39 protein-coding genes, 1 pseudogene and 1 riboswitch (1 of these 41 only partly in view) are annotated in these 41196 nt (G+C 43.8%); of the genes and pseudogenes, 29 read left to right on the top strand and 11 right to left on the bottom strand.

Features of this window, described 5'->3' with window-relative positions:
• Nucleotides 1–271 precede the first annotated feature (271 nt).
• Both cydD and cydC read left to right on the top strand, forming a co-directional pair.
• Complete coding sequence (gene cydD, locus AM506_RS03035; RefSeq protein WP_060670649.1) at nucleotides 272–2002, top strand: thiol reductant ABC exporter subunit CydD; 1731 nt, start codon at nucleotides 272–274, stop codon at nucleotides 2000–2002.
• Nucleotides 2003–3721, top strand: a complete 1719-nt coding sequence (cydC, locus tag AM506_RS03030) for a thiol reductant ABC exporter subunit CydC (protein WP_060670647.1) — start codon at nucleotides 2003–2005, stop codon at nucleotides 3719–3721. It abuts the gene before it with no gap.
• A 44-nt stretch (nucleotides 3722–3765) separates the two neighbouring features.
• Here cydC and AM506_RS03025 read toward each other — a convergent pair whose 3' ends face one another.
• Nucleotides 3766–4383, bottom strand: a complete 618-nt coding sequence (locus tag AM506_RS03025) for a nitroreductase family protein (protein ID WP_200908405.1) — start codon at nucleotides 4381–4383, stop codon at nucleotides 3766–3768.
• An 851-nt stretch (nucleotides 4384–5234) separates the two neighbouring features.
• Nucleotides 5235–5375: a hypothetical protein gene (locus AM506_RS22640; protein ID WP_160316840.1), complete on the bottom strand. Its 141-nt coding sequence runs from the start codon at nucleotides 5373–5375 to the stop codon at nucleotides 5235–5237.
• A gap of 147 nt (nucleotides 5376–5522) precedes the next feature.
• On the opposite strand from AM506_RS22640, the gene AM506_RS03020 reads away from it, so the two are divergent.
• From AM506_RS03020 to wrbA, 8 genes and pseudogenes are all read left to right on the top strand, one after another.
• Nucleotides 5523–6482, top strand: coding sequence for a LacI family DNA-binding transcriptional regulator (locus AM506_RS03020; RefSeq protein ID WP_060670643.1), 960 nt, complete (start codon nucleotides 5523–5525; stop codon nucleotides 6480–6482).
• A gap of 200 nt (nucleotides 6483–6682) precedes the next feature.
• Nucleotides 6683–6961 (top strand): annotated as a pseudogene (locus AM506_RS03015) (MscL family protein); the annotation flags it as partial.
• 96 nt (nucleotides 6962–7057) lie between these two features.
• Nucleotides 7058–7990, top strand: a complete 933-nt coding sequence (locus AM506_RS03010; protein ID WP_060670639.1) for an ATP-grasp domain-containing protein — start codon at nucleotides 7058–7060, stop codon at nucleotides 7988–7990.
• A 140-nt stretch (nucleotides 7991–8130) separates the two neighbouring features.
• On the top strand, nucleotides 8131–9399 hold the full coding sequence (locus tag AM506_RS03005; RefSeq protein WP_152968515.1) for a sensor histidine kinase: 1269 nt from the start codon (nucleotides 8131–8133) through the stop codon (nucleotides 9397–9399).
• A gap of 319 nt (nucleotides 9400–9718) precedes the next feature.
• Nucleotides 9719–11995: an RNA polymerase recycling motor HelD gene (helD, locus tag AM506_RS03000; RefSeq protein WP_060670635.1), complete on the top strand. Its 2277-nt coding sequence runs from the start codon at nucleotides 9719–9721 to the stop codon at nucleotides 11993–11995.
• A gap of 121 nt (nucleotides 11996–12116) precedes the next feature.
• Entirely contained in the window at nucleotides 12117–12947 is an 831-nt protein-coding gene (locus AM506_RS02995) for an aldo/keto reductase (RefSeq protein ID WP_060670633.1), read from the top strand.
• A gap of 281 nt (nucleotides 12948–13228) precedes the next feature.
• Entirely contained in the window at nucleotides 13229–13630 is a 402-nt protein-coding gene (locus AM506_RS02990) for a DoxX family protein (protein WP_060670716.1), read from the top strand.
• A 78-nt stretch (nucleotides 13631–13708) separates the two neighbouring features.
• Nucleotides 13709–14323 carry an NAD(P)H:quinone oxidoreductase gene (gene wrbA, locus AM506_RS02985; RefSeq protein ID WP_060670631.1) on the top strand — a complete coding sequence of 205 codons (615 nt, stop codon included), beginning with the start codon at nucleotides 13709–13711 and terminating at the stop codon, nucleotides 14321–14323.
• Between the two features lie 71 nt (nucleotides 14324–14394).
• Here wrbA and AM506_RS02980 read toward each other — a convergent pair whose 3' ends face one another.
• Nucleotides 14395–15279 carry an RluA family pseudouridine synthase gene (locus AM506_RS02980; protein ID WP_060670629.1) on the bottom strand — a complete coding sequence of 295 codons (885 nt, stop codon included), beginning with the start codon at nucleotides 15277–15279 and terminating at the stop codon, nucleotides 14395–14397.
• Between the two features lie 175 nt (nucleotides 15280–15454).
• On the opposite strand from AM506_RS02980, the gene AM506_RS02975 reads away from it, so the two are divergent.
• On the top strand, nucleotides 15455–15853 hold the full coding sequence (locus AM506_RS02975; protein WP_235576026.1) for a DUF5365 family protein: 399 nt from the start codon (nucleotides 15455–15457) through the stop codon (nucleotides 15851–15853).
• Between the two features lie 180 nt (nucleotides 15854–16033).
• Here the strand turns inward: AM506_RS02975 and AM506_RS02970 are convergent, their stop codons facing one another.
• Both AM506_RS02970 and AM506_RS02965 read right to left on the bottom strand, forming a co-directional pair.
• Nucleotides 16034–16507, bottom strand: coding sequence for a thioredoxin family protein (locus AM506_RS02970; protein ID WP_060670627.1), 474 nt, complete (start codon nucleotides 16505–16507; stop codon nucleotides 16034–16036).
• A 1-nt stretch (nucleotide 16508) separates the two neighbouring features.
• Nucleotides 16509–16934 (bottom strand): disulfide oxidoreductase, encoded by a 426-nt coding sequence (locus AM506_RS02965; RefSeq protein ID WP_060670625.1) that lies wholly within the window; start codon nucleotides 16932–16934, stop codon nucleotides 16509–16511.
• Between the two features lie 166 nt (nucleotides 16935–17100).
• On the opposite strand from AM506_RS02965, the gene AM506_RS02960 reads away from it, so the two are divergent.
• The 6 genes from AM506_RS02960 (at nucleotide 17101) to AM506_RS02935 (ending at nucleotide 24978) form a co-directional block, all read left to right on the top strand.
• A complete protein-coding gene (locus AM506_RS02960; protein WP_060670623.1) occupies nucleotides 17101–18774 on the top strand; it encodes a glycoside hydrolase family 13 protein in 1674 nt (557 codons plus the stop codon).
• Nucleotides 18775–18966: 192 nt separating this feature from the next.
• Complete coding sequence (locus AM506_RS02955) at nucleotides 18967–20508, top strand: bifunctional GNAT family N-acetyltransferase/carbon-nitrogen hydrolase family protein (RefSeq protein ID WP_034763158.1); 1542 nt, start codon at nucleotides 18967–18969, stop codon at nucleotides 20506–20508.
• Between the two features lie 213 nt (nucleotides 20509–20721).
• Nucleotides 20722–22473, top strand: a complete 1752-nt coding sequence (locus AM506_RS02950) for a phospho-sugar mutase (protein ID WP_060670621.1) — start codon at nucleotides 20722–20724, stop codon at nucleotides 22471–22473.
• 175 nt (nucleotides 22474–22648) lie between these two features.
• Complete coding sequence (locus tag AM506_RS02945; RefSeq protein WP_060670619.1) at nucleotides 22649–23764, top strand: GAF domain-containing sensor histidine kinase; 1116 nt, start codon at nucleotides 22649–22651, stop codon at nucleotides 23762–23764.
• A gap of 14 nt (nucleotides 23765–23778) precedes the next feature.
• On the top strand, nucleotides 23779–24414 hold the full coding sequence (locus tag AM506_RS02940; protein ID WP_060670617.1) for a response regulator: 636 nt from the start codon (nucleotides 23779–23781) through the stop codon (nucleotides 24412–24414).
• Between the two features lie 21 nt (nucleotides 24415–24435).
• On the top strand, nucleotides 24436–24978 hold the full coding sequence (locus AM506_RS02935) for an NADPH-dependent FMN reductase (RefSeq protein WP_060670615.1): 543 nt from the start codon (nucleotides 24436–24438) through the stop codon (nucleotides 24976–24978).
• 132 nt (nucleotides 24979–25110) lie between these two features.
• Here the strand turns inward: AM506_RS02935 and AM506_RS02930 are convergent, their stop codons facing one another.
• Nucleotides 25111–25365 (bottom strand): YhdB family protein, encoded by a 255-nt coding sequence (locus tag AM506_RS02930; protein WP_034763164.1) that lies wholly within the window; start codon nucleotides 25363–25365, stop codon nucleotides 25111–25113.
• Between the two features lie 167 nt (nucleotides 25366–25532).
• Here AM506_RS02930 and AM506_RS02925 point away from each other — a divergent pair, with 167 nt between their 5' ends.
• From AM506_RS02925 to AM506_RS02910, 4 genes are all read left to right on the top strand, one after another.
• A complete protein-coding gene (locus AM506_RS02925) occupies nucleotides 25533–25835 on the top strand; it encodes a DUF3889 domain-containing protein (RefSeq protein ID WP_060670612.1) in 303 nt (100 codons plus the stop codon).
• Between the two features lie 227 nt (nucleotides 25836–26062).
• A complete protein-coding gene (locus AM506_RS02920; protein ID WP_060670610.1) occupies nucleotides 26063–27253 on the top strand; it encodes an MFS transporter in 1191 nt (396 codons plus the stop codon).
• Between the two features lie 158 nt (nucleotides 27254–27411).
• Nucleotides 27412–28848: a SpoVR family protein gene (locus AM506_RS02915; protein ID WP_060670608.1), complete on the top strand. Its 1437-nt coding sequence runs from the start codon at nucleotides 27412–27414 to the stop codon at nucleotides 28846–28848.
• 60 nt (nucleotides 28849–28908) lie between these two features.
• Nucleotides 28909–29253, top strand: a complete 345-nt coding sequence (locus AM506_RS02910; RefSeq protein ID WP_060670606.1) for a hypothetical protein — start codon at nucleotides 28909–28911, stop codon at nucleotides 29251–29253.
• Between the two features lie 252 nt (nucleotides 29254–29505).
• Here the strand turns inward: AM506_RS02910 and AM506_RS02905 are convergent, their stop codons facing one another.
• Entirely contained in the window at nucleotides 29506–30162 is a 657-nt protein-coding gene (locus AM506_RS02905; protein ID WP_060670604.1) for a YczE/YyaS/YitT family protein, read from the bottom strand.
• A gap of 199 nt (nucleotides 30163–30361) precedes the next feature.
• Between AM506_RS02905 and AM506_RS02900 the strand changes: the two genes are divergently transcribed.
• Nucleotides 30362–31969 (top strand): SLC13 family permease, encoded by a 1608-nt coding sequence (locus AM506_RS02900; RefSeq protein WP_060670602.1) that lies wholly within the window; start codon nucleotides 30362–30364, stop codon nucleotides 31967–31969.
• Between the two features lie 40 nt (nucleotides 31970–32009).
• Here AM506_RS02900 and AM506_RS02895 read toward each other — a convergent pair whose 3' ends face one another.
• From AM506_RS02895 to AM506_RS02885, 3 genes are all read right to left on the bottom strand, one after another.
• Nucleotides 32010–32786: a 3-hydroxybutyrate dehydrogenase gene (locus AM506_RS02895; protein ID WP_060670600.1), complete on the bottom strand. Its 777-nt coding sequence runs from the start codon at nucleotides 32784–32786 to the stop codon at nucleotides 32010–32012.
• An 18-nt stretch (nucleotides 32787–32804) separates the two neighbouring features.
• Nucleotides 32805–34091 (bottom strand): GntP family permease, encoded by a 1287-nt coding sequence (locus tag AM506_RS02890; protein WP_060670598.1) that lies wholly within the window; start codon nucleotides 34089–34091, stop codon nucleotides 32805–32807.
• A gap of 99 nt (nucleotides 34092–34190) precedes the next feature.
• The gene (locus tag AM506_RS02885) at nucleotides 34191–35516 is read right to left on the bottom strand and encodes a hemolysin family protein (RefSeq protein ID WP_060670712.1); all 1326 of its coding nucleotides are present in this window, start codon (nucleotides 35514–35516) and stop codon (nucleotides 34191–34193) included.
• 316 nt (nucleotides 35517–35832) lie between these two features.
• Here AM506_RS02885 and AM506_RS02880 point away from each other — a divergent pair, with 316 nt between their 5' ends.
• The 3 genes from AM506_RS02880 to AM506_RS02870 all read left to right on the top strand — a co-directional run bounded on the left by AM506_RS02880 (nucleotide 35833) and on the right by AM506_RS02870 (nucleotide 37555).
• On the top strand, nucleotides 35833–36162 hold the full coding sequence (locus tag AM506_RS02880) for a hypothetical protein (protein ID WP_060670596.1): 330 nt from the start codon (nucleotides 35833–35835) through the stop codon (nucleotides 36160–36162).
• 176 nt (nucleotides 36163–36338) lie between these two features.
• Nucleotides 36339–37232: a cation diffusion facilitator family transporter gene (locus AM506_RS02875; protein WP_060670594.1), complete on the top strand. Its 894-nt coding sequence runs from the start codon at nucleotides 36339–36341 to the stop codon at nucleotides 37230–37232.
• A 137-nt stretch (nucleotides 37233–37369) separates the two neighbouring features.
• On the top strand, nucleotides 37370–37555 hold the full coding sequence (locus AM506_RS02870; protein ID WP_060670592.1) for a Fur-regulated basic protein FbpA: 186 nt from the start codon (nucleotides 37370–37372) through the stop codon (nucleotides 37553–37555).
• Nucleotides 37556–37606: 51 nt separating this feature from the next.
• Here AM506_RS02870 and AM506_RS02865 read toward each other — a convergent pair whose 3' ends face one another.
• Nucleotides 37607–38509, bottom strand: a complete 903-nt coding sequence (locus tag AM506_RS02865) for an aldo/keto reductase (protein WP_060670589.1) — start codon at nucleotides 38507–38509, stop codon at nucleotides 37607–37609.
• An 86-nt stretch (nucleotides 38510–38595) separates the two neighbouring features.
• On the opposite strand from AM506_RS02865, the gene AM506_RS02860 reads away from it, so the two are divergent.
• From AM506_RS02860 to AM506_RS02845, 4 genes are all read left to right on the top strand, one after another.
• Nucleotides 38596–39519, top strand: coding sequence for a phosphotransferase enzyme family protein (locus AM506_RS02860; protein ID WP_060670587.1), 924 nt, complete (start codon nucleotides 38596–38598; stop codon nucleotides 39517–39519).
• A gap of 49 nt (nucleotides 39520–39568) precedes the next feature.
• Nucleotides 39569–39677: riboswitch (TPP riboswitch) on the top strand.
• Between the two features lie 165 nt (nucleotides 39678–39842).
• Entirely contained in the window at nucleotides 39843–40829 is a 987-nt protein-coding gene (locus AM506_RS02855) for an ABC transporter substrate-binding protein (protein WP_060670585.1), read from the top strand.
• A 12-nt stretch (nucleotides 40830–40841) separates the two neighbouring features.
• Nucleotides 40842–41135: a thiamine-binding protein gene (locus tag AM506_RS02850; protein WP_060670584.1), complete on the top strand. Its 294-nt coding sequence runs from the start codon at nucleotides 40842–40844 to the stop codon at nucleotides 41133–41135.
• Nucleotides 41132–41196, top strand: partial view of an ABC transporter permease gene (locus AM506_RS02845; RefSeq protein WP_060670577.1) — the start only. The gene runs 697 nt beyond the window's last position; only the first 65 of its 762 coding nucleotides appear in the window; it begins with the start codon at nucleotides 41132–41134; the stop codon falls past the right edge of the window. The genes AM506_RS02850 and AM506_RS02845 overlap by 4 nt, the downstream gene beginning before the upstream one ends.

The raw sequence follows: 41196 nt of genomic DNA, 5'->3' as shown, positions 1-41196 counted from the left end.
CGTTAATGGCAGTGAATTTAAGAAAATTCATTGCCAACAACTAAATTATAGAAGTATTTACACAAAAAAATAAGAAAGGTGAATTTGAGCAAGCTCAAATTCACCTTTTTTTACTATTAGAAGCTAGTTATGTCCCAGCCTATTTTTTATTATTAAATTGTCACAAAACGGTCAATCCCAAAAGATGCAGAAAGGGAATAAATTTACTATAATGGAGGTATTATATTGTGAAATATTTCACTAACTTTTAACCTTGGAGTTGAGAGCAGCGATGAAAGAGCTTAATCAATTAGCTAAAGAGCAAAGAGCATCAACAATGACCCTATACGGGGCGTCCCTGTTGATGGGGGGAGTCGTTGTTGGACAGGCTTATTTGCTCGTAAGCATTGTCAATGCCATTTTTATAGAGAAGCTTGCGTTTCAGGAAATCCTCCCGATGCTTGGAGCTTTGCTTGTTATTCTTACGGGGAGGGCTTTCCTTACATATGTCAATGGACGGACAGGTATCGGGATGGCCGCAACGGTAAAGAGGGATTTGAGGAAACGGCTGTTAACGAAATGGGCAAAAAACCCTCTTCAGGCATCGATTCAGGGTCAGTCCGGACAAAAGGTCAGCACGATGATGGATGCGGTCGATGGGTTGGACGGGTATTACAGTCAGTATATACCTCAAAGGATTCAGACCACCATCGTTCCTTTGATCCTGTTGATCACCATCTTTACGGAGCATGTGTACACAGGTTTGATCATGGTGGTGACGGCTCCATTCATCCCATTATTCATGGCCATCATCGGGGTCATGACCAAGAAGAAATCCGAGAAGCAGATGGACAAGCTGACCGCTTTTTCTGGAAGATTCCTCGATACTCTTCAAGGATTGACCACTTTAAAGTTACTTGGTAGGGGGGCACGGCAGAAAGATGGAATCAAATCAAGTAGTCTGGACTTTCGGGAAGCGACCATGGAAGTATTGAAGACGGCCTTTTTGTCTTCGTTGATGCTTGAGTTCATTTCGATGCTGAGCATCGGCCTGATCGCCCTGGAGGTGGGGCTGAGATTGGTAGTCTTTGAGAGTATCCCATTCTTTACCGCTTTCTTCGTGCTTGTCCTGGCACCGGAATTCTATCAGTCTTTAAAAGAGCTTGGGCATGCGTTTCATACCGGGCGTGGGAGCATGGGTGCCGCAAAGAAAGTCATGGAGGAGCTTCAGGAAAAAGATCAGCCTGTTAAATGGGGGGAGAGGAAACCCATATCAAATGGGAATCCTTCTACGATCGAACTGTGTAACCTCGGATTCTCCTATGGAGAAAAAGGATATGCCCTGCAAGGGGTGAACGCAGTCTTCCCATCACGGGGCCAAGTAGCGATCGTCGGTCAGAGTGGAGCGGGGAAGACAACCATCCTTCATCTGATAGGGGGATTACTTAATCCTTCAGAGGGAGATCTTCTCATTAATGGAGTATCAAGAAGCGAATGCGTGGAAAGAGACTGGTTTGATCAAATGAGTTACATCTCACAAAATCCGTACTTATTCTCCGGCACGATAGCTGAGAATATTGCGGTCGGGGGAAGAGTGGGAGTCACCCGTGAAGAAATTGAATCCGCTGCTGAGAAAGCGGGGATTTCCGAAATGATTTCAGGACTTCAGAAGGGTTATGATACACCGGTCGGGGAAGCGGGAAGAGGCCTTTCCGGAGGAGAGAAGCAGCGCATTGCCATTGCAAGGGCGTTTCTCAAAGGTCCGTCCCTCATCCTGTTTGATGAACCGACAACCGGATTGGATCTTGTGACGGAGCAAATCCTGCAGTCTTCGATGGAGGAATTGACTAAGGAAGCTACCGTCATTACTGTAGCGCACCGTCTTCATACGATACGTAAAGCGGATAGCATTTTGTTGTTGGATAAGGGGAGAGTGGCTGGGATTGGAACTCATGAAGAGCTCATGAGATCGGCGCCCCACTATCGTGAAATGGTGAATGTACAGCAAGGGGTGAAACGTTAGATGAAAGAATTAGCATTTGTCGTGAAGCTGATGATGAAGGAAAAAAAGGATATTGTGTATTCGGTTCTTTTGGGCTTTCTGGCTGGAATAACTTCGGTGGGACTATTTGCTTCGAGTGGATATTTAATTTCCAAAGCGGCCCTTGAGGTACCGCTTTACGCCCTGACAGTCATGATTGCTCTTTTAAAATTGTTTGGTTTAACGAAGGCGGTCAGCCGCTATGGGGAACGTTATTATTCCCATCGGGCTACGTTCACGATCTTGGCGAACTTGAGGGTTTCCATCTACGAAAAAATCGAGCCGCTTGCACCGGGGATTTTCGGGCGTTATCGAAGCGGGGATCTTCTTTCAAGAATCGTAGGGGATGTTGAGAGCCTGCAGAATTTCTTTATCCGTGTCTTTTATCCCCCCGTCATCCTGGTGATGGTATTTTTAAGCACGATTTTGTTTACACTGTTTTACTCTGTTTCGATTGCCTTGGTCACCCTCGGAGGTCTATTGTTGACAGGCTATATCGTACCCGCCTACTTCGCTTTTAAACAGAGAAAAATAGAGGCGACCCTACGTGAAAGACGAGGGGAGTTATCGTCGGAGGTGACGGAATTTCTTTATGGATTCAGGGACCTGAAAATCTATCGCAGACTGGAGGATAAAGAGGCAAGTCTTGTTCAGGCAGCTGCAGGTTATGTGAGTGAGCAGGAAAGGGAGAGCCGGTATTCTCTCTTTAGTCATTCAACGAACATCCTGGTTTCCCTGCTCATTTCATGGATTGTTCTGGCTTTGGGGGCTTATTCAGTAGCAGCTGGTCAATTGGACGGAATATTCCTTGCCATGCTTGTCATGATTTCATTAACTGTATTCGAAAACGCAACACCAATGGCGATCCTGCCGACCCACTATGAAGATTCGCGCCGTGCTGCAAGCAGACTCTCTACCATCATACCCGAAGAACCCATCGAGAGGGACGGACCTCCATTGGGGTTGGTCCTTGTAGGGGATGTTCCTTCCTTTTGCATGAAGGATGTGAGTTTTTCCTTTGACGGTGAGGAAAGAAAGACATTGGACGGGGTGAGTCTCGAACTTCCCGCAGGTTCGAAAACAGCGATCGTGGGACCATCGGGATCAGGAAAGTCGACATTACTTCAATTGTTATTACACTTTTATCCAACGGATGAAGGGTCGATTTTCGTCAATGATGCTTCCATTAGGGATATCGATAAAGAGGCATTGTGGCGGAATGCCAATGTCGTCCTTCAAGAAAACCATTTCTTTTACGGCACAATAAAGGAAAAACTGATGCTGGTACGTGATGATTTGACAAAAGAAGAAATGGAGTCGGCATTGGATATAGTGAAACTGGATCATATTTCTTTAGAGGATGAAGTATTAGAGAAAGGAGAGAATCTTTCCGGGGGTGAAAAGCAGCGGCTGGCGATCGCAAGGGCCCTTTTGAAAGACTCACCGTTATGGATGCTCGACGAACCGACATCTTCCGTTGATGCATTGATGGAAAGAGAGATTTTCGACCATCTGTATACAGCAGCCGAAGGTGATACACTCATTCTGGTCAGTCACCGGTTAACGGGACTTGAAGAAATGGATCAGATCATCGTGATGGACAAAGGGAAGGTCGTGGAAGCAGGCAGCTATGGGGAGCTGATGAGTAAAAAGGGGCATTTCTATAAAATGAAACAAATTGAAAAGAGCGTACTTTTTTAACGAAAAAAAAAGCCACACACCTATGGTAGTGGCTTTTTCCCGTCTTATTCTGCCCAATCAATTAAGTTACGGATATCCAGTCGATCTGTCTTCCGTGCTTTTTGAAGCGGTTTTCCGATTGTAATCAGCATGATTGGAAGATAACGCTGCGATACATTGAATTCGCTTATGAGGGCAGCCGGATTGAATCCGCCGATGGGGCAAGTATCCCAGCCTTTCGCCTTCGCGGCAAGCATGAATTGCATGGCAGCGAGTGAAGCATTGCTGAATGCAGCGTCCCGCGGGTATTCTTCACGGCTGTACGCGCCTTCGATTTGTTTTTTCAGGATCTCTTTGATTTCTGCCGTCATTTCGCCTTTTTCAATCGCAGGATCAAAAACGGGATCGATGTTCTTATCCGCTTCAAGGTCACCGAGTATAGCCACGACAGCAGAAGCATCATGTACCTGCTGCTGGTGATAAGCAATCGGAAGTAATCGTTCCTGTACTTCTTTATGGTCAAATACAAGGAATTTCCATTGCTGCAGATTCCAGGCAGATGGAGCTTTTCCAGCCGATTCGAGCAGGCTGACTAATTCCTCACGGGGGATTTCCACATGAGGGTCGTATACTTTCGTAGAGCGGCGTTCGTCGACGATTTGAAAGAAATTATCCATGAGTATGCCTCCTTGATGTATGAAGAAATGTTATAATGTGGTATATAGTTGTATGTTACTTACTTTTTGTAAGCTGTTAAGCAATACGACCAATATAACCGACGTTTTAGTATGCGTCAAGGAATGACGTTTTAGGATGTGTGAAAGAACCAGTCATGGTGGATGTTATTAGTATAAAAGAAAATGGTTCGGAATTATCATATGGTTATTTATACTAATACTGTTGCTTTTGTCTGTAGCGAGTAGTGGTTGATTTCCGCTGCAGGTGCTCGCTTTCCGCGGGGCGTGAGTTGAGCCTCCTCGGGCTTTTGCCCTGTGGGGTCTCAACTTTCCCGCTGTTCCCGTCGGAGTCGAGCACCTTCCGCTCCAATCAACTTTCCAAGTGTAAATCTTCACTATAACAATGTAATGTAGAGATTGCTTCACCATCACATTTACCAACTCTCATTCTATGAGTTGCAGTGACCGATTACTGTAAAATTATACACTTACTCTTTCTAATCTGACGTGAATGACTCATTCTGCTCCGATACATCCAAAATGAGCGAACATTCGAAAACTGTAGTCTGTGTATGTATAACAACAACTTTGGTGTGATGGTCCTTTTATTATTATTGCTAAAGCACATTCAGTTTATAAAGCAGGATCTAGCTATTGATTGGAGTGCAAGACGAAGACTCCTGCGGGAGAAGCGGAATAGGTAAGACCCCGCAGGAGCGTCAGCGACGAGGAGGCTTGCCTTCCGCCCGAGGAAAGCGAAGTCTTGCACGGAAATCAAAAGCGGTGTAACAAGTGATCCTAACTAATTTTTTGTCTTTAGAGAAAATGGATACAGTTATGTTCAAGCCTCGTACGAATTAAAGGAGATTAGAGTTGTAGATGTGCTCAAAGGGATCATTTTGATCGTAGGAAGTTTGGAAATGGATGGGCTTTAGTGCAGCGTAACTTCCGCCGATGATGATGGCACAGAGAACGGGTATGGATAAAATGCCGAGCATAGTATGGCCTCCTTATCATGTTTTGTGAATGAATAGCGATGGGATCCTTGCATGATTTCACTTTAAAGTGTGAAACGCGTTTCAGGGCAAGCGTTTTATTAAAGAGATAATTTTTGATTGGAAAATCGTTACTTAAGGGGTATGGGTATGACAAATATTAGAAGTATTGCGAAGCTTGCAGGAGTTTCTGTGTCAACGGTTTCGAGGGTATTGAATGATCATCCTTATGTGAAAGAAGAGAAGCGCAGGAAGGTCCTCCATGCTGTGGAGCAGTTAAACTATATAAAGAACGCGAACGCCGTTCATTTATCAAAAGGGAAAACCTATAGTATCGGAGTGATTCTACCCTATTTGAATCTCCCTTATTTCGGAGAGATTCTTCAAGGCATAGCGGGGGAAGCGTTAAAATACGGTTATCACCTCCAACTTTTTCAGAGTGATTATGACAGGGGAGCTGAACTGGATGCCTTTCATCGACTTCAGATGAAAGAAGTGGATGGGTTGATCCTGACGTCACGCTCCAATTCTTTGGATGCTCTTGCTTCATTTATCAATCCTAATGTAGTGTTTTGTGAAAATGTGTTCGACCCCACTTATAAAAAGGTGTTCATTGATCATTATCAGGGGATTCGCAGTGCGCTCGAGTATCTTCATTCTAAAGGGCACTCGCAAATCGGGTTGTGTTTGCATAGGAGATTCGGGACGAATAGCGAAGAGCGGATCAGGGGTTTCTTCGACGGCTCAGAGGCTGCCTGCCATCCCGTGCGTGACGAGTGGATTTTTAATGACTGCTACGATCTTCAAGACGGGCGGGATGTGTTGAGTGCATGGGAAGAGATGGAAGAAAAGCCCTCCGCCCTTATCGTAACGAGCGATCAAGTATCGGCGGGCATGGTGGCAGAGGCAGGAAAAAGATCAATCATGATTCCAGACGACCTGGCAATCCTTAGCTTTGATAACCATCCCCTTGCCGATGCCCTCAATATCACATCTTTTGAAGTACCGATAAGAAAAGTGGGGGAAGAAGCATTTAAACTATTTCTGGATAATAAACATCCTGATCCGGTCATATTGAATACAAAATTGTTTGAACGTGGAAGCGTCTAAGTTGTGAAACTCATAAGAGGGAGGGAAAACAATGCAGGGGAACAAGGAAGAAAAGAGACTCGTCATCCTGATGGGGGTTGTCGCATGTATTGTGTTAATCGCAATCGTAGGAAGATATCTTTTATAAGAAATTTTATAGTCTTCATAACTCACTCCTTTTCACCATATCTTAAACTAGTGAAGCATCCTCAGATAAGACAGGGGTGATTGGATTGGGGAAGTTCCTTGGCTCATTGGTTGATCTTATTCTTATTGCCACGAGTATTCTTCTCATGGTTAAACTGGTGAACCGCTTAACTGTCATTGATCAGGCTTCCAAGGTAAATCGGACGAACAATCTTGGAGTCCTGCAGGAAATCAGAGACATCCTCAAGGAGGATTTTAGGAGTGCACGTATAGAGGCACCTGTCAAAGCCCGTGAACTCCTAACGAAAAGCGGCTTGAAAATTCAAATGAGGACGGATCGTAAGCCAAAGTGAATACATGATGATTGCCTAAATCCTACTTTTATAGTAGGATTACTTTGTGTTACAAGACTATATTTTAAAATCATACGTACAAATGGGGTAATGATCATGAAAAAAATTCATATCATTCATGAAAACAGTGAATGGACCAATCATTTAACGTCCAGGCTTGATGAACTCCAATTGCCTTATGAGGAATGGTTCCTTGACCGTGGACTCGTCGATTTGTCATCAGAGCCGCCGGAAGGTATTTTCTATAATCGAATCAGTGCCTCCTCACATACGCGAAACCATCGTTTTGCACCGGAATTGACTGAAACCGTTCTATCCTGGTTAGAGCGGAACGAAAGAAAAGTCCTGAATGGAAGCCGTGCCCTTCGCTTGGAAGTAAGTAAAGTGAATCAGTATATGGCCTTGAATGCTGCAGGCATCAAGACACCGGAAACCATTGCAGCAGTTGGGAAAGAACAAATAATCGAAGCTGCTGAAAAGCTTGATAAACCATCTTTCATCACAAAGCATAATCGTGCAGGAAAAGGATTGGGAGTTCAGTTGTTCCAATCCGTGGAAGCATTGAAGAATTATGTATACAGTGATGAATTTGAAGAACCGTTAGACGGTACGACACTCATACAGGAGTACATCGAAGCACCGGATGCATCCATTACACGCTGCGAATTCATAGGTGGTAAGTTCATGTATGCAGTGAAGGTGGATACATCGGAAGGATTCGAATTATGTCCTGCTGATGTATGTCAAGTGGATGATCTATTCTGTCCTGTAGGGGAACAGGAAGACAAGCCTAAATTTCAGATCAGAGAGAATTTTTCACACGACATCCTGACATCATATGAATCGTTTTTGCATGCGAACCAAATCGATATTGCCGGTATTGAATTTATCCAGGATAAAGAAGGCAGCATCTACACGTATGATGTGAACACGAATACGAATTACAATAAAGATGCCGAGGCGAAGTCTGGACAATACGGAATGCTTGAGCTGGCAAAATATCTCGGTGAACAATTGAAAACGGTGTAAGGTGATGACTCTCCTGTAGGTATACAGGAGAGTTCTCTTATGTAAATACCTCATTACATATATAATTGTAACGATAGAGGGATTAGTATGGTAGAATTTCTATAAAGAAGACAATTTCTGTGAAAGGTCAAAGGGTTAGGATGATTATTTTTAATCAGGATGTCATTAATAATTTCTTTTATATCATTTTGAGTATTTTTTTAATTTTTTTCCTTGTTGAAAAAAAGATGATACACGGTTGGTATACAAGGTTTGCAACCCTTGTTTCTTTAAGTATCGCCATTATACTGTGCATGCTTTCCCCCATATACAATAACCCATATTGTGTCCACGATCTCAGAATGATTCCATTTGTTCTCGGCATTCTGTATGGAGGTCCATTGACAGGTCTCGCATTGCTTGCTGTCTTATTGGTATCCAGGACGATGATTTACAGTTGGAGTGTGGTGGCATTCGTGATTTATGCCGTGATCTATCTCTTGACGCTCATCGGGATGAAATGGTTCGACTTCAACCGGTTATCAAGCAGGAAGAAGATCATCTTCTCAGTGGTGCTTTTTACGATTCATTCCATCGCAGCGGCTCTTATAGCGAAGGCAATGACTGTGTTTGTGATTGACGAAAGCTATCTAATAAATTTCATTCTCCTCCCTTCCCTGGGCATGCTGATGCTGACATACATATGTGAGACGTTGCTGAAACAGATTCAAATCAAACAAGCACTCGTGAAAATAGAAAAGATGGAAGTACTCTCTCAGCTTGCTGCGAGCATTTCCCATGAAGTGAAAAATCCTTTGACGGTGATCAAAGGTTTCCTGAGACTGCTCCATCAAGATAATCTTCCCGTGGGGAAAAGGGAACAATATTTAACCATTGCCTCATCCGAACTGAACAGGGCAGAAGAGATCATTAACGATTATCTCACATTTGCCAAACCGGATCCGGATCAAGTGGAGAATATCTCCATTTCGGAGCAGCTTCATAAGCTCGCCGACATGGTTGAGCCCTTGAGTAATCAACAATCGGTGCTTGTACATAAACAGATCGAGGATGCCTCCATCATAGGGAACACCCGCAGTTTTCAACAGGCCTTTCTCAACATCATCAAAAACGCCATCGAATCCATGCCTGATGGAGGTACACTCACGATCCTTTCGAAGGTTCACAAAGGGACCATAAGCATTTCCATCACTGACACTGGAGGCGGGATGACCCCGGATCAACAAGAGAGACTCGGCGAACCCTATTTCTCTACAAAAGAAAAAGGGACGGGCCTCGGACTGATGGTTTCATACCGGATCATCGAAGCCATGAGGGGTGTCATTACCGTGGAGAGTCGAGTGGGCAAAGGCACGACTTTTCAGATTGTGTTCCCTGTGGATCAAGTGAAGGACCCTTCATCTAAATAGGTGGAGGGTTTTTCTACTTGTATGTTCCTGAATTATCTGATAATATATATTTCTGCTCCCAAACGCCTACATAATTTTTACAGATTTCGATATGTCTTAATATTGTTTAGCTCAGGCGGTTAGGCCCTTGAGGTCATAAGATGAGTCTCTCAAGAAGGCAAAAAACGCCTTCGCCAGACTCATCTTATGCTTGTCGGGCCTGATCGAGCCGCCTCTGCTTTTCGTTATAAACGTTTTCCCCACCGAGAGTCGTTACCTTGGTGGAATTGGCAAGACGTTTTTTCTCCATTGCGGCTAAAACATTTGGAAGGAGAAATGTATGACGAAGGAATCGACTATTCATCCCGATTTTTCAAGTGAATCAGAACGGTTAGAGTTTACAAAGCGCTATATTGATGTGGTCATCAGCACATCCCAGACGAGTAAGGAAAAGTATAAGGAAAACATGGAAAAAGCTTTTGGAGATATGGATTGGGGAGAGTCGAGTGCTGCCTACATCGATATCTTGACGAACTCAAGCTTTTTTGAGATGTCCAAAGAAGAATTGGAATCCCTCACGAAAGCTAAGACGAAACCGTACTTTGCCCGGATTGATTTTCAACATGAGGGCTCCGACAAGGTGGAGAAGCATTATATCGGGAAGACCTCCCTGTATCAGCGGGAGAACCAGGAGCAGATCATCGTGGACTGGCGCTCTCCCATCGCAAACCTGTATTACGAAGGAAGGATCGGCGATGTGTCGTACGTGGCGGAAGGCGAGACGTACGAAGGTGATTTGTCCTTGAAGCGGCAATATATGATCGAAGATGGATTCCTGGAAGAAATTCGCGATATTGACTTAACGACCACGGATGAACTGCTTCAAGATTCATTAGCTAAAAGCTCCAGTAACCGCCTGACTGAAATCATTTCCACCATTCAGGAGGAACAGAACCGGATCATCCGGGCCGACTTAAACAAGCCGATCATTGTACAGGGGGCAGCGGGAAGCGGGAAAACAACCATTGCCCTTCACAGGATTTCTTATTTTATTTACAACTACAAACAGCATTTTGATCCGAGACAACTGATGATTCTGGCTCCGAGTAATTTGTTCATCGACTATATTTCAGAAGCGCTGCCGGAACTTGGGGTGGAACGGGTAAGGCAAACGACATTCACGGATTATGTCATGACCTGCTTAGAGAAGAAGCTTACCATTGTAGAAGATAACAAGCTCATTCATTTGATCGAGACCCATGATGAAAAGGTAGAGACCGCATCATGGATATCCGGATTCAAAGGGTCTAAAGCATTCAGGAGAATTCTCGAGCATTATATAGAAGAAGTCGAACAGCGCTTTTATACATCAAAGGACTTCTATGTGGATAAATACAAGCTCTACACAGCCAAAAGGTTCACCCACCTTTTCAAAGAGGAATATACGTATATGCCAATCTATCGCAGGATGGAAAAGCTGAAGTCACTTCTTCAAGGGTACGTCCGCTCGAACAAGAAGCAAATGGTTGAGAGAGTGGAGAAATTCTTTGATGAGCGAATCGAAACGGCACTCTTTGAACGTTCAAAGGCAGGGAACCGAAAGGAATATGTCTCGAAAGCATTGGATAAGAAAATAGAGCGCGTGGACGAGATCAAAAAAGCAATACGAACAAGCGTCAATGCATACATGAAGCAGTTTGAAAAGAAAACACTGCATCAATATTTCATCGAGTTGTTCTCTGATCCTGTGCGCCTTGCTTCCTACTCGAAAGGGGAGCTCAGCGGCAGACAGGCGGAACAGCTCTGTCACTACACATTGAAATATGCAAAGAAAAAGCAGTATGAAGTAGAAGACTTGGCTATCCTTCTATACTTGCAATCCTATTTATTCGGAATCGATAAATTCCATAAAGCGAAAAACATCGTCATAGATGAAGCACAGGATTATAGCTATATGCAGCTCTATTCATTAAAACGTGCTCTTGAGACCGATATGTTTACCCTGGTCGGGGACCTTGCTCAAGGAATCCATTCATACCGGGGTCTTCAGTCCTGGGAACCTGTCTATCGGGACATCTTTCCGAGGGCGACCTATACCGAGCTTCAAAAAAGCTACCGTACGACGATCGAAATCATGGAGGAAGCGAATAAACTGCTGAGTCTCTTACCGTATGATTTTCCTAAAGTCAATCCGGTGGTGCGACACGGAGATGCTCCGAGCTTTGATGAGTATGTGCAAGTGGATGAACTCGCTTCCTTCATCGAGAAGAAAGTGGATTCAGGACGAAAAGAAGGATTCCAAACCTTCGCTGTCATCGGAAAAAGCATGAAGGACTGTGTGAAAATAAGCGAAATCCTTCAAGAGAAGCAGCCTGGGAAAGTAAAGTTGTTGGAAGAACAGGAATCGATCCCGAAAGATCAAATCGTCGTTGTTCCTTCCTATCTCTCAAAAGGACTCGAGTTTGACGTGGTCATCATCGCTGCGGTGGAAGAATCATTCAACCCGGAAAACGAACTCGACATCAAGCTCCAGTACGTGGCCATGACACGACCCCTCCATAAGCTTGCCTTCATAGGAAGAAAAAGAGAACAATTCATCGGCCAGCAGGCAAAGTAGAAGAAAAGGTCCGTCCCTCGGTTAAGGGACGGACCTTTTCTGAGCAAGGAATATCCCGGAATCATAAAATTAGCTTTCTGTCCTTTAAGTTTGTAAAATAATGAATCAGGAGGGATGCAATATGTTGAAAAACTTACAGAGTACGAAAATGCTACATAACGGAATCGAAATTCCTTATGTCGGTTTAGGAGTTTACCAAATGAAAGATCCGTCTGAAACGGTGCAGGCTGTTCGAACTGCGATTCAGTCAGGATACCGTTCCATCGATACCGCGGCAATCTACGATAATGAAGAAAGCGTAGGTCAAGGGGTGAAAGAAGGTGGAGTAGCAAGAGAGGACCTGTTCATCACTTCGAAAGTGTGGAATAGTGATCAAGGCTACGATACGACTTTAAAAGCATTTGAAACGAGCCTGAAAAAGCTCGATATGGATTATCTGGACATGTATCTCATTCACTGGCCGGTAGAAGGAAAGTACAATGATACGTGGAAAGCGATGGAGAAGCTGCACGGAGAAGGATTGATCAAGTCAATCGGTGTAAGTAACTTCCATCAGCATCATCTGGAAGACTTAATGAAAAACAGCAATGAAAAGCCTGTATTAAATCAAATCGAGTTACATCCTCGTCTGAATCAGGAAAAAATAAGAGAATTCTGTGCTTCACAGAATATCGCAGTAGAAGCGTGGTCACCAATCGCTCAAGGGCGTGTCCTGGATGAACCAACCTTGAACCATATTGCAGAGAAGCATGAAAAGTCTGCTGCACAGGTGATTCTGCGCTGGCACCTTCAGAATGATGTCATCATCATTCCAAAGTCAGTTCATGAAAACCGCATCAAAGAAAATGCAGATCTGTTCAACTTCGAACTATCACTGGAAGAAATGAATCAAATCAACCAACTGAACCTGGACGAACGTTTTGGTCCAGATCCAGACAACTTCGATTTTTAATCGATGATACGAAGAGGTCCGTCCCTCCAGAGAAGAGGGACGGACCTCTTTTTGTATCCCTCCAACCCATTTTAAAGAATGTTGCAAATTGTTATTGACAGAGTGGAGAAGAGTATTATACAATTATCTCGAAATCAAAATAATCATATTCGAGATAACTTGTCTCTTTTTTTAATTATATATCTCAAATTCAAGATAGTTGACATAAGAATAATTGAATTTGAAATGTTTGAAGCGAAATCTCGAAGGGAAAACATGAAGGAAGAAATAAGATGACAGCACTGGCTGCGTTCGGTTTATTGGTTATTCGTTTGGTAGTAGGTTTAACATTCGCTGCTCACGGAACACAGAAATTATTTGGGTGGTTCGGAGGGCATGGGATACAGGGCACGGGAGGTTTCTTTGAATCGATTGGAATCAAACCGGGAAGAACGATGGCGTTACTTGCAGGGATATCCGAAGTAGCGGGTGGATTATTGTTTGCCGCAGGCTTCCTTACCCCATTAGGTGCACTGCTCATCATCGGCACAATGATCGTGGCCATCGTGAAGGTTCACGGTGCAAACGGTTATTGGGCAACGCAAAATGGTACAGAATATAATGTGATGCTCATTGTTGTGGCACTAGGGGTAGCCCTTGTCGGAGCAGGGAGCTTTTCAATAGATGCATTATTATTTTCTTAATGGATTTACATGCAACCTGATTCTGTGTTTCACCCAATTACTATAAATAAAAACATGTTAAAAGGAGAGATTTTGATTATGTCTAACGTAAAATTGGCAATCATGTATTACAGTTCAACAGGAACCAACTATCAGATGGCGAAATGGGCAGAAGAGGCTGCGAAAGAAGCAGGGGCAGAAGTGAAATTGCTTCGCTTTGAAGAAACTGCACCAGAAGGCGCGATTGCTTCCAATCCGGCATGGGAAAAGCACTATAAAGAAACAAAAGATACGGTCCCGGTAGCAACCCTGGATGATCTGGAATGGGCAGACGCTTATCTATTCAACGTTCCAACCAGATTCGGAAATGTACCTTCTCAGGTCAAAGCGTTTCTTGATACGACTGGAGGCCTTTGGTTCAATGGGAAACTTGCCAACAAAGTAGTGAGCGCCACATCATCTGCAAGTAACTCACACGGTGGCCAGGAGCAAACGGTTCTGGCTCTGTACACAACAATGATGCACTGGGGTGCCATCATCGCAGCACCTGGATACACAGACCAATCAAGCTTTGCAACTGGAGGAAATCCATACGGTACGAGTGTAACGGTCGATCAGGAAGGCAATATGGTTGAGTCCGTTGAACCTGCCGTGAAACACCAAACCCGCCGTACGATCCAAATCGCTGCAGCGGTGAAAAATGGATTGAAATAAATATTATAAGACCTGATCACTCGTGATATGGAGTGACCAGGTCTTTTTTTGTGCTTAATTGATGGAATCTATTACAACCCTATATCATCACTGCAGTCCGCTTCACATTCAATCCTTTCACCCGTCAGCGGATGAGGGAACGAAATCCGTGCTGCATGGAGTGCCTGCCTGGTGAATACCGGCTTTCCCCCATATAAAATGTCGCCTACCAGCGGGTGACCGATGTGGCTCATATGTACACGGATTTGGTGCGTACGGCCGGTATCAAGCTGTACTTCGATGAGTGTATACGGATTCCTGACTTCCAATACTGTATAGTGAGTGACTGCATCCTGACCGGAAGGCGAAACCCTTCTTCTCGTGTTGTGATGACGATCTCTCCCGATCGGTTCGGAAATGGTGCCTTTTTTCTGTTTCAATCGACCGTGAACCAGGGCATGATAGGTACGTTTGATCTGCCGCTCGGCAAGAAGCCGGTCAAGTATCGCTTTACTTAATGCATGCTTGGCGAAGATGATTGCGCCGGACGTATCTCGATCCAATCGATGGATATGCAAGACACGACAGCTTTCCCCTTGGGCCTGATGATGGAAAGCGACAAGATTGGCCAGGGTATCCGTTTCATCAGGAGTATTCGGATGAGTATCGATCCCGGCGGGTTTATTGACGACAATCAAATGTTCATCTTCAAACAACACGTCCAGTTCCCCGTAGGTTGGGGGAACATCGTATTCGACTTCCTTGAATAATCGGATCTGTAGAATATCCCCTTGTGAAAGTGGAGCAGTCCATGAAATCAGCTCTCCGTTCACTTTGACATCACCTTCCATCCTCATGGAATGAACCATTTTCTTAGGAGCCTGCCAGTGGTTTCTAATAATTGTTTCAATCGTTACATTTTTCCAATTATCTGGAATGACTAGGTCGAATCGTTCGCCTATTTTCCTTGTTTTCATCAAAAAACTCCTTTAAATGACAAAAATCTTATACTCTTGTGGGTATTTAATCCTACCGTAACCCCTATTCAACCCAAATCCATGGGTATAATTACCACGCTGTTGATTCTACTTCTATGTTATCCTTAATATATCTATTACAGAGAGATTACAACCATTACAAAGGTGGGTTATGATGGTGAAAGTTTTACTAGCATCAACACATGAACAAGAAGACAAAATTCAAGAGCTTATACAGTACATGTATTGTACTATTTTCCCTGATTATTTCACAGATGATGAAATCGAACAATTCGATGATATGCAAGTATTACATACGACGACGAGAAACTTTGAATATTTCGGGACCCTTAAGGAAGCATTTCAAGTAATCTCAAGTCTGCAAACGCTGATTTCCATCGTTGAAAGCGGCTCAAATGAAGACGTATATGAAGATATGTTCTATCACAATGCCGGGATTCTTCAAAGCTTTGGTATGTTCTTCCCTTTATCGTATGATCAATTTACGGAAGAATCGGAATGTAAACATAATCTGAGCATTTACTCGAGGGCAGATAACCAGCTGCTTGTGTAAGCTGTAACACGTCTTCAATAGTTAGATACTTTAGAAAATTCTCATTAACATGTTTGAAAGGTTCATGGGAGGGGAAAATAGCAAGTAATAAGCTAATCCTGAAGATACAACGTATCTTCATCTTGAAATTCCTCCTCATTTGAAAGGGGCTGACTCTTGGAAAAGTCAGCCCCTCTTTTTTTATTCTGATTTTACGTTCTCTTCGAAAAATGATTTGAAATCTTCTTTAGGATGTTCTCCCACGATTCTCGCCACTTCTTTTCCATTCTTGTAATGAACGAGTGTAGGTGTGGCTTCGATTCCATATTGATCCCAGCCTTGTTCGAATTCAAGGAGATTGTACTGAACCATGTCGACTCCCATATCTTCGGCAAGAGGCGCGAGGGTAGGTGTTGTCCTTTTACAATGGATACAAGTAGAGCTGTAAAAATATACGGTTGCATCTTCTTTGTTCTTTAATTTATCTTCCAGTTCTTCGGGAAGGATGACATTTTGATAGTTCGGATCATCCAGCAATTCAACGGTCGCAGGATCGAGGTTTTCTTTTTTGAATTTATTCCCCTCGGCTTTTTGACTGTTCTGGACGCTTGTGACAATGGCGATAGCTGCGAATAATGCGACAATTGCCACCAGGAATATGATGATTTTCTTCAATCTATTTTTCCTCCTTTATAGCTTTTAATACGATAACACTTGAAATGAAGATGATGGTGAATCCCAAAAGTGCAAGGAACGGTATCGTGATAAAACCGAACCAGTTGATGTATTCACCTGTACAAGGAACGCGTCCGCAGGCAGGGGCACTTTCAGTTAGAATCGAAATTTTTTGGATAGAGTAGTGATAAATCGAAATAAGAAGTCCGATACCGGAAAAAATCGTAGAATATATTGCCGCTTTAAAATCTTTGCGTACATAAGCCACTCCTAGTAAAATCACCATCGGGTACATTAATATACGCTGATACCAGCATAACTCGCATGGCTCATATTTCATAATTTCAGAGAAATATAAACTCCCCATCGTGGCGATCAGGGAAGAAGCCCAAGCCAGGAATAACAGAGAATCTGCTTTTTTATTCATATAGAATTCCTTTCTACATATATTCTATCAAATTATAGTATGATATTATTATAAAAGTAAAATGAGAAAACTTTATGAAGAAATGTGATATTTTTTTAACGATTTGTGCAAGCGGTTGCAGAAAGCGTTTGCTGATACTGACGGATCTAACAGGAGGAAAACACATATGACAAAACAATGGTGGAAAGAATCAGTCGTCTATCAAATTTATCCTCGCAGTTTCATGGATAGCAATGGTGATGGTGTGGGGGATATCAAGGGAATCATTTCTAAATTGGATTATTTGAAAGAACTGGGTATTGATGTGATATGGCTATCTCCTGTCTACGAATCCCCGAATGATGATAATGGATATGATATAAGCGACTATAAAAAAATCATGGATGAGTTCGGCACGATGGCTGATTGGGAAGAAATGCTTGGAGAAATTCATAAACGTGGTATGAAGCTTGTGATGGATCTAGTGGTGAATCATTCTTCCGATGAGCACGGCTGGTTTGTGGAATCCAGGAAATCAAAGGATAATCCATATCGTGATTATTATATCTGGCGTGACGGAAAAGACGGTAAAGAGCCGAATAACTGGGAATCTGTATTTAGCGGTTCTGCCTGGGAATTTGATGAGGCGACTGAAGAATATTTCTTACATCTCTTTTCTAAAAAACAGCCGGATCTCAACTGGGAAAATCCGAAGTTGCGTCAGGAAATCTATGAGATGATGAAATTCTGGCTGGATAAAGGAATCGACGGTTTCCGTATGGACGTCATCAACTTTATATCGAAAGTGCCGACATTACCAGATGCGCCGAACCCTGAAGGCAAAACGTATGCTTCCGGTCATGAGTACTTTATGAACGGTCCACGCATTCATGAATTTCTCCAGGAAATGAATCAAGAGGTCCTCTCTCATTATGAGGCGATGACGGTTGGTGAGATGCCGGGTGTGACACCGGAGGAAGCCGTACTTTACACGGGGGAAGACCGCAATGAAGTGAATATGGTATTTCAATTCGAGCATATGGATGTCGATTCGGGTCCAGGAGGGAAATGGGACGTGATTCCATTCGATCTTGTGAAATTGAAATCAATCCTGACTAAATGGCAAACTGAACTGCACGGTAAGGGTTGGAACAGTTTGTATTGGAACAACCACGATCAGCCAAGAATCGTTTCAAGACTAGGCGATGATGGGGAGTATCGGGCGAAGTCTGCGAAGATGCTTGCGACCCTCCTCCACATGATGCAGGGGACCCCTTACATTTATCAAGGGGAGGAGCTTGGAATGACGAATGTCCGATTCTCGTCCATTGACGACTACAAGGATATCGAAACCCTGAACATGTATCGGGAAAAAATGGCGATTGGAATCCATCCTGAGGAAATCATGAAATCCATTTACGTAAAAGGAAGAGACAACGCAAGGACTCCTATGCAGTGGGACAGTACGGAGCACGCTGGATTCACAGAAGGAGAACCTTGGATCGCCAGTAACCCGAACTACAAAGAAATCAATGCCAAAAAAGCTTTGAACGATCCGGAATCCATTTTCTACTACTACCAAAAATTGATCGCAATCCGCAAAGAGCATGACATCATTCTATACGGAACATTCGAGCTTCACTATGCCGATCACCCTTCCGTATATGCCTATACGAGGACTCATGGGAATCAAAAGCTCCTCGTTCTTTGCAATGTGTCAGGAGAAGAGCAAGTCATCGACAACATTGCTTCATTTGATATCAATCAGGCTGAAGTCCTCATAACAAACGAAGGGCTGCATGAAAAAGATGCATTTACTTTAAACCCTTGGGAAGCAACGGTGTATTATTTCAAAGGCTAGTATGAAATGAAGCATCTGGAGCAGTAATCCACCACTGCTGGCTTTTCAAGAATATATAAAGACAAATCATATTTCTTCAAAAAATCCTCACCCCTTTGCTAAAATAAAAGAGATGGACTGTCATGAACTTCGTTTCAACAGTGCACTATAAGGGTATATAATTCAGGTATTTTATGAAGGAGTCGATCATAGATGGCAGAAAAACTGGACTTATCACAATTTGAAAAGAAAATGATCATCCGTCCAATGGAACATAAGGACATTCAAGATATTATCAATATGCAGTCTGTCTGCTTTCCGGGGATGGACCCATGGAAAGTGGCGCATCTGGAAAGTCACCTCGAAGTGTTTCCGGAAGGTCAGCTCGTAGCTGAATTAGATGGGGAAATCATCGCATCATGCTCGAGTCTGATCATTAACTTTGATGAGTATGACGACCGCCATACATGGGATGATGTAACGGATAATGGTTACATAACGAATCACAACCCCGATGGCTATAATCTGTACGGGATCGAAGTGATGGTGCATCCGGATTACCGGCGCATGAAGGTGGGGCATCGTCTGTATGAAGCAAGGAAGGACCTTGCCAGGCAGTGGAATTTAAAGAGTATCATCATCGGGGGACGAATCCCGAATTATCATAAACATTCCGATGAAATGTCTCCAAGGGAGTATGTGGATTCAGTGGGGCGTCATAAGATATACGATCCCGTGCTGTCGTTCCAGCTTCTGAATGGATTCACCCTGATGAGGATCAATCCGAACTACCTGCCGGATGATAAGCGGTCCCATAAATACGCCACACTGATGGAATGGAATAATGTCGACTACCGTCCATCAAGCAAACGTCACTTCAAAACGAGCTATCCGGTCAGGATCTGTGTCGTTCAATATATGATGCGGAAAATCAATTCCTTTGAAGAGTTTGCGAATCAGGTGGAGTATTTCACCGATGTGGCTTCCGATGCGAAATCGGATTTCGTGGTGTTCCCTGAGATTTTCACCACCCAGCTCATGTCATTCCTGAACATTCAATCACCAAGCCTTGCTGTCAGAAGGTTGACGGATTTCACAGAGGATTATATTGAATTATTCACGGACCTTGCTGTTCGGTACAATGTCAACATCATTGGAGGATCTCACTTCGTCAAGGAAGAAAACGATGAAATCTACAATATTGCCTATCTTTTCCGCCGCGATGGGACGATCGAGAAGCAATACAAGGTTCATATCACACCGAATGAACGTAAATGGTGGGGAATCAGCCCCGGGGATTCTGTCAGGGTCTTCGATACGGATTGCGGGAAGATCGCGATTCAGATCTGCTATGATATTGAATTCCCTGAGCTTGCCCGTATCGCAACAGACAAAGGGGCGAAGATCATCTTCACCCCATTCTGTACAGAGGATCGCCAAGGCTACCTGCGCGTCAGATACTGTGCGCAGGCACGTGCTGTCGAGAACCAGATCTATACAGTCATTTCCGGTACGGTCGGTAATCTTCCACAAACGGAAAATATGGACATCCAATATGCCCAGTCCGGCATCTTTGCACCGTCCGACTTCGAATTCGCACGCGACGGAATCGTCGGGGAAACCAATCCGAACATCGAAATGGTCATGATCGGAGACGTCGACCTCGAAGTCCTCCGCCGCCAACGCCAATCAGGAACCGTCCGTCAACTCAAAGACCGACGCCATGACGTTTATGGAGTGAACTATAAAAAATAATGCAAATTAAAAGGCCCTGCTGAATTGTTCAGCGGGGCTTTATCTATGAAAGCATGTTTACCATTCCACAGTAAACATACTGATTCTTTCAAATGAAAATTATGCTAAAATAAGGATTAAACGAATCTTGTCGACATGTGACGGATTGTTTTAGAAGGAATTCTACAATATATGATAGAATTCATTATTATACAGCATTAGGAGGGGATCGTTTTGAGTTGGAAAACATCTTGGGAAAAATGGAGCAGCTACTTACATCTGGACAAAGAAGTCAATGAACTTTTAGAGTCAATGAAAGACGACGAAAAGACCTTGGAAGACGCATTCTACAAAGACCTGGAATTCGGTACTGGTGGAATGAGGGGAGAAATCGGTCCCGGAACCAATCGAATGAACATCTATACAGTCAGAAAAGCCTCTGAAGGACTGGCACGATACATAGAAGAACAAGGGCAGGAGGCTAAAAATCGCGGAGTTGTAATCGCTTACGATTCCCGTTATAAATCACCTGAATTCGCCATGGAGTCAGCGAAAACCCTGGCAACCCATGGCATCCAAACATATGTCTTTGATGAATTGAAGCCGACACCGGAGCTTTCATTTGCCCTGCGTCAGCTAAATGCATTCTCCGGCATCGTTGTCACTGCAAGCCATAATCCGCCTGAATACAATGGGTATAAAGTGTACGGGGAAGATGGTTCACAACTTCCGCCACATGTAGCGGATGCAGTGATCGAGAAAGTGAACGCCGTTGAAAACGAACTGGAAATCCATGTTCAGACCGAAGAAGAATTAAAATCAGCCGGACTGATTAAAATGATCGGGGATGACATCGATCAATCATACCTGGAACATTTGATTTCGATTTCAGAGAAGCCTCAGATCGCCAAGGAAACCGATTTGAAAATCGTCTTCTCACCACTGCATGGCACAGCCTTGAAGATGGCAGAAAAAGGTTTGAAAGCATTAGGATATGAGCAGGTTCACATTGTGAAGGAACAGGCAGTCCCTGATCCTGAATTTACAACAGTGAAGTCTCCCAACCCTGAGGATAAAGCGGCGTTTGAATACAGCATCCGTGACGGGAAGGAAATCGACGCGGATATCCTGATTGCGACAGACCCCGATGCAGACCGTTTAGGTGTAGCGGTTAAAGGCGAAACAGGCGAGTATATCCTCCTTACCGGAAACCAGACAGGAGCCATCCTTCTGGATTATATCCTTGCCCGGAAACAGGAGAAGAACATGATCCCTGAAAACGGCCGGGTATTCAAAACCATCGTGACATCCGAATTGGGCCGTAAAGTCGCTGAGCATTATGGAGCTTCAGTCGAGGATGTACTGACAGGTTTTAAATTCATCGGTGAAAAAATCAAGCAATACGAAGAAACAGGTGAGTATTCATTCTTATTCGGATATGAAGAGAGCTATGGATATTTAATCGGCGACTTCGCCCGTGATAAAGATGCCATCCAAGCTGTATTGATGGCAGCAGAAGCGGCTGCTTATTATAAAAAAGAAGGTAAAACGCTATACAATGTGTTGAATGAATTATTCGAAAAACACGGATTCTACAAGGAAGGACTGAAGAGTCTTACCCTTAAAGGAAAAGAAGGGGCCGAACAAATTCAGGGAATCCTGAAGGACTTCAGGAACGAACCATTGAAAGAAGTGGCCGGCTTACGTGTTGTTTCTTCAGAGGACTATAAAGTAAGTAAGAAAGTGGATTCGGTATCCGGTGAGGAATCCTCCATTCATCTGCCTTCTTCCAATGTTTTGAAATACCATCTTGAAGATGGGTCTTGGATTTGCCTCCGTCCATCAGGGACCGAACCGAAGATCAAGTTCTATTTCAGCGTGATCGGTGAGACCGAAAGCGATAGCGATGATAAATTACAAGCTCTGCAAGAAAGCATCATGTCGAAAGTAGAGAAGATGATCCGTTCTTCTGTAGGGAAAGCGTAAACCTTTTCATCATTCAAAAAACAAGAGATGTGTTCCTGCATCTCTTGTTTTTTGAATTGTGATGAGAACATGTGTTTTCAGTCAAAGGTCGTAGGGTGTTATCATTCTTTTTGATAATACCGGATTTGTGAGAAATCTATATAATAGTAGTATAGGATCAGAGAGGACGATGAACATGAATTCTGAATCCCTTTCAAATATCGGACTTTTGAAAGAGATAGCCGAATTGCTGAATAACGAAACAGAGCTTGAATCCATGCTTTCGGGTGCACTGAAGAAGCTGATCGGGGGTTCAAACTTTACAACAGGGTGGATCTTTTTCATTGAAGAAGAAGGAAGCCACGAACTTGTTTCGTATGTGAACCTGCCTGGATCCCTCTCAGACCGCAAATGTGAGCCCATGAAAAAGGGTGGGTGCTGGTGTGTGAATCGATTTCGCAAAGGTAAGCTCACCAAAGCGTCCAATATTATTGAATGTCAGCGGATCGAGCAGGCCATCGAAGATAACAGGGAAGATACAGATGATATTACGCATCATGCGACGGTTCCCCTCCAGTCAGGGGATGAGTCCTTTGGGTTATTGAATGTCGCAGCACCGAACAAGACCCACTTCACAACAGACGAACTGGCGCTTCTTGAATCGGTTGCCTTCCAGATCGGATCCGCCATCAAGCGCATTCTGCTCACGAAAAAAGAGCAGGAAGTCGCATTGATCGGAGAAAGGAACCGACTGGCAAGAGATCTTCATGATTCGGTCAATCAATTGCTGTTCTCCCTTACGTTAACGGCAAGGGGAGGGGCAGAAATGACCGGTGATGAAGAAGTGAAGGATACGTTCAAAACGATTCAAGGTATGGCTCAGGAAGCATTATCGGAAATGAGGGCTCTCATCTGGCAATTGAGACCCCATGGACTTGAGAATGGAGTCGTGGAAGCAGCCAAAGGATACGCAGAGATGCTTGGATTAACCTTGGAGACAAAAGTTGAAGGAGTCATTTCCTTAAGCTCTAGAATAGAAGAAGTGTTGTGGCGTGTCAGTCAGGAAGCACTGAATAACTGTAAGAAGCATTCCGGGGAGAAACACATCCTCTATACATTGAAAAGTGATTTGCAATTCGTTCATTTGACAATTGAAGATAGAGGATATGGATTCCAATATGACGGAATGCAGTCCCTCCCTTCAGTAGGGATCCAAAGTATGAAAGAACGTGTAAAAAGCATTGGTGGTACGTTGACCATCGACAGTCAGCTTGGAATGGGAACGATCATAACAGTTCAATTACCGTATTAGGAGGTGCCGGGTAAATGATTAGAGTATTGATAGCAGATGATCACCACGTCGTGCGGAGAGGGTTGGTTTTCTTTTTGAAAACACAAAAAGACTTGGATATTGTCGGTGAAGCGAGTGATGGGAAAGAGGCCGTCCGAATGGCTGCAACCTTGAAACCCGATATCATTCTAATGGATCTGATGATGCCGGTCATGGACGGGATCCAGGCGACCAGGGAAATTAAAGAGAAATATCCGGATATTCAAATTCTGATGCTGACGAGCTTTTCAGACCAGAATCACGTCATTCCCGCTATAGAAGCAGGGGCGGCCGGGTATCAGTTAAAGGACATTGAACCCGATGAATTAGTGAGTGGAATCCGAAAACTCCTATCGGGAGAAAATTCTCTTCACCCGAAAGCAACCAATCATTTACTGACAAGGATTACGAAACAAGAGCCTCCCCATAAAATTCATGAGCTCACCAAGCGGGAGAAGGATGTTTTGATTGAACTGACGAAAGGGAAGAGTAATAAAGAGATTGCTTCAAGCCTCTATATTACGGAAAAAACCGTCAAGACCCATATTTCGAACATTTTTTCCAAGCTGGAAGTGTCAGATCGGACACAAGCGGCACTCTATGCCGTGAAACATCAGTTGACAAAAAATTAATCTGGAAAGGATTTTTATGACATGAACATCGTAATTATTAACGGAAGCCCGAGAAAACGTGGACGCACTGGAATTGCGTCAAGATTCATTGCAAGGACGTATGATTGTGACCTTGTTGATTTAAGTGATGGTTCCCTTCCTCTGTATACGGGAGAACAGGAACAATCGGAGGTCGCCGCCGTTCAATCACTAAAGAAAAAAGTGAAAGATGCGGACGCCGTCATTTTAGCTTCCCCGGAATATCACAGTGGTATGAGCGGGGCACTCAAAAACGCACTCGATTTCTTAAGCAGCGAGCAATTCGCCCATAAACCTGTTGCTCTTCTAGCATGCGCAGGGGGAGGGAAAGGCGGAATCAACTGCTTGAATAATCTTCGTATCGTCGGTCGTGGAGTGTATGCAAATGTCATTCCGAAGCAGCTTGTTCTTGACCCCCACTGCTTTGATTATGAAGGAGATGGACTATTAGAGGACCCTGCCAAGTTAGTGGATGACTTGATGAGGGAATTAAAGGTGTATGTAAAAGCGGCTGAACTGGTCAAATCTGAAATTTCGTCCCAATGAGAAAAATCGGCATTTTGCCGGTTTTTTTTTATGATGTTGTATCGGAAACAAATGGGGCAGTTCGAGCATAATAAAAGCTGATCCAATAGCGTATACTAATTGGATCAGCCGTAGGTGGAATTCTCTTTTTTGTTACATCTCTGCAAAGGTTTCCTGAAGTGGTTGCTCGACACTATAGGTGAAGTTTGCATGTTCGATATATCGTAAAAGCGTATAGAGATTACGCTCTACAACCGTGTAATCATTTGAAAAATGATACGCATGTAAGAAATGTTCAATTCTTTTTGAAAGAAGGTCATCCTTCGTTCTCACCATAAGGATCAACAGGTTATCCCATTCTGATCGGTGAGTGTAATACAAGGCCCGATCGTAATCGACTTTGTTCACTTGGTTTCCCTCCTTCTGAAGGGGTACTCCTATTGTATGGAGAAAACCGTTATTATTTCTCTGTAAAAGTTGGTACTGTTGCAAATGCTCGTTTTCCTTCTATTGGGTGAATAAAAACGCCTGATTAATTCATCCTATGTAATGAAACGTAAACAGAGGTGATGAAAATGAAGAAAGCAATCGTGATATTATCAACTGTATTTTTTCTAGTATTTTCAAGTCAGGCGCATGCCGAGCAGTCGGATTATAAGAAGTTTGGACGCATTGCGACAGCTGTCATCAAAGAGGACTATCCCGGGCAGCCTGTAAAGGATTATCAGTACCAGGGACGTCAGAAATTGGCGGAGAACAAAGTTTCTGACGCATTTGAATTTACCGTGCAAGAAAACAATGCAGAGAAAAAGGTCGTTGTCATCGTAGTGCACGATCTCGACAATGAAAAGGTACTCAACATCTCGGTGAAGGAATAACGGGAACAGATGAAGTCTCCTTTGAATAAGGAGGCTTTTTTTGTGTGTTATAGGTGCACCCCCACACCTAAATGAGGATAAACTAAAGTATTACCTGCAAAATCACCACTGTTTTGCTAAAATGAAGTCATACATAATTCGTTTTGATTCTGAAAGGGGATTTTTGTTCCGATGTGATGCTGTTCTTTTCTTACCTATATATAAACTGAATAGAGGGAGGAAGAGATATGCATTCCAATGCATTCAGAAGTCTATGGTTCGGTCAGGCATTGGCCAATATGGGGGATGTTTTCTATATCGTAGGGTTGATCTCCCTTGTTTACAACATGACCGGTTCTGCTGTTTACATGACAGCTGTTCCTTTAGTCATTACATTTTCACGATTCATCAGTAGTGTGGCAGCGCCTCTTTTGTTGAATCGTACACAGATGAGGAGCTTAATCGCGTACTCGCAAATGGGAAAGACATTTTTTTTATGCGTGTTCCTTCTGATGATGGTACTCAATATAGGAAATGTGTGGGTCTATTTCGTTTGTGCCAGCATCATTTCTTTTTTGGATGGATGGGCACTCCCGGCGAGGAACTCATATGTACCTTTCCTGGTGAAACGGGAAGAACTGATGGGGGCAAATGGCTTTCTCTCTACCGTGGATCAGACGATTCAATTTTCAAGTTGGGCATTGGGGGGAATTCTTCTAGCGTTCCTGAATGCAACGAATCTTTTTATTGTGGTGATCCTCTTATTCCTGGCCAGCACCTTTTTTATGCTGAAACTCCCGGTCATTCCAAGTAGCACGCTGAAAGTTCGAAAGGTTTGGTGGCAGGAGCTTGGGGATGGATGGTCGCAAGTTAAAAGGCAGAAAGGTCTGGTACCCGTTTTTTGGATATACGGGCTCGAGTCGGTGTCAGGGACCGTCTGGATTGCGGCTGTTCTTTATTTGTATGTGGATCTCTTGCTTCAACGGGGTGAAGAATGGTGGGGATTCATCAACTCAAGCTTCTTTGTCGGATTGGTCGTTGCCTCATTTCTCATGTTTAAGCTGCATGGCATTTTTTCAAAACACAGGCAAAAGTGGCTCCCCTTCTGTATGATCGTCACTTCAGCTGTCACCCTTGTATTTGCATGGAATAAAATTGCCGTGATGGCACTTGTCTTGTCGTTTGTGTTCGGGTTGTGTGACCAACTTAAGAATGTAGTGCTTCAGACGTATTTACAGGAGAGGGCGCCACCGGAAGAGCTTGGAAAGATTTACGCTGCACAAGGGGCATTAACCACTCTCTTGTTCGGCTTATCTTCAGTGGGGGTCGGACTTCTCCTTGAAGTGATGAGTGTTTCAATGGTTTTCACCTTGTCTGCATTCCTGCTATTCACTACGCTCATCCCAGTTAAAATACTGCAAAAGAATCTGAATACGTAAGGTTGATAAAAAGGCTGTTCCCTGGATTAGGGGAACAGCCTTTTTAGGGTGACTCGTCTTATGCTTGTCGCCTCTGAGCAAAGCCCTTCCGCTTTTCTTTTCATCAAATCCCCTTTGTCTACATACATTTAGATAAGAGTATAAAGAGGGGGATGAAGATGAATTTAGAGGAGCAGAAGAATTTGCAAAATGCGATAGGAGAAATTACTGAGATTGCAGCCGGGTTTGGTCTGGATTTTTATCCGATGCGTTATGAGATTTGTCCTGCTGACATTATATATACATTTGGGGCTTATGGGATGCCGACACGGTTCTCACACTGGAGTTTCGGAAAGCAGTTCCATAAGATGAAGCTTCAGTATGATTTGGGTTTGAGTAAGATTTATGAGCTCGTAATCAATTCGGATCCCTGTTATGCGTTTTTGCTGGATTCGAATTCTCTCATTCAGAATAAATTGATTGTGGCTCACGTGCTGGCACACTGTGATTTCTTTAAAAACAATGTCCGGTTCCAGAATACAAAACGGGATATGGTGGAAAGTATGGCGGCTACTGCTGAACGGGTGCGCAGATATGAGATTGAGCACGGAAAACAGGAAGTTGAGAATTTTCTCGATGCGGTCCTTGCCGTGGATGAACACATCGATCCTTCCCTGATGCGTCCGAAGCTGTCGTGGACAATGGAAGATGTAGAGTGGGAAGAAGAAGAAGTGAATCATGCATCCCCTTATGATGATCTGTGGTCACTTGACGAAAAGCCAAAAAGCAGGGAAAAGAAGAAGGTGAAGAAAAAGTTTCCGCCGCAGCCGGAGAAAGACATCCTTCTATTCATCGAGCAGTACAGCAGGGAATTGTCGGACTGGCAGCGGGATATATTGACGATGATGAGGGAAGAGATGCTGTATTTCTGGCCTCAGCTTGAAACGAAGATCATGAATGAAGGGTGGGCCTCGTATTGGCATCAGCGGATCATTCGTGAAATGGATCTGACAAGCGGTGAATCGATCGAGTTTGCCAAGTTGAATGCTGGTGTCGTACAGCCGTCCCGCACCCAGATCAATCCCTACTATCTCGGCCTGAAGATTTTCGAAGATATTGAGGATCGGTTCGATAATCCGACAGAAGAAATGAAAAAACGGGGGGTAAAGCCGAATTCCGGTCGTGAAAAAATGTTTGAAGTGCGTGAAATCGAGTCGGATATTTCCTTTTTACGAAACTATTTAACAAAGGATCTGGTTACGAGAGAGGATATGTACCTGTTCCAAAAGCAGGGGAAGGATTATAAAATTGTCGATAAGGAATGGACCCATGTCCGGGATCAGCTCGTCGGAATGAGGGTGAATGGCGGTTTTCCTTACATCACCGTGAATGACGGGGATTATATGAAGAGCGGAGAACTTTATCTTAAGCACTGGTTCGAGGATGTCGAACTTGATATTAAATATTTAGAAAAGGTTTTACCTTATTTGCACCAGCTTTGGGGAAGACCGGTCCATATCGAGACTCATGTGGAGAATCGGGATATGTTATTTACGTATGATGGAAGAAGTGTGCAGCGGAAATATCATCCTGAGGCGGCTCTTTTTTGGTTCTAAAAATGATGGACGGGTTTATACATTGTAGAGTAGGTATTGATTGATTGAGGAGGAGATAGAATGGCGGATGTTGAAGTCTTTATCGGTGATTTGACGGACCGGACATTCCATTATGAGGGGGGAGACTGGAATCATAATTACCCGAAGCGGATCAGTCCGTTCTTTCCTAAAGGTTATGAACTGTTTTTCGCCCTGTTGGATGGCATTTACTATAAGAAATTCGAAGGCAGGCAAACAGACTGGGGAAGCCATACCTGCCTGATGTACCCCGATGAAATGCTGTCGATGCTGGAAGACTATTATAAGAGAGAAATGGATAATGAACAGGTACAGCAATTATTTCAGTTCATAAAAAAACTGGACCATGATCGGCAATATGGATTAGTGGCATGCGAAATGTCATGACGTAAAAAGGACAAACTGCCTCAGGCTGTTTGTCCTTTATTGATCCAGCTTCGGCGGCTAGAGGCTCGAGGTCATAAGCTAAATGGTCCAAGAAGGCAAAGAGCCGCCTTCTCGGTCCATTCATCTTATGCTTGTCGCCTCTGATCAAGCCGCCTCCGCTTTTCTAGATGTCCAGCTTCGGCGGCTAGAGGCTCGAGGTCATAAGCTAAATGGTCCAAGAAGGCAAAGAGCCGCCTTCTCGGTCCATTCATCTTATGCTTGTCGCCTCTGATCAAGCCGCCTCCGCTTTTCTTTGCTCCTGTCAGGGAATCGGGTATGGAGTCTTTCTGTGAAGTATAGAAACGATTTTTGAAAGATGGGACTTTGGATGAACGTATAAATAAATGTGAAAACGAAGACAGGGCCGGAGAGGAGTAGACCGATCAGTAAGACGGTGCACTCGCATATGATCCGGACTCTGCTTATGGAAAGATTGGTCAGATCTGAAATGGTGAGCATGAATCCGTCCCTTGGCCCCGTTCCAAGATGAGCAGCAGAATACAGCCCGCCTCCAACCCCCATCAACAAAATGGCAGAAAGGAGAATCAGAATATCCATAACCGGACCCGTTTGGGGGGGAAGCAAATCATAAAAAAGGAAAAAATCAACAAGCATGCCGACCATTACTCCATTCAGGATGGTTCCGATTTGAATATATTTCCCTTTCAAAAGTAGCGTGCCTACTATGAGAGTGGCACCGACAATGATATTCCATGTTCCGATCGTCAGTCCGAACTTATCGAACATGGCGATATTCAATACATCCCATGGGTGAATGCCTAAGTATTGGACTTTAATGGACATGCTGATTCCATAGCTGAAAATAAGTAACCCGATCACAAAATAGCTGATTTGCCAATAGATTTTCATCTTTTCTCCTTTTATCCAACCGTCATACATACTCTAACATTATTTTACAATGAAACGCTTTATGATGAAATGGTCCTTTTTTCATTCTGTTTATGAAAAATGAGAAATGACTCAACTGACAAATTGTGGTTGATTCTTGTTTATACCGGTTTCTTCAAGGGGTATGGTCTTGTATGACATGAAAAGGGGGAATAGGTAAATGCAAACAGCGAAAGATGCTTGGAGAACGCTATGGATGTGGCATGATGATGTAATGGAAACGTTCAGGTTTTTTACATCAGGAAGTACTTCCGGTCAGGTAAATGGGAGGGTCCATACAGATCGTTCTCCAAAACCTGCTGCGAATCCCGGGCAGAAAATCGGTTTTATTTTAGGGCCGCTTTTATTTTTTCTCATCATTCTGTTCTTTTCTCCTGAAGGATTGTCCAAAGAAGCAGTGGCGGTCCTTGCCGGAACAGTCTGGATCGCGACTTGGTGGATAACGGAAGCGATCCCGATACCGGCTACATCCCTACTGCCGATCATTCTGTTTCCTGTTACAGGGGCACTGCAGTCGGGGGATGTTACATCTGCCTATGGGGATGGGACCATCTTTTTGTTTATGGGAGGGTTCATCATAGCGATTGCCATGGAAAAATGGAATCTACATAAGCGCATCGCCATGAACATCATCCTGCTGATAGGGACAAGTACAGAACGGATCGTCCTGGGGTTTATGCTTGCTACGGGGTTTCTGTCCATGTGGATTTCAAACACGGCAACGGCCATGATGATGCTGCCGATTGGAACCGCCGTGGTTTATCAAGTGAATGAAAGTTTACAGAAAGAAGGAGCGAAAAGGACGGGGCATTTCAGTAAAGTCATCATGCTCGGGATTGCCTATAGTGCATCGATCGGAGGATTGGGAACCTTGATCGGGACGCCTCCCAACACGATATTTGCTGCAGTGATCAAACAGCTGTATGGAATTGATTTTTCTTTTGCCAAGTGGATGCTCTTCGGGGTCCCTCTTGCGGCCATCCTTCTCATGGTTACATGGTGGTATCTTATCAAAGTAGCCTTCCCGCTGAAAATAAAGGAGCTTCCTGGAGGCAGGGCGATCGTGGAGAAGGAAAATCGCTCTCTAGGAAGGATATCTTTCGAAGAAAAGCTTGTTTTGACAGTCTTTGTCGCTACAGCACTTTGCTGGATCACACGTTCCTTTTTATTGAACGAATGGATTCCCTCTCTGGATGATACAATCATTGCTATTACAGGAGCACTCGTCCTTTTCCTGCTTCCCGGCAGGAAAGAGTCAAGGTTGCTTACATGGGACGATGCCAAAAAGCTTCCATGGGGTATCCTGCTTCTATTTGGAGGAGGACTTGCCATTGCCAAGGGTTTCAAGGAGACGGGACTGGCAGAATGGATAGGGAAGCAATTGACTGTGCTTGACGGAATATCGTTTATCATCATCCTTGTTGCCGTCACGGCTTTTGTTATTTTCTTGACGGAAATCACGTCCAATACGGCTACTGCCACGATGATGTTCCCGATTATGGCAGCACTGGCTGCTGCCCTGGACGTTCATCCCTATAGCCTGATGGTAGCCGCCGGGCTTGCTGCATCCTGTGCATTCATGCTGCCGGTTGCTACACCGCCGAATGCAGTAGTATTCGGGTCGGGTTATATAAAGATGGGGGACATGGTCAAAGCAGGTGTCTGGTTGAATCTTATTAGTATTGTGTTTATCACGCTCTTGATTTATTTCTTCATGCCAGTTGTATGGGGTGTGGACCTGGGCGTCTTTCCTGAAAACCTGAAGTAAATAAAAAGTCGGATCAGGGTTTTGATCCGACTTTTGTGTATTATTGAGCTGTATATCCACCATCCAACACAACCGCTTGGCCGGTTACACCCTTTGCTTTGTCACTTGCAAGGAAGATGGTATAGTCCGCAATTTCTTCTACTGATAGCAATCGTTTTTGTGGAACAAGGGGATAGATGACATCCTCTAATACTTTTTCAAGCTCAACACCACGGGTGGTGGAGATATCTTTCAGCTGGTTACGGACAAGGGGGGTATCCACGTAACCAGGGCACATTGCATTAACTGTAATCCCGTGTTCAGCTCCCTCTAAAGCTGAGACTTTTGTCAAGCCGATGACTCCATGCTTGGCGCTATTATAGGCAGCTTTGCCGGCAAACCCAATCAGTCCATTAATGGATGCCATATTGATAATCCGACCGAATTTCTGCTTTTTCATATGTGGAAAAGCAAATTTTGTTGCGATGAATGGGGCGGTCAGCATGATTTTGATTAATAGTTCGAACTTTTCAATCGGGAAGTCTTCAATGGGTGAAACATGTTGAAGCCCTGCGTTATTGATCAGGACATCAATCCGTCCGTAGTGTTCTACGGTCTTATCGATTCCCGCCTTCACTTCTTCTTCACTCGTTACGTCGCATTTCACGCCAAGGCAATCGAATCCCCGGCTTTTTAGTTCATCGACCGCTTCATCGAGACCTTCCTGGTTGATATCTGACAGGACAACCTTTGCCCCATTTTGAGCGAAATGTTCCCCGATTTCATATCCGATGCCTCTTGCAGCACCAGTAATAAATACCACTTTGTCATTGACCATTTTGATTTCCTCCTCGAATTAGTAAATTCCCAAATTGGCTAGAATGATTGAAACAATTTCCGCGATTGTCGGAATAAGCAGCCCGACAACGGCAACATCTAAATATGAATCTTTATGAGTGAGTCCTGTTACGGCAAATAGAGTCAGGAGAGCGCCATTATGAGGCAGAATCGATGCTCCGGAAGAAATGGAAGCAATCCGGTGGAATGCTTCTGCGCTGATTCCACTTGTCTGTGAAAGTTCATAATATTTATCCCCCAATGCTTCAAGGGCAATTCCCATCCCTCCGGAAGCAGAGCCGGTGATGGCAGCCAAAGTTTGAACAGCGATTGCTTCTGAAATCACCGGATTCCCTTTGATGCCCAGGATGAGTTTCGTTAACGTCTTGAAACCGGGTGCCGCTGTAACGACAGCCCCAAACCCAACTGCAGCACTTGTATTGATCACGGCCATGACCGATCCTTTGGCCCCTCCATTGACAGCAGGAATGAATTTCTTATAATGTTTGAAATTAATGAGCAATATTGAAAGGATTCCTACAAGAAGGGCAGTCAGGATATTCCACTTGAACACATTCAATGTAACGACGACGATGACAAGTGGCAGAAACGATAGGTAGAAGTTCGGAAGCTCCGATTCTTTAATTTCTTTCACATCATTCCCGCCTTTGGGTTCGGTGAAAGCATCTCCTTTACTCGTAAACTGCTTTTGACGCCATCTTAAATAAAAGTACCCTCCAACCGCCATGATTAATCCCCCTGTAATTCCGATGATGGGAGCGGCAGTAGGTGATGTCTTGAAGTAATCGATCGGTATCAGATTCTGGATCTGCGGGGTACCCGGGATTGCGGTCATGGTAAAAGTGAAAGCACCTAATACAAAGGTTGGAGGCAGTAATTTCCGTGTAATATTTGCCTCTCTGAACATGGCAATGGCCAATGGATAGATAGCAAATACCACCACGAATAAACTGACACCGCCATAAGTCAATACCGCTGCAGCTATCAGTACTCCGAGGATGGCTCGATCTTTCCCAATGATGTTGGTGATTTTGTATGCAACGGATTGAGCGGCCCCTACATCTTCCATCAACTTTCCGAAGATGGCACCGAAAAGGAAGACAGGAAACCATTCTTTGGCGAAGTTCACGAAGCCGGTCATATACGTTTCTGTATAGGCCGGCAGCAGATCCAGACCACTCATTAACGCAACCAAACCTGCAACTAACGGCGCGATCCAGATGATCGACCAGCCTAAATACGCTAAAACCATAAGCAGGATTAATCCAGCGATGATGCTAGTCATAATTCACCTCTTGAATATATATTTCCGCTTATTTTTCCATTTATGAAAAGATTTATCCTTTCCTGAAGTCTTGGGGAACACAAAAAAACGAACGGGCTCTTAGTGAGACTCGTTCGTTTCAGACATATACTTATTCATTTTGGTGACTTCCAGGTACTGAATATGATGGCCGTCAATTTGCTTGACTTTAAAGCAATAGCCCTGTTCTTCGATTTTATCTTCAGGCTTGACTTCATATTTTTGAGTGAGGAACCAGCCGCCGATTGTATCGACTTCCTCCTCTTCAATCGATATGCCCAGAAGGTCGTTCACATCTTCAATGAGCATGACTGCGTCGAAAATATAATGGTCTTCTTTTATCTTCTGGACTTCAGGAATTTCATCGATATCAAATTCATCCCGGATCTCACCGACGATTTCTTCGATGATGTCCTCCACCGTAACGAGGCCTGCCGTTCCACCGTATTCATCAATAAGAACGGCCATCGGGGCTCGTTCCTTTTGCAACTTGACGAGCAGGGCTTTAATCGGGATGGTTTCGATGACGCGGATGACAGGCTTAATGAAGGAAGTCACATCTTCATGCTCGCTTTTATGATTCACGAGGGTCGTTAACAGTTCCTTCACATTCACAACCCCCAGGATATTGTCTTTATCCCCATCCACAACAGGGTATCTCGTGTACCGCTCTTCTTTAATGACCGATAATACTTCATCTATGGTGGATTCTGCGGATAGAGTCACAATGTTTGTCCGGGGGACCATGATTTCCTTGGCGATGCGCTCGTCGAATTCGAATATTTTATTCACATACCTGAATTCGGATGAGTTGATTTCACCGCTTTTATAGCTATCGGAAAGAATGATTCTGAGCTCTTCTTCTGAGTGGGCGATTTCATGCTCTGAGGCAGGTTTCAAACCGAACATCCCTGTAAACACGCGTGCCGAACTATTCAAGGTCCAAATGAATGGATAAGCGATCCGGTAGAACCAGATCAAGGGCTTGGCAAATAGTAATGTGATTCTTTCAGCTTTTTGGATGGCAAATGTCTTCGGGGCCAGTTCCCCTATCACCACATGCAAAAAGGTAATGACAGAAAAAGCCAGTGCGAATGAAATGATGCTTGAAATGGACGGATTTAAATCAATCTTCTCAAATGCCGGGTGAAGGAGTGTTTCAATGGTCGGTTCCCCTAACCACCCAAGTCCAAGGGAGGTGATGGTAATCCCCAACTGACATGCAGAAAGGTATTCGTCCAGATGGGAAATGACCCTTTTCGCAGCAACAGCAGTTTGATTTCCTTCAGAGACCAACTGATCGATTCTTGAACCCCTTACTTTCACGATGGCAAATTCAGAAGCGACGAAGAACGCTGTCAGTCCGATTAATAGGACAATAAGTAGTAAATTAATTAAAATATCCAAATGAGTAGAAGTCAAAAGAACGGGTAGTTTTCCGTTTCTTTCGCTTCAATCACCTCCTGTATGAAATAGTCATGATAACGTAAGAATTGAGGGCAGAATGCCACTTGAAATCCATTCGCATTGAGTATATCCTTTTAACGTATTACATTCCCATCCAATTCGTTTGTCCGATTGTCATTGAAATGCAACACGCATTGGGTTATTCTGAAATATAACGATCAACCGGAATGATTCATGATTTCATCATAGTGAATATTTATGAACAATACAATCATTTAGGATTCAAAACACTGGATAGTTGGAAAGGAGGACGATCATGGCAGATGTATTTAATCAAGAGTTTGTTGTATCCCTTATCATTGCCTTTTCGGTTTATATCATTGTAAGAGGAGTAGCTATTTTCTTCGGCAAAGCAGGTAAAGGGTATCTTGAAAACCTTCAATCCCAGACAGGACGGTTATACCTGCAATTAATTGGAGGCTACTATATATTATCAGGTGTATTGGGCCTGCTTATTCCACGATTAGACTGGAAAACAGAAGACATCTATTTCGCCATCGCCATCTTCGCCATAACATCCGTTGTGTTCTGGGTAACACTTGACCTCTTCATGAAGCGTGAGCGTAAAAAGCTTCAACAAAATTAATCCTTCAGCGAGCCCCGGATTTTTGTCCGGGTTTTTTTATGTTCATATATTTTCTTCTGCAGCCTCTCTTGTCATAGTGTGCGTATCAGATTTTTGCCTAATGGGAGCGACGGTACGTATACTATTAAGTAGTATTAGAGTACGTAGAAGAAAGAATCGGAAGTGAGGGATATCATATGGGTCACGATCACAGTCATGGCCACAACCAAAATAAAAAAGCATTATTAATCAGCTTTCTTTTCATTTTTACTTTTATGATTGTTGAAGTGGTTGGGGGAGTGGTTACAAATAGTCTCGCCCTTCTTTCTGATGCAGGTCATATGCTCAGTGATGCAGCGGCACTGGGCCTTAGTCTGGCGGCTTTCTATATAGGGGAGAAGGCGTCGGATATGGGGAAGACTTACGGGTACAAACGTTTTGAAATCGTAGCTGCTTTTCTGAACGGGATCACCCTTATTCTCGTTTCCCTTTATATTTTCTGGGAAGCATACCGCCGCTTCATCGATACTCCGACTGTATCACCCGGTATGATGATCATCGCCGTAATCGGCTTGATTGTGAACATCATTGTCGCCTGGATCCTGATGAAAGGGGACAACGAACATAACATGAATGTCCGCAGTGCGTTCCTTCATGTTCTGGGGGATATGCTGGGATCAGTCGGGGCCATCATAGCGGGCCTTCTCATTTACTTCTTTGATTGGAATCTGGCAGACCCTATTGCCTCTGTCATCGTAGCGATTCTTATTGTCATCTCAGGATGGAGGGTGACGAAGGATTCCATTCATATATTGATGGAAGGTTCTCCGGGGGATGTTGATATGGAAAAGGTGTCCAAGAGCCTGTCTCAGATACCGGGAGTCATGGAAGTCCATGATCTCCATGTGTGGTCCATCACTTCGGATTTTAAAGCTTTAAGCTGCCATGTCGTCGTAGGGGACGATGTGAATCGGGATGCAATCCTGGTACAGCTGTCGGCTTTTCTTGAGCGGGAGTTTGACATACATCACTCTACCATCCAAGTGGAAGGGGAAAACGTGCTTGAAGGGCATCATCATAGTTGTACATGATCAGTTGGGAATAGTATGCAGCATTTCTCTCTAAGTATAGCAATGACGCGGTTTTTTAGTGTTGATTCAAGAAAACTGGGAAATGAATGTTTATGTCTCTCCATGATTGGGGTATATCCTCAACTGGAGGGATGAACATGTTACATCAAGAAACGAAATCAGGACTGAATAAAACACCCGAAAATAAAAAAGACTTTTATATACAACAATTATTGAGGATCGGTGTCTATAAATCGTTCGGGAAGCAGCTTTATGAACTTTCAATGGATGAATTACAGGAAGTGTACCTTGAATATTATGTTGGTGGAGATATAGCTCAATAAAAAGACGACCCTTTAAAGAAAGGATCGTCTTTTTTCATGTGCGCTTATCGTTTAAGGAACATCATGTCCCATGGACGTTTGCAGGATTTTAAACCACTGATCATGGTTCAGAGAGATAGAAAGAGAGTCGACGGCATGTTGGATCCGTTCCTTTTTACCTGAACCGACGATCGGCATGATGTTGGCCGGATGGTTAAGCAGCCACGCATATAGGACCTGGTCGATCCCTTTCGCCCCTGTCTCCTCCTGAACTTTCTTTAATGTGTGTTGAAGACGGACAGCTTTCCTATCTTCCCCCTTGAAGACCGCTCCGCCTGCCAATGGTGACCAGGCCATGGGTGCCACACGCTTTTCCTGACAGAGGTTTAACGTGCCATCTTCAAAGTTTTCCAGGTGGTAGGCGGATAATTCAATTTGGTTTGTAATCAATGGAAATGGTAAATAAGATTGAAGCATGCTCCACTGATGATCTTTAAAGTTGGAGACTCCAAAATGACGGACTTTCCCTTCTTCTTTTAATTGAGTGAAAGCTTCAGCTACCTCTTCGCCATTCATGAACGGATCCGGTCTGTGAATCAACAATAGATCAATGTAATCCGTCTTTAATTGCTGGAGAGAATTTTCAACGGAGGCGAGAATATGTTTTTTGCTGGTATTGTAGTGATGCGTCTTATTCTCCCGGCGATTGTCAGAAGGCAGGACAATGCCGCATTTTGTTACGATCTCCATTTTCTCCCTTAATGAGGGCTGGAGGGCAAGGGCCTCACCGAATAAGGTTTCACACGTATAAGAACCATAAATATCGGCGTGGTCAAACGTTGTGATTCCTTTATCAAGATTGTGTTGGATTAAAGAGAGTGTTTCTTCCTTGGACTGATTCCAGTCTGATAACCTCCATAATCCATGGATGATTCTTGAGAATGATAAATCTTCTGTCATTTGTATTCTTTGCATAGATGAAACCTCTCTTCATATGGTATGTAGATATTCTTTCATAGTCATACTACATGTATATTACTATGTATTGAAAGGAAATAGAAATGATTGAACCTCTTGAGGATATTGTGCGTCATTGGGGAGTGGAGCCTACTTCCATGAAAACGCTTCCTCTTCATCCGAATGTTACGAAAGTGAAGGGAGAAGGAAAGACCTTCTATTTGAAACGAAGAGAGTATTCTTCCTTTGAAAATCGAATGGAGGAGCTCTATCTAACCTCTTATATAATAAGTTATGGCCTGAACGTTGAGTCTCCTATATTAACTTCCTCACAACTACCGTATGTAAAAGAAGGAGAGCAAATCTATTCTTTTTATGAGGCACTTGAAGGAACCCCGTTAAAGAAATTTTCTATCGAGTCCCTGACAGATGCAGGGAAATACCTTGCGACCCTGCACCTCATCCTTAAAGAATATCAGAGTCATAATGAAGTGAAGGGTTGGGAGATTGAAAGGCATGTGAGAGAATGGATGAACGAGCTGGATTCTGAATCGATCGGAAGAAGGGGGCAGGGAATCCTCTCAAAGATGAAGTGGCGGGGGACAATCTATGAGGATTTGCCCCATCAAATCGTTCATAGCGACTACAATCCGGGGAATATTTTGATGCAGGGAGGAAAGGTGAGTGGGATCATTGATTTCGAACGCATCCGGTCGGCACCCCGTATTGCTGACATCGGCTATTTCCTCGCAGGTATGCTCAAAGGAATCCCTGCGGAGAAAAAAGATCATTCTATTGAATGGATCATGGCTTTTATGAAAGGATATGAAAGCCATGATTTTTTGACTTCAGGAGAGAAAAGGATGTTGCCGTCAATAGTCACTCTCTTTCTACTTCAGTATGCCTTTTTTTACTTTCAACAGGGATATTCAGAAGTTGGTTCTTCGTGCTTGGATTTCATTGAGGAACTGATTGAATCCGCCCATTTTCATGGAGTCTTTCAATATGAGAAGGAAAAGCTTGAATAACCTTTCGTTCTATGGCAAAGTAGGAAAGAAGATAACGTTTAATTTCATATTCCAAGTGTAGGGGGACCGGAGTGCCGGTTGAGATTGTATCCTGTAGATACTGACCCTTTGAACCTGAACTGGCTGATACCAGCGTAGGAAACATTCTCTTAAACGATACATAACCTGTTTAACGATGCGTCCCGCGGCTGAAGCTTGGGGCGTTTTTTGTTGTATCCCTGACTTTACGTCTCAAACTGCCATTGGTTTACATTCATTCTCCAGAATAAGCGAAGAATAATGGAATGAACGTTACGACCGCAAAGATCGAAGGAGGAATCATCATGAAAAAATGGATGTTCCTCATCTGCTCTGTACTTCTTTTAACCGCGTGTAACGGGGGAAAAGACACAGCCGATGAGAAGAAGGACAATCTAAAAAAAGTAAGTGTCGTACTCGACTGGACACCGAATACCAACCATACCGGATTATATGTAGCTAAAGAAAAAGGCTACTTCAAGGATCAGGGATTGGATGTAGACATCATCCTGCCCGGAGAAGCAGGTGCCGATCAGCTCGTTGCATCAGGGAAAGCTGAATTCGGTGTTGGGTATCAGGAAAGTGTCACTCAAGCGAGGGTCCAGGATGTACCCATCGTATCCATCGCTGCCATCATCCAGCATAATACGTCGGGGTTTGCTTCCCCGAAGAGTAAGGGTATTACTGAACCAAAGGATTTTGAAGGGAAAAGCTATGGGGGATGGGGGTCACCCGTGGAAAAAGCCGTCATGGATTCAATCATGAAGCAAGAAAACGCGGACGTGAAAAAAGTGAATTTCATTAACATGGGAGACACCGATTTCTTTACCGCTGTTAAACGCGACGTGGATTTCGCCTGGATTTATTATGGGTGGACAGGAATTGAAGCAGAACTTCGCGGTGAAGAGTTGAACATGATGTATGTAAAGGATTATTCCGATAATCTGGATTACTACACTCCAGTCCTCACAACAAATGAAAAAATGATCGATTCAGACCCTGAAACGGTCAAGGCATTCATGGCAGCTGCTTCCAAAGGGTACCAATACACGATAGACAATCCGAAAGAGGCGGGGGAGATTCTATTGGATGCAGCCCCTGATCTTGATAAAGAATTAGTCATGAAGAGTCAGGAATGGCTAGCACCCAAATATAAAGATGATGCTGACCGATGGGGAGAGCAGAAACTGGAAGTCTGGGAGAATTATGCAACATGGATGTATGAAAATGATTTATTAGATAAGAAACTCGAAAGCAAGAAAGCATTCACGAACGAATTCTTACCAAAATAAGAGGTGAACAAAATGGGGAACGCACTTGTAAGCATACAGATCATTCCGAAGACAAAGAGCGGTGAAGATGTGATTCCATATGTGGATGAAGCGATCGCAATCATCGAAAAATCGGGAGTACGATATGAAGTCCATCCTTTGGAAACGACGATGGAAGGGGATCTGTCACAATTATTCAAGGTGATTGAACAGATGAATGAGCGAATGATTGAAATAGGAAGCAAAAACGTCATTTCCCAAATCAAAGTATTGTACCAGCCGGATGGGATCGAAATGAACGACTTAACGGAGAAATATAAAGGATGAGAACATGGATTTCAAAAGGATGGAGACCCTTCTTGGTCCTCATCCTTTTATTCGTCATTTG

This window comes from Rossellomorea vietnamensis (assembly GCF_001305855.1).
GTDB lineage: Bacteria > Bacillota > Bacilli > Bacillales > Bacillaceae_B > Rossellomorea > Rossellomorea vietnamensis_A.
The sequence above is the reverse complement of the archived record's forward strand: the minus strand, read 5'-3'. Positions and strand labels throughout refer to the sequence as shown.

Bases quoted from the DNA above. Each gene is read 5' to 3' on its own strand.
- AM506_RS02900 (WP_060670602.1), top strand. From the start codon at position 30,362: ATGCAAACAGCGAAAGATGCTTGGAGAACGCTATGGATGTGGCATGAT.
- cydC (WP_060670647.1), top strand. From the start codon at position 2,003: ATGAAAGAATTAGCATTTGTCGTGAAGCTGATGATGAAGGAAAAAAAG.
- cydD (WP_060670649.1), top strand. From the start codon at position 272: ATGAAAGAGCTTAATCAATTAGCTAAAGAGCAAAGAGCATCAACAATG.
- AM506_RS03010 (WP_060670639.1), top strand. From the start codon at position 7,058: ATGAAAAAAATTCATATCATTCATGAAAACAGTGAATGGACCAATCAT.
- AM506_RS02910 (WP_060670606.1), top strand. From the start codon at position 28,909: ATGGCGGATGTTGAAGTCTTTATCGGTGATTTGACGGACCGGACATTC.
- AM506_RS02890 (WP_060670598.1), bottom strand. From the start codon at position 34,091: ATGACTAGCATCATCGCTGGATTAATCCTGCTTATGGTTTTAGCGTAT.
- AM506_RS03020 (WP_060670643.1), top strand. From the start codon at position 5,523: ATGACAAATATTAGAAGTATTGCGAAGCTTGCAGGAGTTTCTGTGTCA.
- AM506_RS02905 (WP_060670604.1), bottom strand. From the start codon at position 30,162: ATGAAAATCTATTGGCAAATCAGCTATTTTGTGATCGGGTTACTTATT.
- AM506_RS02920 (WP_060670610.1), top strand. From the start codon at position 26,063: ATGCATTCCAATGCATTCAGAAGTCTATGGTTCGGTCAGGCATTGGCC.
- AM506_RS02875 (WP_060670594.1), top strand. From the start codon at position 36,339: ATGGGTCACGATCACAGTCATGGCCACAACCAAAATAAAAAAGCATTA.
- AM506_RS02955 (WP_034763158.1), top strand. From the start codon at position 18,967: ATGGCAGAAAAACTGGACTTATCACAATTTGAAAAGAAAATGATCATC.
- AM506_RS02960 (WP_060670623.1), top strand. From the start codon at position 17,101: ATGACAAAACAATGGTGGAAAGAATCAGTCGTCTATCAAATTTATCCT.
- AM506_RS22640 (WP_160316840.1), bottom strand. From the start codon at position 5,375: ATGCTCGGCATTTTATCCATACCCGTTCTCTGTGCCATCATCATCGGC.
- AM506_RS02945 (WP_060670619.1), top strand. From the start codon at position 22,649: ATGAATTCTGAATCCCTTTCAAATATCGGACTTTTGAAAGAGATAGCC.
- AM506_RS02980 (WP_060670629.1), bottom strand. From the start codon at position 15,279: ATGAAAACAAGGAAAATAGGCGAACGATTCGACCTAGTCATTCCAGAT.
- AM506_RS02935 (WP_060670615.1), top strand. From the start codon at position 24,436: ATGAACATCGTAATTATTAACGGAAGCCCGAGAAAACGTGGACGCACT.
- AM506_RS02975 (WP_235576026.1), top strand. From the start codon at position 15,455: ATGGTGAAAGTTTTACTAGCATCAACACATGAACAAGAAGACAAAATT.
- AM506_RS02865 (WP_060670589.1), bottom strand. From the start codon at position 38,509: ATGCAAAGAATACAAATGACAGAAGATTTATCATTCTCAAGAATCATC.
- AM506_RS02940 (WP_060670617.1), top strand. From the start codon at position 23,779: ATGATTAGAGTATTGATAGCAGATGATCACCACGTCGTGCGGAGAGGG.
- AM506_RS02995 (WP_060670633.1), top strand. From the start codon at position 12,117: ATGTTGAAAAACTTACAGAGTACGAAAATGCTACATAACGGAATCGAA.
- AM506_RS02895 (WP_060670600.1), bottom strand. From the start codon at position 32,786: ATGGTCAATGACAAAGTGGTATTTATTACTGGTGCTGCAAGAGGCATC.
- AM506_RS03005 (WP_152968515.1), top strand. From the start codon at position 8,131: ATGATTATTTTTAATCAGGATGTCATTAATAATTTCTTTTATATCATT.
- AM506_RS02925 (WP_060670612.1), top strand. From the start codon at position 25,533: ATGAAGAAAGCAATCGTGATATTATCAACTGTATTTTTTCTAGTATTT.
- AM506_RS02965 (WP_060670625.1), bottom strand. From the start codon at position 16,934: ATGAATAAAAAAGCAGATTCTCTGTTATTCCTGGCTTGGGCTTCTTCC.
- helD (WP_060670635.1), top strand. From the start codon at position 9,719: ATGACGAAGGAATCGACTATTCATCCCGATTTTTCAAGTGAATCAGAA.
- AM506_RS02850 (WP_060670584.1), top strand. From the start codon at position 40,842: ATGGGGAACGCACTTGTAAGCATACAGATCATTCCGAAGACAAAGAGC.
- AM506_RS02855 (WP_060670585.1), top strand. From the start codon at position 39,843: ATGAAAAAATGGATGTTCCTCATCTGCTCTGTACTTCTTTTAACCGCG.
- AM506_RS02870 (WP_060670592.1), top strand. From the start codon at position 37,370: ATGTTACATCAAGAAACGAAATCAGGACTGAATAAAACACCCGAAAAT.
- AM506_RS02915 (WP_060670608.1), top strand. From the start codon at position 27,412: ATGAATTTAGAGGAGCAGAAGAATTTGCAAAATGCGATAGGAGAAATT.
- AM506_RS02880 (WP_060670596.1), top strand. From the start codon at position 35,833: ATGGCAGATGTATTTAATCAAGAGTTTGTTGTATCCCTTATCATTGCC.
- wrbA (WP_060670631.1), top strand. From the start codon at position 13,709: ATGTCTAACGTAAAATTGGCAATCATGTATTACAGTTCAACAGGAACC.
- AM506_RS02860 (WP_060670587.1), top strand. From the start codon at position 38,596: ATGATTGAACCTCTTGAGGATATTGTGCGTCATTGGGGAGTGGAGCCT.